Raw genomic sequence first — 57,671 nt, forward strand, 5'->3', positions numbered from 1 at the left:
GCGCAGCACGAGAGCGTTGGCGTGCATCCACTGAACGGAGTTGGGAGATGTCATGGATGGGCTTTGAACCAAAGCGCAAAACGCGCGCCGAGCACGAGATCGCGTTCGGTGGGATCATTTAAGCTCGTCGACGCGTCCGTGCCCTCGGGACAGCCCACCGTTCGGTTCAAAGCGCGTATGCGCCCCCCATGCGCCTCGACGATCTGTCGCGAAATCGAGAGACCAAGACCGGAGTTATTGCCAAATCCTTGATTGGGACGATCCGTGTAGAATCTTTCGAACACCTTTTCGAAGGCGCCTTGCGGAATGCCTGGGCCATCGTCATCGATGAGGATTTCATATCCCTCCCGCCGATAACCGGCCATATCGATGCCGCTCTCGGGCCGCAGCAGGACGCGCACGCGCCGACCCGGCGGGGAGAAAGACCGCGCGTTTTCGATGATATTGTCGAATACCTGGGCGAGACGCGAGTCATGTCCAAGCACTCGCCAGCCCTTTCTCGCGCCTTCTCCAATGGGATCCTGCTTCGTCAATTCGATTGTTACTTGGTCCTGCCGTTCCACCGCGTTCCCAATTTCAACGACGGCTTCCAGCATTGCGGAGAGGTCCAAGGGCGTCATGACGGCGCGCGCAAGCTCGGCGTCGAGGCGAGACGCGTCGGAAATGTCGGTGATGAGCCGATCCAACCGGGCAACGTCGTGCTTGACGATTTCCAGCAGGCGATCACGGGCGGACTCAGTCTTGGCGATTGGCAGAGTCTCCACAGCGCTGCGTAGAGACGTGAGCGGATTTTTGAGTTCGTGCGCAACATCCGCGGCGAAATGTTCGATCGCCTCAATGCGGTTGTAAAGAGCGCGAGTCATGTCGCGTAGAGCGCCGGAAAGGTGACCAATCTCGTCTTGACGGTCAGAAAAATCAGGAATTTCCTGACGAGATTTCACCCCTCGCCGAACTCTGTCTGCAGCTTCCGCGAGCCGGCGCATCGGTTCCGCAATGGCGTTTGCGAAGAGCAGCGAGAGCAAAGCCATCACGCCCGCGGAAACCAGGAATATCCTAATAATAGCCCAGCGCTCATAGCTAATGATACGATCAATCTGCCCACTAAGCGTTGTGAGCATCAGTGCGCCGAGAATCCGATGACGCCCCTGAATCGGCACAGCGATAGAGACGATGGTTTCCCCCTTCGCATTCGCGCGAATAGCCGGGATAGACGCCTCACGCGGCATCGAATCTTCATCTAACGCCATTTTCACTTCTTCATAAGATTTCCCATTGCTGGTCCCTATATCTTCATACAAGTTAAGCTGCGGCCGCATCCACCGCCGAAGCGCGGCCATGAATTCTTCAAACGCCGTTGGTTTTGCCGATAACTTCTGTGTTGCAGTTAGAACATCTTCGCTCAGGCCCGGCGTGACTGCGCGCTTGGCGTTTTCAATCAAGGCCTGCGAGTCGACCAGAAGGTCCCCAGTTCGGTCGTAGACGCGCGCCCTCGTGTGGGTGACATTGACAAATTTGAAAAGTATCGGGCCGATGCGCTCGGGGTTGAGCGAGAAGCCTGGCGCGCCGTGACCAGCATCCACTTGCCCTCGTCTCGCTTGAGGCGAGTTGCTAGGCGCTTCCTCCGGAACGACCGTGAAGTCTTCTGCGTCCTCCTGACTAGCGGAGTCGGCCATCACTTGAGCGATGATTTTCGCCTGCGTTTCCAGGCTCTCCAATCGAGCGCCGATCAAATTTTTCTGAAACTGACTGAGATAAAGAAACCCGCCCAACAGAGCCACAAGCCCGCCCAGGTTCAATACGACGATCCGTCGGGTAAGCGAGGAAGCAAAACGCGCTTGCGCACCCCGAAGCATCCGGGCGACTCGCACCGAGGCGGCGCGACCTGACCGCCTGGCCGTCCGAGCTACCGGCTGCGCCGTTCTCGGCGCCTGCCCCCCGTCAGTCATGGATCGCGCAAGTTCCTGTGCCGGCGGCGAAACTCAGGCTTCGCGGAAGCGATAGCCCACGCCGTAGAGCGTTTCTATCATTTCAAAATCGGAATCAACCAGTTTGAATTTTTTGCGCAGTCTTTTGATGTGACTGTCGATCGTGCGATCGTCAACATAGACCTGGTCATCGTAAGCAGCGTCCATGAGCGCGTTGCGGCTTTTCACCACGCCAGGGCGCTGAGCCAGCGCATGCAGGATCAAAAACTCGGTGACCGTCAGCACCACCGGATCACCACGCCAAGTGCAGGTGTGACGCTCCGGATCCATCGTCAGCGCGCCGCGCTCTAAAACTTTGGCTTCCGACTCTTTTTGGGCGGCGACTTCTTTTGGGTTGGCGCGCCTGAGGATCGCCTTCACTCTTTCGACAAGCAGGCGCTGGGAAAAGGGCTTATGAATGAAGTCGTCCGCGCCCATCTTGAGCCCAAACAGCTCGTCGATCTCTTCATCCTTCGACGTGAGGAATATCACGGGCAAGTCGGACTTTTGTCGGAGCCGACGCAACAGCTCCATGCCATCCATACGGGGCATCTTAATGTCAAAGATTGCGAGGTCCGGAGGATTGGCGCGCAAGCCCTCTAGCGCCGCAGCCCCGTCGGTATAGGTCTGCACGCGATAGCCTTCTCCCTCCAGCGCGATGGAAACGGAGGTGAGAATATTGCGATCGTCGTCCACGAGAGCGATGGTAGGCATCATCAAATCCTGCTGTTGTTCTGCGCGCCATCCAATCGAGTGGACGAAGAAATGCTGGCTAAGACCGCAGGCCTCACACGGCAAGGCGCTCCACTGCGCTCAGACGGACGCGCATGACGCAGACCCACATCTAACGGCCGCTCCGATTCTTTTCCACGGCGCATATATAGGCCTTCTTATCGAGTCCCGCGACTCTCGAAATGACACGGGCGCCAGGTGAGACCGCGACGCGGAGCAGGAGAACGCCTCCGACAACGAGGCAAAGAGGACTCACTCCGACCGTTGGACGCAGCACGCCTGTCTGTGACGGCAGTCAACCACCAAAGCCGAGCAAACGCCAATGCTGCGGCCAAGCCTGCGTCACGCGTCGCCGACACGACGCGAACAGAGCCAAAAAACGGTCGCTCGGCTCACCTCCAGCGCCGGGCCAATTTTGGACGAATTTCTTTGGAAGGCAAGCCGCTGGCCATTTTCGAAAAACTAGGTCAACCTCAAGCAATCGAAATGACAGCTTGCTGTGGCCCGCGCGATCAAAACTGTGGTTCGTTCCAACGGCTCCATGCGTCCCAAGATCCTTGCCGGATTGCGCTTGAATGAATCCATTGTTTCCCGACCGATCCGCGCTCATCCGCGACCCTCTCGGGTTCCTTGCGCACAAAACCAGTAGCGCAGACACTGCCTCGACGCCCCTAAGGCTGGGATTTCATCGAGTTCACTTGGTTCGAGACTTAGCGCTGATCCAAGATGCGCCCTTTCGCCCGGGAACGCTTTGTGTCTCCACCTCTCCATCTGCTATGCTCTTGCCAATGGCGACGGATGAAGCTTCCCATAAACACGGAAATACGCCGACAAAAGCGAAAATAGAACCAGGCGAATCTCTGGAGATCATCGAAGCCCTAGCCGACGATCTTCTCGCAGATTTACGTAGAGCGGCTTTTTCTGCTCTCCGGCACGCTTCCTTCGACGCCTGGCGCTTTTCGACTATTCTTGCCACAAAATTCACTTTTACAGCCCTCTTTGGAGTAAGATCAGCATTGATAATCGACGAGGAATTGTTTGCACATCATGCCCAATTTGTTTCCGTCTCTAGAGACCTGAATTCTATAAACATCATCTGCAACCAAAAACGTCAAATACGGGATAGAGAGCGGTCCTGCAAGCAATCTTTGCAATTTATAGAGTCAGCAATACAAACAGCATTTACGCATATGCAGTCTAGGAGCATCTGCGGATATGCCTACAGCGCCACCCATCCTTCCTCTCCTTCCGAAGAAATTTTTCAGCTAGCGCATGCGATCCAGCAAGCCACGGCTGAAGCTTTTTTCTGGGGCATCTTTATGCTTTCTCACGACAAAACTGTAAGCTCAGCTATTGAAAAAGAGGCTGACGCATGCGCCTCACCGAACGGAGATATCAATAAGAATAAGCTGCGACTGGCGCACACAGCCAAAGACGCTTCTCTGGAAATTCTGCGATTGTCACCGCTACATAATATGATTATTTTTCTTGGCCAAACGGATACTAACTTGAGTCGACTCAAATTTCTGCCTAATGACAAGATTCTGATATCACCCCATGTAATTTTCAGATCGGAACGGTACCTCCAGAAAGCGAGTTCCGTAATCATAGGGCGACAATATCCTAGAGATTTGCCTGCATTATATCATTTGTCCTGCGGTGGTGGAATTGTTTTTCAGATCGTTCTATTGAACCTCATGCTTCTCCTCATCGATCTTACCGCGGCGTTTGAGCTTGAACTCGTCGAAGGCCCTCCTGAATTTAAGGTGACGCCGAGCTTCCTGGGAGCGCGTCCAGACCTAAAGCTGCGCCTTAATTATAGACGATCAAGGTTGTTTCGCTATGCTGAGACCCTTCAGCCATAACAAAACGCTGGCGCCGCGAGCCGGGGACCCCGCTAAGCCGCGTCCCGATCGCGTAGAAACATGACCGGAAAGCCGTTTCTCGCTTTTCCGGGACATGCCCGAAAGCCGCCGCGAAGAGCGGCGGCTCCGCGGCGAAACGGAGCCGCGGCGGGAGCCATTAAACACGCGCGCGGTTTCTCGCCGAAGTTAATCCACGCTTAACTGTAAATTTCCTAGCTTCTCGCATAATCCTGCCCATTGGCGTTCAGCCGAGGGTGAGCGCGGCTTCGAGCGCGGCAAAGAAGGCACACTCTCTCATGACCCGCGGGCAGACCATCGCACCCGTCCCTGAGTCCCTGCGCGACACGGCGCGCAAGCGCGTGATTGAGCTCGCCGGATTGCTGCTTCTTCTCCTGTGCGGGGCGTTGGCGCTGGCCCTAGCGACTTGGTCGACGCGAGATCCATCGATCAATCATGCGACCGATTCGCCCGTGCGCAATTGGCTTGGATCGCCTGGCGCGATCGTAGCCGATCTGATCATGCAGACGATCGGCGTTGGCGCGGCGCCAGCGCTTCTTCCGCTTGCCGGCTTTGGCCTCCGGCTCATAGGGCGCCGTCGCTTTGACAGACCGCTTTGGCGGGCTGTGCTGTGGCTCTTGGGCGTTTGCTGCGCGGCGACGGCCGCCGCCCTGCTCCCGGTCACCGATCGTTGGCCGCTGCCCACGGGGCTCGGCGGGGTGCTGGGCGACACGCTGTTCTCGCTGGGACGGCGCTCAGTGGGGGGCGGCCCCCTTGGGGCGGCAGTCGTTGGCCTCGTCGCAGTCCTTGGAGCCATTCTTTGCCTAACGGGAGCCGCGGGCATGGGCTTCAACGGCGCAAGGGAAAGCGCGGATGACGCGGTCAGCCGGGCTCGCGGAGCGCGACAGTCTGAGGAATATGACGAGGAGGACGTCGCCGGCGAGCCGAGCGCCGCGCTGGTCTGGCTTGGAGCCCTGCTTCACTACGCCATGACCGCCCACGCAGGAATCAAAGGCCTGTTTGCCGAGCGCAAAGCGAGGAGCGCCGCGCGGGAGACGCGGGTCGAGCAGCCCATCCCCCCTTTTTCCGACTCAAAGCGAGAGCCGACCTTCGATTACCCGGCGAACGCCCCGGATATTAGCCCTGGCGAGCCAAGAGCGAAAAGCTCGCGTTCGGTGACCCCATTTGTCTCGCGCCCGCGCGATTCCGAGCCGGCTCCTTCGCGACCGAGCGCGTCCTCGGCGCGCAAGCCCCGATACACCGCAGAAGTTCGAGAGCAGTCTTACGCGTCGCCGTCGCTCGAGCTTCTGACCGAGCCGAAGAAGCCGTCCGGAGCAGCTAAGCTTTCGCCGCAAGCGCTTGTTGATAATGCGCAGGAGCTCGAAAGGGTGCTCGAAGACTTCACGGTGCGCGGAGAGATCGTCAATGTGCACCCCGGACCGGTCGTGACGCTTTACGAGCTGGAGCCGGCGCCCGGCGTCAAATCCTCGCGCGTGATCAGCCTCGCCGATGACATCGCGCGCTCCATGTCGGCGATCTCGGCGCGAGTCGCGGTCGTCCCTGGCCGCAACGCGATCGGCATCGAGCTGCCGAACCAGCACCGCGAGATGGTCTATTTGCGAGAATTGCTCGCCTGCCCGGAATTCACGGAGACAAAACACAAGCTGGCGATCGCCCTCGGCAAGACGATCGGCGGCGAGCCCGTCGTGGTCGACCTCGCGCGCATGCCCCATCTTCTGGTCGCCGGCACCACCGGTTCAGGCAAGTCCGTCGCGATCAACACGATGATCCTGTCGCTGCTTTATCGGTTGAAGCCACAGGAGTGCCGACTCATCCTCGTCGATCCGAAAATGCTCGAGCTCTCGGTCTATGATAATGTTCCGCATCTGCTCACCCCCGTGGTGACCGATCCGAAGAAGGCTGTCGTCGCGCTGAAATGGGCGGTGCGCGAGATGGAGGATCGCTATAAAAAAATGTCCAAGGTTGGCGTGCGCAATATCGACGGATTCAACGCGCGTGTCCTGGAAGCGCGCGCTTCGGGCGAGGTCATAACGCGCACCGTCCAAGCAGGCTTCGACCCCGAGACCGGAGAAGCAATCTACGAAACGGAGGAGATGGATCTCGCGCCCCTCCCCTATATCGTCGTGATCGTCGACGAAATGGCGGACTTAATGCTCGTCGCCGGCAAGGATATCGAAGGCGCGATCCAGCGCTTGGCGCAGATGGCTCGCGCGGCGGGCATCCATCTGATCATGGCGACGCAGCGCCCCTCGGTCGATGTGATCACCGGGACGATCAAGGCGAATTTTCCCACGCGCATTTCCTTCCAGGTGACCAGCAAAATCGACAGCCGCACCATCCTCTCCGAAATGGGCGCCGAGCAGCTCCTGGGGCAGGGCGACATGCTCTACATGGCGGGTGGCGGCCGTATCTCCCGGGTGCATGGCCCCTTCGTTTCAGACGCAGAGGTTGAGAAGGTCGTGGCCTATCTGCGCACGCAAGGACAGCCGTCTTACCTCGACGCGATCGTCTCGGAAGAGGAATCGACCGACGACGGCGAATCGTCCGCGCCTGGCTCGATGTCTGCGGAGGAAGGCGGCAACCTTTATGATCGCGCCGTAGCGATTGTGCTTCGCGACAAGAAATGCTCGACAAGCTACATTCAGCGACGGCTATCGGTCGGCTATAACAAGGCCGCGTCGCTCGTGGAGCAGATGGAAAAAGAAGGGCTGGTTAGCCCACCCAATCACGCGGGCAAGCGAGAGATTCTTGTTGGCGGCGGAGTCGATCGCGGCGCTTTCGATGTAGAGGCCGCGGAGTAGGAAATTCTCTGCCGCCAAGCGCAGCAGCTTTGCAAAGCCAAGCTTCGTTAGGAACATTCGGCGGAGCAGCGTGCGAGCCACGCAACTCCGAGGGTCCAAGAATGGCTACGTTTAGCGCCATCCGCATTGACAGGGACGAGGCCGGCCAACGCGCCGCCTATGTCGTGATGCATGACGCCGAATTGATGAATGGGGATGTCGAGATCGAAATCACCCACTCGACTCTGAACTATAAGGACGGACTGGCGATCACCAGCAAAGGCCCGGTCGTACGCCGATTTCCGATGATACCCGGGGTGGATTTCACCGGCCGCGTCATGGCGTCGACGCATCCCGGTTTCCATTCGGGCGACCTTGTCGTCGCGGGCGGCTGCGGGCTTGGCGAAGCGCATTACGGGGGATTGGCCCAGAAAGCCCGGGTTTCTGGCGAGTGGCTCGCGCCTCTGCCCGAGGGGATTTCTCCAGAGGAGGCGATGACGATCGGCACGGCCGGCGTCACCGCCATGTTTTGCGTGATGGCGCTGGAACGGTTCGGCTTGGAGCCCACAAGAGGCCCCATCGTCGTGACGGGAGCAGCAGGCGGCGTGGGCTCGATCGCTGTCGCCTTGCTCGCGCGGAGCGGTTGGCGCGTCATCGCGATCACCGGCCGCCAGGAGGAAGCCGATTATTTGATCCGCCTCGGGGCCGCCGAGGTCATCGACCGCAATGAATTCGCCGCGCCGGGCAAAGCCTTGCAGCAGCGCCGCTTTGCCGCGGGCGTGGACACGGTCGGCTCCACGACGCTCGCCAACATCCTCTCGCAGATCGATTACGACGGCGCCGTCGCGGCCTGCGGCAATGCGCGCGGCATGGACCTGCCGGGAAGCGTCGCCCCCTTCATTCTGCGCGGCGTCTCGCTCTTGGGCGTTGAAAGCGTGCGGCCGCGTCTCGAGATGCGGCGCGAGGCCTGGACGCGGATCGCGCGCGAGCTTGATCACGCCGCGCTCGCCGAGATTCGTGAGACAATCCCCTTCTCCCAAGCCTTGGCGCGGGCGAAAGATCTGATCGACGGCAAGGCGCGAGGACGCATCGTCGTGGAAATTGGCTGAAACTCCGCTGCCTTGCTCCTTTTCAAGGCGCCCGCTATAAGCGCCGCGTCTTCCCTCAACCTCAAAAAGAAGAGACGCCCGCCCATGGCGATCGAACGCACTTTCTCAATCCTCAAGCCCGACGCGACGCGGCGCAACATCACTGGCAAGGTCAATGCGCTCATCGAAGGCGCAGGACTCCGCATCGTCGCGCAAAAGCGCGTGCACCTGACGCGCGGTCAGGCCGAGACTTTCTACGCCGTGCACAAGGAGCGCCCTTTCTTCGGCGAGCTCGTCGAGCAGATGTCGGCGGCGCCCGTCGTCGTGCAGGTGCTCGAAGGTGAGAATGCGATCGCCCGCTATCGCGAGGTCATGGGCGCAACCAACCCAGCCAACGCCGCGCCCGGCACGATCCGCAAGGAATTCGCGCTGAACGTCGGCGAGAACACGGTGCATGGTTCCGACGCGTCGGAGACCGCGAGCGTCGAGATCGCTCAATTTTTCTCCGGCAATGAAATCGTGGGCTAAATCACACTGCGTTCAGGCGGAACCGCCTGAGCGCAGAAAACATGATCGATTCCAAAAAAGTTAGAGCGGAATTTGTGTGAAAGACCGGATCCCGCTTTTTCGCGTCGCGCTCTAGCGTCAGCCCTCGGCCTCGACCGCGCAGCAACTCGCCGTTTTTGGCGGAATGTCGCCGTAGGGTTAGTGGTATAGGCACGCCATGACCGAGGGCTCTAAGGCAGTCCCGCTTAGACGAGGCTGGACCACGGGCGCATGCGCGACGGCTGCGGCGCGAGCGGCCTTTGTCGCGCTATGCCGTGAAGGGCCGCCGCCCAATCCCATCACGATCTTTCTCCCCTCCGGTCAGCGCGTGGATTTTGCTGTCGATGCGGTGGAGCGAGGCGATGGCTTCGCCAGCGCCGGGGTCGTCAAGGACGCGGGCGACGACCCTGACGTGACGCATGGCGCCACGATTGTCGCGAAGGTGAGGCGAAACCGGCCCAGCGCCGGCGTGAGCTTTGGTGCAGGGCCTGGAGTTGGAACCGTCACGCGGCCTGGCCTCCTGCTCGCTGTCGGAGAGCCGGCGATCAATCCCGTGCCGCGTGCGATGATAAGGGAGAATATCGCAGAGGCGGCGCACGAGCTCGGCGCATTGCCCGACGTATCGATCGAGCTGTCGATCCCCGGAGGCGAAGAAATCGCGAGGCGCACGCTCAACGGAAGGCTCGGCATTGTCGGCGGACTTTCCATCTTGGGCACGACTGGCGTGGTCGTGCCCTATTCTTGCTCGGCCTGGATAGACGCGATCCATCGCGGCGTGGACGTGGCGAGGGCTTGCGGCGCGCGCCATGTCGCCGCCGCGACGGGCAGCGTTTCGGAAGGCGCCGTGCGCAGGCTCTATGACCTGCCCGAGGAGGCGCTGATCGAGATGGGGGATTTCGTCGGCGCCTTGCTCAAATATCTCCGGGCTCATCCCGTCCAGAAGCTGACGCTCGCTGGCGGATTTGCGAAAATGACGAAGCTCGCGCAAGGCGCGCTCGATCTTCATTCCGCGCGATCCACGCTCGATCTTTCCGCGCTTGCGCGCCTTGCCGCTTCGGCCGGCGCCGACCCGGCGCTCGCGGGCAGCCTCGCTGGCGCAAATAGCGCCCTGGAGGCGCTCCAGCTCGCTTCGCGCGCGGGTGTCGATCTTGCCTCGCAGGTCGCTGATCGAGCGCTCGAGACCGCGATCCGCGCTCTGGCCGCTCCCCAGATCGAGCTCGAACTCATCGTCTTCGATCGTGAAGGCAAGCTTCTTGCGCGGGCGACGCAATGAAGGATGACGGGTCCATAGCTGTGAATCCGCAACTGCGCCTCGTCCTGGGCGGCGCGCGCTCCGGAAAAAGCGCTTTCGCCGAGAGCCTGATCGCTGCGTCGCCACCGCCCTGGATCTATTTGGCGACGGCGGAAGCGCTCGACGAGGAGATGGCGGCGCGGATCGATAAGCATCAGGCGCGACGCGATTGGCGATGGCAAACGATCGAGGCGCCGCATCGGCTCTGCGAAGCGCTCGCCGGAGCGCCGGAGGACGCGCCCGTACTCATCGATTGCTTGTCCCTGTGGCTCACCAATCGCCTGCTCGCCGGCGCCAATCTCGACGTCGAGATCGACGCGCTCGTCGAGGCTTTGGCCTCACGAAAAGTTCTGACCGTCGCCGTCTCCTCTGAGGTCGGCATGACAATCGTTCCTGAAAATGCGCTGGCCCGCGCCTTTCGCGACGCCGCCGGCGAATTGCATCAGGCCGTCGCACGCGTTGCGGGGAGCGTGACGCTCACCGTCGCGGGATGCCCGCTGCAGGTTAAGGGATAAAACCGATTCTTGTCGGAAGCTTAGATTATAGAACGATCATGAAGTCCGCGCGATTAGACGCCGGCGGAGAAGGCGTCGCGAAGTCGCGCAATTTGCTGTCCCACCGGGCTGGGTCTTTGCGAGCTGTGGCCGGCGGGAGCGTGGATCAATTGGTCCAGATGGATGACGCGCGCCTGCAGACGCATCGAGTGAATTGACAAATGGCGCAGCTTTTCTGGGAGCGCCTCAAAGACTTCCGGGTTTGAGGCAAGGTCCTGTTGCGAGAGCTTCACCCTATGGCGTTCGCTCGCCGCCTGCGAGCGCGTCATCTCACCGTGGTTGACGGCGCGCTGCAACAACAGCCATGAGGCAATTTGCATCAGACGCGTGGTCAACCGCATGCTCTCGGCGGCATAGGCGAGCGAGGCCGCGCGCGGGAGCGCTTTCGATTCTTCGCGGCCCTGTCCGTCAAGATAAGCCGCCGCCTCTTCGACGAGCGTCATGCCCTCGCGAAAGAGCGCCGAGAAGCCTTCTGCAGATGTCAAGCGGTCGATGAACGAAATCGGCTGCGACCCGCTTTCGACTGTTTCTTTGGCACGCATCACACGCTCACGCGAAGGAGGAGCGAACTCATTCGCACCGACGCTCGCGCGGCGATGCTCGACACGACCAAGCTAGCGCAAAACCGAAAGCTCGGCGCGCTTAGGCATCTAGTAACCTTAACACAGGGGTTCAGCGCCCGGGATCCAAAATCGGCCTGTCCCGCGGCTCTTCGCGGAACCGGGAGGCGTCGAATTGGCGCTCTGGCCGTCCCAAAAGGAGGCGCAGAGGGTTCAAGGGCGCGTCACAATTCGACGCTTCCTCCAAATTTTGGCGCGCGCCTCGGCTTCCGAGCCAGCAAGCTTCCCGCAGCGCCGCCTATAAGCCGGGCGCTCTTCATCCCCGTTCAACAATAACGGAAAGGCCTCCTGTTCCTGCTCGCTTCAGCGCAAGAACAACTTATCGCCAAAACCCAAGAGCGAGAACGGATATTCTATGTCTGCTCGCCGACGTCCTCGATGTGTTCGACCGACACGACACGCTCATCTTCTGCCGTGTTGAATACGATCACCCCCTGAGTTCCGCGACCGGCAATGCGGATTCCGTCGATCGGGCAACGGATCAATTGTCCGCCGTCCGTCACGAGCATGATTTCATCGTCCTGAGCCACGGGAAATGAGGCGACGAGGCGTCCGTTGCGTTCATTGACGGCCATCGCGACAATACCTTTTCCCCCGCGACCGGTAATGCGGTACTCGTATGAAGACGTCCGTTTGCCGAAGCCGTTTTGAGAGACGGTCAATATAAACTGTTCCGCCGCGCGCATTTCATCGAATCGACGGTCGGAAAGGTCGATCGCGGCAGCCTCTTCGAGTTCCGGCTCCTCGACGCTTTCGGCGCTCTGGGCGCGACGCAGCGCCACCGCACGCTTGAGATAAGCGGCGCGCTCATCGCCATTCGCCTCGAAATGTTTCAAGATCGACAGGGAGATCACACGATCCCCCTCGGCGAGGTTCACGCCCCGGACGCCCATGGAGGTGCGTCCTTGGAAGACGCGCACGTCGGTCACGGGAAAGCGAATGCACTGGCCGTCGCGCGTGGTCAGCAACACGTCGTTCGTCTCGTCGGCGGTGGCGACGTCGACGATATGCTCGCCCTCCTCGAGCTTCATCGCGATGACGCCATTGCGGCGGATGTCGGAGAAATCGGAGAGCTTGTTGCGTCGGACCGAACCGCCGGTCGTGGCGAAAATCGCATCGAGTCGCGCCCAGCTCGATTCATCCTCCGGTAGCGGCATGATCGTCGTGATGCGCTCTTCCGGCCCGAGCGGCAGGAGATTGACGAGCGCCTTGCCGCGCGCCTGAGGCGCCGCAAGCGGCAGACGCCAGACCTTCTCCTTGTAAGCGCGCCCAAGGCTCGAGAAGAACAGCACGGGCGTGTGCGTGCTCGCGACGAAGAGGCGACAGACGAAATCCTCTTCCTTCGTCTGCATGCCGGCGCGGCCCTTGCCGCCGCGGCGTTGCGCGCGATAGGTCGAAAGCGGGACGCGCTTGATGTAGCCCGCGTGCGAGACAGTGACCACCATGTCCTCGCGCGCGATGAGATCCTCGTCCTCCACCTCCCCGCCCGCTTCGACGATCTGGGTGCGGCGCGGCGTCGCGTGCAGCGCCTTCACATGAAGCATCTCATCCTTGATGATGCCGAAGAGCTTCTGGCGCGAGCTGAGGATTTCCAGATATTCGGCGATCTCGGCGGCGAGCTTCTCGAGCGCGGCGGAAATCTCGTCGCGACCGAGCGCTGTGAGACGCTGCAAGCGCAAGTCCAAAATGCCGCGCGCCTGGGCTTCGGACAGGCGACAGGTGCCGTCGGAGGCCAAGGCGTGGCGCGGATCGGCGATCAGCGCCACGAGCGGCGCCATGTCCTTGGCGGGCCAATCTCTCGCCATCAGAGCCTCTCGCGCCGCCGCAGCGTCCGGAGAGGTGCGGATGAGGCGGATGACCTCATCGATATTGGCGACGGCGATCGCCAGGCCCACCTGCAGATGCGCGCTGTCGCGCGCTTTGCCCAAGCGAAACTTGGTGCGCCGCGTGACCACCGTCTCGCGAAAATCGACGAAGGCGAGCAGGACGTCGCGAAGGGTTAGAAGCTCCGGTTTGCCGCCATTCAAGGCGATCATGTTGACGGGGAAATTCGTCTGCATCGCCGTGAAGCGCCAGAGCTGGTTGAGCACCACGTCGGCGACCGCCTCGCGGCGCAGCTCGATGACGATGCGCATCCCGTCCCGGCTCGACTCGTCGCGCAGGTCCGAAATTCCCTCGATCTTCTTCTCTCGAACGAGCTCGGCGATGCGCTCGACGAGCGCGGCCTTGTTCACCTGATAAGGAATTTCGGTAACGATGATCGCTTCGCGATCCTTACGCAGGGTTTCGATCTCTGTCCTGGCCCGCATGATGATGGAGCCGCGGCCGGTTGAGTAAGCATTGCGAATGCCTCCCCGCCCGAGAATCACGCCGGCCGTCGGCAGATCCGGGCCCGGCACGATCTCCATGAGCTCGGCGACAGTCATGTCGGGCTTTTCGATCAACGCAATCGCCGCATCGATCACTTCCCCGAGGTTATGCGGCGGAATATTCGTCGCCATGCCAACGGCGATGCCGCCGGCGCCATTGACCAGAAGATTGGGGAAGCGCGCCGGGACGACAGTGGGCTCACGCTCCTTGCCGTCGTAATTGTCCTTGAAGTCGACGGCGCCCTGATCGAGGTCCTCGAGGAGCGCCAAGGAAATCTTGGCGAGACGAGCCTCGGTGTAACGCTCGGCGGCGGGCGGGTCGTCGTCGATGGAGCCGAAATTGCCCTGCCCGTCGATGAGGGGCGCGCGCATCGAGAAATCTTGCGCCATGCGCACGAGCGCATCATAGATCGCGAGATTGCCGTGTGGATGGTACTTACCCATCACATCGCCAATGATGCGCGCAGACTTCACATGCGGCCGATCCGGCATGTTGCCATTTTCATTCATCGAAAAAAGAATACGTCGATGAACGGGCTTCAGGCCGTCGCGCACATCGGGCAATGCGCGGCTCACGATCACGCTCATCGCGTAATCGAGATAGGATCGCTTCATCTCGTCGGCGATCGAGACGGGGCGGATATCGGAGGTTGGAAAGCCTGATTCGTCCGGGGCGTGCGTGTCGTCTGCCAAGTGCGGCACCCGTTCCTATTTTGCTGGAAAGTTCATGTTTTTATAGGCGATTCGAACCTGTGGCGCTAGTGTGCCGCTTTCCAGGAGGCGCTTGTGAAACAGTGACTTGCGAGGCCCCGTCGCTTTCTCCGAAAACTTAGCCATAGCCCTTGCCGCGCTGGCGCCTCGCTATGGATAAACGCGGGGTAGATCACGGGCGTCAAAAGCGAGACCGGATACCGCCATCGATATCGCTTTTGCGTCGCCGGGCTCCGCGAGGTCAATGAGCTCGAAACCCCGAATTTTTTGCGCCTACGCCCAGCGCGGAAAGGCTTCGATCCTGCGATGGCCTGCCCGACTCTGGACGCGCAGACGCAAGCGCCCGCCTCGGAAAATCGCGTGTCCTCCTCCCTGTCCTTCTCGCCGCTGTTACGCCAAAGGGGCTGCGGCGGGTGTGAGGGAGACGCTTTCGCCGCAGCCGCAACTCGCCGTCTGATTGGGATTTTCAAAGACGAATGACGATGAAAAACGATCCGTCTTCACGTCCATCCGCGCGCCCAAGAGATAAAGCACGGCCTTGGCGTCGACGATGACGCGAGCCCCGGCCTGCTCCACGATCTCGTCGCCGGGCTCCGGCTGGGCGAGCTCCATCTTGTAGCTCATGCCCGCGCATCCGCCCTTCTCGACGCTGATCCGCAAGCCGGCCTCGGGGCTCTGCGCCTTGGCGGTGAGGCTGCGGACCCGGTCGACGGCGGCGTCGCTCAAAGCGATGACCGCGGGCGCGGCTAGATTCATGTCTTTTCTCCTGGGCGTCTGGCGGGATCTCAGCATAGCCATCCGGCTTTCTACCACATATCGGATGGATGACGCCCCTTTTGGAGGGGTTCGCCCTGAACGACCGATCGACCGGGTCGATGGACTCGTTTTAATTTTCGGCGCGCGCCACTTTTCCCTTAATACAGGACAAAACCCGAGTCTGCAGGCTCTGGCGCTCAGTCTCGGGCGCGAGCCCAGCCTGGAGCAAGCCGGGAGTCGACACAGCATGGCCGAAACGCGCGCCTATCTGGATTACAACGCCACCGCGCCCCTGCGGCCGGCGGCGCGCGCCGCCGCATGGGCGGCGATGGAGACGGTTGGCAATCCTTCATCGATTCACGCCGAAGGCCGCGCGGCGCGGCTGATGCTGGAGGAGGCGCGTTCGAGCCTTGCCGCCGGGATCGGCGCAGCAGCCGAAAACGTCGTGTTTACAAGCGGCGCCACGGAAGCCGCCAATCTTGCGCTGACGCCGGAGGTCTACGCTAAAGGGGCGACGAGGCCCTGCGAAGCGCTGCTCATCGCCGGCGGCGAGCACCCTTGCGTGCTCAATGGCTCGCGCTTTCCGGCTGAATCGATCAGCGTTTTGCCGCTCGAGGCGGAGGGCGCGCTCTCGCTCGAAAGGCTCACCGATGCGCTGCGAGAACTTTCCGGCAAGCGGGTTATGGTCGCGCTGCAGGCGGCGAACCACGAGACGGGAGTCCTGCAGCCCGTCCGGGAGGCCGCCGACCTCGTTCATGCGGCGGGAGGCCTGCTCGTCTGCGACGCCTCCCAGGCGATGGGCCGCCGAGAGACGACGTTGGAGACGACGCATGCCGACCTCCTGTTCTTTTCTTCCCACAAGATCGGCGGTCCCGCCGGAGCCGGCGTTCTGGCCTTCGGCCGGGAGGATATCCATATAAGCGATGTGCTCCTGCGAGGCGGCGGGCAGGAGAGCGGGCGGCGCGCGGGGACCGAGAACCTCGCCGCTGTCGCCGGGCTCCTCGCCGCGCTGGATGAGGCCAGCGACGGGCTCGCGCAGGAGGTGGATCGCCTGGGCGCGCTGCGCGACGAGGTCGAACGTCGGATTCTCGGAACGCTGCCTCAAGCGCGAATTCTAGGCAAAGGCGCCGAAAGGCTGCCGAACACGACGGCGTGGGTCGCCGAGGGCTTCGAAGCCCGCACGCTCGCCATGGCGCTCGATCTCGAAGGCGTCGCTGTCTCACCAGGAGCGGCCTGCTCCTCAGGCAAGACCTCGGCTTCGACGGTGCTCGCCGCCATGGGCATGCGCGACGCGGCAAGCGTGAGGGTGAGCCTGGGTTGGCGCACCGGCGCAAAGGATGTAGAATTGTTCGGCATCGCTCTTGCAAGGGTCGTCGCGCGAATTCGATCGCGAAGGACGGCGGCCTAAGCAGGGCTGTGCGCCATCGGCCGACGGGCCTTGAACCCGTTGTGACGAGGAGACGAAAAAGATGGCGGCTCTGAAGGAGACCGTGGACGTCGTCGAGTCGATAGACGTCGACGCCTATAAATACGGCTTCGTCACCGATATTGAGTCGGAGAAGGCGCCGAAAGGGCTGTCGGAAGAGATCGTCCGGTTTATTTCGGCGAAGAAGAACGAGCCGGAGTGGCTGACGGAGTGGCGTCTTGCGGCCTATCGCCGCTGGCTGACGATGGATGAGCCGCGCTGGGCGCGCGTCGAGCATCCGCCGATCGACTACCAGGATCTCTATTATTACTCGGCGCCGAAGTCGTCGCCGGGTCCGGCGACGCTCGAGGAGGTCGATCCCGAGCTGCTGCGCACTTATGAGAAGCTCGGGATTCCCTTGCGCGAGCAGGAGATTCTCGCGGGCGTCGAGACGCGCAAGGTCGCGGTCGACGCGGTCTTCGACAGCGTATCGGTGGCGACGACCTTCAAGGAGGAGCTGGCGAAGGCGGGGGTGATCTTCTGCCCGATCTCGGAGGCGGTGCGCGAGCATCCCGAGCTCGTGCGCAAATATCTCGGCTCGGTTGTGCCGGTCACCGACAATTTCTTCGCGACGCTCAACTCCGCCGTCTATTCGGACGGCTCCTTCGTCTATGTGCCGAAGGGCGTGCGCTGCCCGATGGAGCTGTCGACCTATTTCCGCATCAATGAGAAGAACACCGGTCAGTTCGAGCGCACGCTGATCGTCGCGGACGAAGGCTCCTATGTGAGCTATCTCGAAGGCTGCACGGCGCCCAAGCGCGACGAGAACCAGCTGCATGCGGCGGTCGTCGAGCTCGTCGCGCTCGACGACGCCGAGATCAAATATTCGACGGTGCAGAACTGGTATCCCGGCGACAGCGAGGGCAAGGGCGGCATCTATAATTTCGTGACGAAGCGCGGCGATTGCCGCGGCAAGAACTCGCATATCAGCTGGACGCAGGTGGAGACCGGCTCGGCGATCACCTGGAAATATCCGTCCTGCGTGCTGCGCGGCGATGGCTCGCAGGGCGAGTTCTACTCGATCGCGGTGTCGAACGGGCGCCAGCAGGTCGACAGCGGCACGAAGATGATCCACCTGGGGAAGAACACCAAGAGCCGGGTCATCTCCAAGGGCATATCGGCGGGGCGCTCGCAGAACACCTATCGCGGGCAGATCTCGGCGCATCGCAAGGCCGAAGGCGCGCGCAACTTCACCAATTGCGACAGCCTCTTGATCGGCGACCTCTGCGGCGCGCACACCGTTCCCTATATCGAAAGCAAGAACCCCAGCGCGCAAATCGAGCATGAGGCGACGACCTCGAAGATCAGCGAGGATCAGCTTTTTTACGCCATGCAGCGCGGGCTGTCGGCGGAAGAAGCGACGGCGCTGATCGTCAACGGCTTTGTGCGCGACGTGCTGCAGCAGCTGCCGATGGAGTTCGCGGTCGAGGCGCAAAAGCTCATCTCGATCTCGCTCGAAGGAAGCGTTGGGTGAGGCTCTCGCCTGCACCGTAAGGCCAAACTGGGATTTGACATGCTGGAAATCAAAAACCTCCACGTCTCGATCGGCGAGCGCAAGATTTTGGACGGATTGGACCTCACGGTGCATGACGGCGAGGTGGCCGCCATCATGGGTCCGAACGGCACGGGCAAGTCCACGCTGTCTTATGTCATCTCCGGACGCGAGGGCTATGAGGTCACGCAAGGCGAGATCCGGCTCGACGGCTTGAGCCTGCTCGAGCTTGCGCCTTGGGAGCGCGCGGCCAAGGGGGTTTTTCTGGCCTTTCAATATCCGGTCGAGATCCCGGGCGTCGCGACGATGACCTTCCTGAAGGCCGCGCTCAACGCGCAGCGACGCGCCCGCGGCGAGGAGGAGCTGCAGACCCCCGATCTCATGAAGCGCGTCAATGACGCCGCCGCCAAGCTTGGCGTGGGCAAGGAAATGCTGCGCCGTCCCTTGAACAGCGGCTTCTCGGGCGGCGAGAAGAAGCGCATGGACATTCTGCAGATGGCGCTGCTCGAGCCCTCGCTCGGCATATTGGACGAAACCGACTCCGGCCTCGACATTGACGCCTTGCGCGTCGTGTCGGAAGGCGTCAACGCGTTGCGCGACAAGAAGCGCAGCTTCCTCGTCATCACCCATTATCAGCGCCTGCTCGATTACATCAAACCGGACACGGTGCATGTGATGGCGAAGGGCCGCATCCAGCGCAGCGGCGGTCCGCAGCTCGCTCTCGAATTGGAGGAGAGCGGCTATAAGGATTACATCGGCGAGGCGGCGTGACCATGGCGAACCCAGCCCTTTCCGCGACCGAAGCCGCCTTCGCCTCCTTGTTCGAGCAGAAGAAGACCGCGGGCGCGCCGGATCTGCGCGAACGCAGCTGGCTCGCCTTCCTGCGCGACGGCTTGCCCAATCGGCGCCTCGAGAGCTGGCACTACACGGATCTGCGCGGCGCGCTGCGCGACTTTTCGCCCACAGCGACGGCGGGCCTCGTCGAGACCGAGACGCCGCCCGCGGGCGTGACGCGGCTCTCGCTCAGCGAAGCCCTGCAGCGACTCGACGAAGACGCGCTTGCGGCGCTGGCGCCCCGCATCGAGGATCCCGCCATCGCGCTCAATGGCGCGCTCATGACGGATGGCGTGGCGCTCATCATCCCGCCGGGGGCCGAGATCACGGCGCCGCTCTCGCTATTGCGCCGCTTCTCGGGCGCGGGGCTTTCGGTGACGCGCTCGCTCATCGTGGTCGGGGCGGGCGCGCGGGTTTCGATCGTCGAGCATGCGGCGGCCGGCGCGGAGACGGGCGGCTTCGAGAACGACCTTCTGATTTTGGCGCTCGGCGCGGGCGCGAAGGTCGAGCATTGTCTCATCAGCGAGGCGCGCGCGGACGGCGCGGCCAGCGTCATGAGCCTTGTCGCGACGCTCGCGGAAGACGCTTCGCTCGACTCCTTCAGCCTCATCGAGGGCGGCGGCTTGTTGCGCCGGCAGATCTTCGCCAAGCTCACAGGCGCGAAGGCGCGGGTGCGCTTCAACGGGGCCTCGCTGCTGCGCGGCGCGAGCTTTTCCGACACGACGCTCGTGGTCGAGCATCTGGCGCCGCAAGGCGAGAGCCGAGAGGCGTTCCGCTCGATCGTCGACGACACGGCGACGGGCGTGTTCCAGGGCAAGATCAGCGTGGCGCGCGAGGCGCAGAAGACGGACGGTTCGATGCAGTCGAAGGCGCTGCTGCTTTCGGACACGGCGACGATGAACAACAAGCCGGAGCTCGAGATTTTCGCCGACGACGTGGCCTGCGGCCATGGCGCGACCTGCGGGCGTCTCGACGCCGATCAGCTCTTCTATCTGACGGCGCGCGGCATCCCCAAGGCGCAGGCCGAGGCGCTGCTCATCGAAGGCTTCGCCAATGAGGCCTTCGCTCAATTGGAGCCGGAGCCGCTGCGCGAGGCGCTGGCGGCGCGCGTGTCGGCCTGGCTCGCCCCGCGCCGGATTCCGGCGGAAGCAAGCGGGAGCGCGCCATGAACATGCCCCTGGGCGCGGTCGCGGGCGCGCCGCTCTTCGACATTGCGGCCCTGCGCAAGGATTTTCCGATCCTTGCGGAAGAGCCTTACGGCAAGCCGCTCATCTATCTGGACAACGCCGCCTCGGCGCAAAAGCCGCGTCAGGTGATCGATCGGCTGACGCGCTTTTACGAGCATGAATACGCCAATGTGCATCGCGGCCTGCACTATCTCGCCAATGCGTCGACGGAGGCCTATGAGGGCGCGCGCGAGAGCGTGCGGCGCTTCCTCAATGCGGAGTCGACCGACGAGATCATTTTCACGCGAGGGGCGACGGAGGCCATCAATCTGGTCGCCGCGTCCTATGGCCTGGCGCATGTCGGCGAGGGCGACGAGATCATTCTGTCGGTGATGGAGCATCACTCCAACATCGTGCCCTGGCATTATCTGCGCGAGCGCAAAGGCGCGGTGCTGAAATGGATCGAGGTGGACGCGGACGGGCGCTTCGCGCTGGAAGACTTTGAGAAGCTCTTCACGGCGCGCACGAAGATCGTGGCGCTGACGCATATGTCGAATGTGGTGGCCTGGCCGACGCCGATCGCCGAGGTCACGCGCATCGCGCATGCGCATGGGGTTCCGGTTCTCGTCGACGGGTCGCAAGGCGCCGTGCATCTCGATGTGGACGTGCGGGCGCTGGACGTGGATTTTTACGTCGTCACCGGCCACAAGCTCTATGGCCCAACGGGCATTGGCGCGCTCTACGGCAAGCGGAAATGGCTCGAGAGCCTGCCGCCCTTCTGCGGCGGCGGCGAGATGATCGAGACCGTCACGCGCGAGAGCGTCACCTATAACACGCCGCCGCAGCGCTTCGAGGCCGGAACGCCGCCGATCGCGCAGGCGGTGGGGCTCGGCGCGGCGCTCGACTATATGGAGAGCGTCGGACGCGCCGCCATTCGCGCCCATGAGGCGGATCTGACGCATTATGCGCATGCGGTGCTCTCGAGCCTCGAGGGGATTCACATCTACGGGCGCGCGCCCGACAAGGGGCCCATCGTCGCCTTCAATCTCGACAACGCCCATGCGCATGACGTCGCCACGGTGATCGACCGCTCCGGCGTCGCCGTGCGCGCCGGCACCCATTGCGCCATGCCGCTCCTCGCCCAGTTCGGCCAGACCTCCAGTTGCCGCGCGTCCTTCGCGCTTTATAACACCCGAGGCGAAATCGATCGCCTCGCTGAAGTCCTCGTCCGCACCCGCGGGCTTTTCTCGTAGGGAGGCGAAGGTGGAAAAAGTCGACACGATGGAGAAACCCACGGCTGCAAGCAACGCCCCGCAAGTAGAAACGACGGGCGCCCGCAGGGGGGAAGATTTGGAGCGTCTCTCGGGAGATATCGTCAAGGCGCTGAAGACCGTCTACGATCCGGAAATCCCTGCCGACATCTATGAGCTCGGCCTGATCTACAAGGTGGACATCGGCGACAACGGCTGTGTCGAAATCGACATGACGCTGACCGCGCCAGGATGCCCTGTCGCGGGAGAAATGCCCATATGGGTGCGCAACGCGGTCAACGCCGTCCCCGGCGTCTCCGATACGAAGGTCAATATGGTGTTCACCCCGCCCTGGGATCAGAGCCGCATGTCTGACGAGGCGCGGATCGCGTTGGACATGTGGTGAGCAGCGCCGGCCGCCGTCAAGACCGCATAACGGCGATCCGCTGGAGAAGCGTGGGCATCCTACGCGGGCGCGATTCCTCACCGCTCGAACGGAACCATTCGAGCGGTCGGGAATCGCGCTAAATCCAAAGCTTGGAGCGTTCCCCTCGACGTCGCCAATTTTGAGCGCCGCTGAAGGAAAAACACCCAGAAGGGATCGGAGAGGCGTTCATTGGGCTCTCGGACGGCGCTGTGGAATGAGCCGACTGAGCGAGATCGAAACGTCACGGTTCTCGAGGTCCAAGGTCTAGCCCTCCAGTCGCGGATTTGACAGCGCCCCCCCGCTTGCCCATGTTCCCGGCCCGTTGCCGCCCGCCCCGCTCCCGAGCGGGCCGCAGGCTGAACCTGGTTTTGACGCTTACTCTGCGCAAAGCCGGCCCCTATATCGGCGGAAAGCGCTACAGCGGCGTGTTTGAAGGCAGGAACGCATGAACGTCGTCATCGTCGAATCGGCCGCCAAGGCCAAGACGATCAACAAATATCTCGGCAGCGATTTCAGCGTGATTCCTTGCTACGGGCATGTGCGGGACCTGCCTCCCAAGGACGGCTCGGTCGACCCGGAAGACGATTTTGCGATGGTCTGGGAGATGGACCCAAAGGGCGCCAAGCGCGTCTCCGCCATCGCCGAAGAAGTCAAAAACGCCAAGAAAGTCATCCTCGCGACCGACCCCGATCGCGAGGGCGAGGCGATTTCCTGGCATCTGCTGGACATTCTGAGCAAAAAGCGCGCGCTCAAGGACAAGCAGATCGAGCGGGTCGTCTTCAACGCCGTCACCAAGGACGCAATCCTCGAGGCGATGGCGCATCCGCGTCAAATCGACCAGGCGCTCGTCGACGCCTATCTCGCCCGCCGCGCGCTAGACTATCTCGTCGGCTTCACGCTCTCGCCGGTGCTGTGGCGCAAGCTGCCCGGCGCGCGCTCCGCCGGCCGCGTGCAATCCGTGGCGCTTCGCCTTGTTTGCGACCGCGAGCTCGAGATCGAGAAATTCGTGGCGCGCGAATATTGGTCCCTCGTCGCGCATTTGAAAACACAGGCCTGCGAGCCCTTCCTCGCGCGCCTTGTCGGCGCCGACGGCAAGAAGATCGCGCGCCTGGACATCGGGGCGGGCGAGGAGGCCGAGGCCTTCAAAAAGGCTCTGGATCAAGCCGTCTTCTCGGTGCGCTCGGTCGAAGCGAAGCCTGTCAAACGCCACCCCTATGCGCCCTTCACAACCTCGACGCTGCAGCAGGAGGCCTCGCGCAAGCTCGGCCTCGCCCCGGCCTCGACCATGCGCATCGCGCAAAGGCTCTATGAGGGCGTCGACATCGGCGGAGAGACGACGGGCCTCATCACCTATATGCGAACGGACGGCGTCGATCTCGCGCCCGAGGCCGTAACTTCCCTGCGCAAGGTGATCGCCAAGCAATTCGGTGAACGCTTTGTGCCGCAGGCTCCGCGCAAATACACCGCCAAGGCGAAGAACGCGCAGGAGGCGCACGAAGCGATCCGTCCGACCGACGCGGCGCGGCTGCCTAAGGACATAGTGAAGTTCCTGGAGCCCGAGCAGGCCAAGCTTTACGAGCTGATCTGGACGCGCGCGATCGCAAGCCAGATGGAGTCAGCGGAGCTCGAGCGCACGACCGTCGAAATCGACGGGAAAGCCGGCGGTCGCAGCCTGGACCTCCGGGCGACGGGCCAGGTCGTTCGCTTCTCGGGATTTTTGGAGCTTTATCAGGAAGGGCGCGACGACGACGAAGACGAAGACGGCGGCCGTCTTCCCGCCATGGCGCCGGGCGAGCCGGTCACGCGCGAAAAGATTGAAGCGACGCAGCATTTCACCGAGCCGCCGCCGCGCTTTACCGAGGCGACCTTGGTCAAGCGCATGGAAGAACTCGGCATCGGCCGTCCCTCGACCTACGCCTCGACGCTCGCCGTTTTGCGCGAGCGCGACTATGTGCGGCTCGATAAGAAGCGCCTCGTCCCCGAAGACAAGGGCCGACTCGTGGTGGCCTTCCTGGAAAGCTTCTTCACGCGCTATGTCGAATATGACTTCACCGCCGATCTCGAGGAGAAGCTCGATCTCGTCTCGAACAACGAGATCGACTGGAAATCGCTGCTACGCGACTTCTGGCGTGATTTCTCAGCGGCCGTCGACGGCACGAAGGAGCTGCGCACCTCGCAGGTGCTGGACAGTCTCAACGAGCTTTTAGGCCCGCATGTTTTTCCGGGGAAAGGCGACGGCTCCGACCCGCGCGCCTGCCCGGCCTGTAGCGAGGGCCGCCTGTCGCTGAAGCTCGGCAAGTTCGGGGCTTTTATCGGCTGCTCGAACTATCCCGAGTGCCGTTTCACGCGCACGCTGTCTCCCCCCACGGGCGAGTCTGCCGAAGGCGCCCGGCCGGGCGTGAAGATCCTGGGACAAGATCCCGAGAGCGGCGCCGAGATCACGCTGCGTGACGGCCGCTTCGGCGCCTATGTGCAGGAGGGCGAGGGCAGCGACGACGAAAAGCCGAAGCGCGCCTCGGTGCCGAAGACCTTGAAGCCCGACGAGTTGACCTTGGCGCAGGCGATCGCGCTTTTGTCGCTCCCGCGCGCGGTGGCGAAGCATCCGACCTCAGGGGAGCCGATCGTCGCCGGAATTGGACGCTTCGGGCCTTATGTGCAGCACGGCAAGACCTACGCCAATCTGGGCCGTGACGATGACGTGCTGACCATCGGCGCCAACCGCGCCATCGATCTCATCGTCGAGAAGGAGTCGGGGGGCGGCGGATCGCGCTTCGGGCGCGCGTCCGATCCCGGAAGGGCTCTCGGCGAGCACCCAGACGGCGGCGCGGTGACCGTGAAATCGGGCCGCTTCGGGCCTTATGTGAATTGGGGCAAGATCAATGCGACAATCCCGAAGGGAACCGACCCGGCTGGGCTGACGCTGAATGACGCCGTAGCCCTCCTCGCCGCGAAGGCGGCCGGGGGCGGCGGCTCGGGGGGCAAGGCGCTCGGCGATCATCCTGATGGCGGTCCGATCACCCTGCGGGAGGGGCGCTTCGGCCCCTATGTGGCCTGGGGCAAGGTCTACGCGAACATCCCGAAGAGCATGAGCCCCGAGGAGGTCTCGCTCGACGAGGCGATCCGCCTTATCGCCGACAAGGCCGCGAGCGGCGGCGGCAAGGCGCCGGCCAAGAAGGCCACGACGAAGAAGGCCCCAGCGAAGAAGACGCCCGCCAAGGAGGCCGGCGCGGCCAAGGCGAAGAAAATCGAGCAGAGCGACGAGCCGCCGTTCGAGGGCGGAACGCCGGTGCAGGCGACGGCAAGGAAAGGGCCGGCGAAGAAGGCGCCAGCCAAGAAGGCGCCGGCGAAAAAGGCGGCCGCGCGGAAATAGTCCTCACGGCCGAAGCGGAAAAGTCTGTCATCCTTCGACCCCACGCTATTGACAAAGCTACGGGCCGCCTATTCCATCTCGAGCAAGATGACTCACACGGCATTGCCGCGGCGGCGGCGCCTACGCCACGCGCTCGCCCTGCCCAATCTCCTCACCTACGGACGGCTCCTCGCCGTGCCGGTGGTGGCGTTCCTGTTGCAAAAGCCGAGCGCGGCTTGGGAGCATTGGGCGGCGCTCGGCGTCTACACGGTCGCCTGCTTAACGGATTTCCTCGACGGCTATCTCGCCCGCATCTGGAAGCAGCAATCCCCGCTCGGCCGGATGCTCGACCCCATCGCGGACAAGCTCTTGGTCGCAACGACCCTGCTCGCCGTCACCGCCAATGGCACGCTCGTCGGCTGGACCCTTTGGGCGGCGATCATCATTCTTTGCCGCGAGCTCCTGGTTTCGGGACTGCGCGAGTATCTCGCCGATGTGAAGGTCCCGCTGCCAGTGAGCGCCGTCGCCAAATGGAAGACGACGGCGCAGATGCTCGCGCTCGGATTCTTCATCGCCGGGCCAGCGGGAGAGACCGTTCTGCCGGGCACCGTCAGGATCGGCGACGCGTTGCTATGGGTCGCCGCGGCCTTGACGCTTTATACGGCCGTGGACTACGCGCTCGCCGGCTGGCCGCATATGGGCGAGGAGGAGGACGCGTGAAGGCCCGCTATTTCGCCTCCGTGCGCGAGCGCATCGGCCTAGCCGAAGAAGAGGTCGCGCCCCCGAGCGAAGTTTCGACCGTCGGGGAGCTCATCGCCTGGCTTTGCGGCCGCGGCGAGGGCTATGCGCTGGCCCTTGCTGACGCGGCGAAGGTGCGCGTAGCGCTCGATCAGACCCATGCGCGGCTCGACTCCCCGATCGGCCAAGCCCGGGAGGTTGCGTTCTTTCCGCCGATGACAGGCGGGTAGCAACGCCGGTTGCGTCCGGCCTCTCGCCTACAGCTCCCGAAGCCTCAATATCCGGCAGGGCTCGCCTGCCTCCGCGGCGGCTTCGCCGATTTCTCGCACGATGAGCGCCTGAGAGCGGACAAGCTCCGTCAGGAGGGAGGAGTCTTGCAAAGGCTGAGGCGTCGCGACGATCTGCCCCTCGGCGTTCCAGTTGAGCCGCGCGCGCAGATAGTCGCGGCGGGCCTTGTTGGCCGGCAGCTTCGAGCCGAGCAACACGATCTCCGTTCGATCGGCGTCTGCGTCCGGATCTCCCTGCATCGCGCGCAGCAGCGGTTTCAAAAATAACAGGCCGCAGACGAAGGCGGCAACGGGATTGCCGGGCAGGCCCAGCACCAGCGCGTCGCCGAGGCTCCCGAAGATCAGAGGCTTTCCGGGGCGCATGGCGATGCGCCAGAAGTCGAGCGTCATGCCCTCTTTCTCGAGCGCCGGACGCAGGAGATCACGCTCTCCGACGGAAGCGCCGCCGAGCGTGAGGATCACATCGGCCTTGGCTTGTCGCGCGAGGCCCAAGGCGCGCTGGAGATCCGCCAAGTCGTCTCGAAATATGCCAAGATCAATCGGCGCGCCGCCCGCTTCCGTGACGAGCGCGGCGGTCGTGAAATTATTCGTGCTGACGATCTGCGCCGGGCCAAGCTCGGAGCCCGGCGGCGCGAGCTCATCGCCGCTCGCGATGATCGCGACACGCGGCCTGCGCCGGACGCGCACCGTCGCTGTATTTGTTGACGCAGCCAGCGCCAATTCGACGGGCCCGAACCGTGTCCCGGCTGAGAGGGCCGTCTCTCCCTCGATGAAGTCGAGGCCCTTCGTCCGGATATGTGGCCCCGGCGGCGCCTTAGCGGCAAGCCACCCGTCCTCGACGACGGCGTCTTCCTGCAACAGGATTGCGTCGGCGCCCGTCGGAACCGGCGCGCCCGTGAAGATTCGCACGCATTCATTGGCGTGAAGCGCCGCGTCAAATCCCTTGCCGGCGGCGCTCTCGCCCACGAGCTTGAGGCGCGCCCCGGGCGCAGCCAGCTCCGCGGCGCGCACGGCGTAGCCGTCCATCGCCGAGACGTCGACAGGGGGCTGCGTTCGCCTTGCGACGACGTCGGCCGCAAGCGTGCGCCCGAGCGCATCAGCAAGCGGCAGGTCTTCGCTTCCAACGGGCGCACTTACGCTCGCCAATATCTTCACGAGCGCCGCGTCGACGCTGAGCAACGCCTTCTCACCCGCCATCGCTTTGCCCATCCTGCCGCCAAACTCCACTTCGGCCGCCGCGCTTCTCGACGAGCGCGACGCGCTCGATCCGCATTCCGCGATCGGCGGCCTTCAGCATGTCATAAATCGTCAAGCAGGCGACGGCGGCGGCGGTCAAGGCCTCCATCTCGACGCCCGTCTTACCGACGAGACTCGCCTGCGCCGTCACGCGGAATCCCGGAAGCGTTTCATCCGGCTCGATCTCGACGGAGCATTTTGAGAGCGCAAGGGGATGGCAGAGCGGGATCAGCTCATGCGTTTTTTTCGCCGCCATGATTCCTGCGATGCGCGCGACGGCCAGGACATCGCCCTTCTTCGCGTCGCCAGACAGCGCGAGCCGAAGCGTCTGCGGCGCCATGACGATGGTCGCCTCTGCAATAGCCGACCGCGCATTGTCGGGTTTTTCCGACACGTCGACCATATGCGCTTCTCCGGAAGGAGAGATATGGGTCAGCTCGCTCAATCGCAGATCCTCGCCGCCGCGCTCTTGCAAGCGGCCGCCTCTATGCGCGCAGCTTCGTTGGCGCGCCATGCAGCAGCTCGCGCGTCGCCGCCTCGACATTGGGCCTGCGCATCAAGCTCTCGCCGACCAGGAAGGTGAAGATATGCGATCTTTCCAGGCGCAGGCAGTCTTCATGGGTCTCGATCCCGCTTTCCGCCACGAGAATCTTGTCCTTGGGCGCAAGCTCGGCGAGCCTCTCGCTGGTTTCGAGCGCGATCCTGAAATCATGGAGATTGCGGTTATTAATGCCGATGAGGCGCGTCTCGAGCGCCAAGGCGCGTTCAAGCTCACGTTCGTCATGCACCTCGACGAGCACATCCATGCTTAGATCATGAGCGGCAGTGTTCAGCGCTTTCGCCTCCGAGTCGCTGACCGCCGCCATGATGATCAGAATGCAGTCGGCGCCGAAGGCTCGCGCCTCATAGACTTGGTAAGGATCGAACATGAAATCCTTGCGCAGCGCGGGCAAATGCGTCGCCTTGCGGGCAAGCTCGAGATAGTCGAGGCTTCCCTGAAATGAGGGGCCGTCCGTAAGGACCGAAAGGCAGGCTGCGCCGCCGGCCTGAAAGGCCTTGGCGAGATTTGGCGGGTCGAAATCGGCGCGAATGACCCCCTTCGACGGGCTTGCCTTCTTGATTTCGCCGATCAGCGCGATGCGGCGCTCGTTGTGCTTTTGCTCGATCGCATGGACAAAGCCGCGCGGCGGATCATGGTCCTGGATCTTGCGCTCGAGCGTCGAACGCGGCATGCGCACCTTGGCTTCAGAAATTTCGGTGCGCTTGTAGGTTTCGATTTTGTGCAGAATGTCGGTCATCTTCTCAGTCCGGAGAGCCGCCGTCCGTTCCACGGAGGCCTGATGGTAGCATGATTTTGGCCGGCAGGGGCAATGTCCCAGCGCCGGCGCGCGGCCCGGCCCTGCGAGTTGCCAGAGGCCCGCCCCGGCAAAGAACAGGCCGTCACGCGGGAAGCGCCGGATAATCCGTGTAGCCACGGGCTCCCTCGGCGTAGAAGGTCTCAGGATCGGGCTCATTCAGCGGCGCGCCCCGGCGAATCCGCTCCACCAAGTCAGGGTTAGCGATAAAGGTCTTGCCAAAGGCTGCGGCGTCAGCCTCGCCCTCTTCGATCGCCGCCCGCGCCATCTGTGGCGTGAAGCCTTCATTGACGACATAGGCGCCCGCAAATTGCTGCTTCAGCCGCGGGCCGAGCGCATCGGGTCCCGAGTGCTCGCGAACGCAGAGGAAGGCGATTTTGCGCTCCCCGAGCGCCTGCGCGACGTAACCGAAGGTCGCAGCGGGATTCGAGTCGCTCATCGAGTGCGCGTCGCCGCGCGGCGCGAGATGCACGCCGACGCGGCCCGCGCCCCAGACGCCGATGACGGCGTCCGTCACCTCGAGCAGCAACCGCGCACGATTTTCAATTCCGCCGCCATAAGAGTCCGCGCGCTTGTTCGAGCCGTCTTGAAGGAACTGGTCCAGGAGATAGCCGTTCGCGCCGTGAATCTCGACGCCGTCGAAACCGGCGGCCTGGGCGTTTTTTGCTCCCTGCCGATAGGCTTCCACGACGCCAGGAATCTCCTCGATCGCCAAAGCGCGAGGAACTGGATAAGGCTGCTTGGGTAGCAGCAGGCTGACGTGACCTTCCACAGCAAGCGCGCTGGGAGCGACGGGCAGAGCGCCGTCCAGATAAATGGGATGCGAGACGCGTCCGACATGCCAAAGCTGCAACAGAATGCGACCGCCGGCCGCATGCACCGCTTTGGTGATCTCTGCCCATCCCTCGACCTGCTCCTTCGACCAGATGCCCGGCGTGTCAGGATATCCGACGCCCATTGGCGTGACTGAAGTCGCTTCCGAGAGGATGAGCCCGGCCGAGGCGCGCTGCACGTAATACTCGCGCATCAGCTCATTCGGGACGCGGCCGGCGCTCGCGCGGCAACGCGTCAAGGGCGCCATAATGATGCGGTTTGGGAGAGAAAAATCGCCGAATTGAACGGGCTCAAGAAGCTTTGACAAGGCCGCCTACCTTCCCTGCTGCGCGAGAGCGTTAAACATGGACGCCTTTCGCTCCACTTTCACGCCTTTAGCAACGCTCGGTCGCGAAAACAATCGCGTCATCGCGCGCATGACCCTCTGTCGCGATCGCGAAGGGTTTGGTCTTCACATCTCCTCTACGCTTTCTTTCCTGCCCTCGCCCGTCGCGGCGATCGCCTCATGCAGCCTCTCGAATATCCCTGCTTCCCCGAGGATCGCCGCGACGCCATGCCGGTCCATATCTGACCGCAGATAAGAACTGACGCGCGCGAACCACACCTGCGTGCCTTGATGGCGCAGATCCTCGAGCAAGCTGCGAATCGACTGGCCGGCGGAGTAATCAAGGTCCGTGATGGCCTCGGCGTCGACGATGAACCACTGCACCTTTGACGGCGCGCGCTCGACGAGCGCTCTGACCTCGTTCACGAAGCGCTCTTCATTCGCGTAGAAGAGATCGGCGCCGAACCGGTAGACGATCAGTCCGGGCGCCGTCTGCGAGCCGGGGACCGCCGGCGTCGGCGCCCAGCGGCCGGTTTGATCCGGCGCCAGCATCTGCGTATGGGGCTTGTAGCTGTGCTTCACATGGCGAATGAGCGAGAGCACGATCGCCATCAAAATCCCGTCCTCGACTCCGATGAACACGACCGCCGCCGCGGTGAAGACGGCGAGGTAGAATTCGCCTTTGCTCTCGCGCAGGATTGAACGAAGGCCTTTGACGTCCACCATGCCGACCGCGATCGTGAAGACGATGCTCGCGAGCACGCAGCGCGGAAGATATTGTAGAGGCCCGGTAAAAAACAGAAGAACCGCCAAGACGAGGCCGGCGAAAACCAATTGCGCCACTTGGCTGCGCGCGCCGGAGCTGTCGGCCATCGCCGTTTGGGTCGGGCTGCCGTTCACGACGAAGGCGCCGCTGATGGCGGCGGCGGCGTTGGCTACAGAGAGTCCGAGCACATCCGCGTCTTCATCGAGAGTCTCGCGATAGCGGATCGCGTAAACTTTTGAGGTCGCCGCGCTCTGCGCGATGATCATCACAAAGCATGACGCGGCGGTCGGCAACAGCGCGATGATCTCCTGGAGCGACGCCTCCGGCCATTTAATCGACGGCAAGCCGCCCGGCACCTCGCCGATGACGGCGATCCCGCGCGCCTCAAAGTGAAGTTTGGCGCTGACCGCGATCGCCCCGAGAACGGCGACGAGCGCGACGGGAAAACGCGGGGCGAACCGATGCCCAAGCAGTATGGCGCTGACCACGAGAAGCGACAGTCCGAAGGTTTGGAGGTCGAACTGCCACCCGTTCTCGAAAAGATCCCCGACTTGCTGCAGCGTGCGATGGGAGGGCGTGTCTATGCCGAGCATCCCGCCGAGCATTGCGATCCCGACCTGGAAGCCGACGCCCGTCAGGAATCCGGTTAAGACCGTGCGCGCAAGAAAACTTGCGAGGAATCCGAGCTTGAATATTCGCGCGACGAGGAGAAGGCCTGCCGTCAAAAGCGCGAGCATCGCGACGAGCGCTACATATTTCTCGCTTCCTGCTGGCGCCATAGGGGTGAGCGCGCCGGAAAAAATGGCCGCCGTCGCCGAGTCCGCCGCCACGACAAGATGCCGCGACGAGCCGAAGATCGCGAAGGCGATGAGAGGCAGCAGGACGGTATAGAGGCCGGTGACCACCGGCATTGCCGCGATGCTCGTGTAACCTAGCACCTGGGGCACGTTCATCGACGCGAGGACGACGCCCGCCAGAGCGTCGCGTCCGCTCCCGCGGAGGTCGAGCGGCCTCAATCCGCTAAAAAGCTTCAGTCGCATGAGCGCGCTCCCCTCGCCCCTGTTCCTGCTCGAACCCTCCTCGCATCCGCATGCTTGGAACGGGTGCGGCTCCCGAGCCGGACGAGAGACAAAAGTCAGTCATGAGACGGAGTGACGCGCCGCCGCCGATTGTGAGTCACCGGCCGAGTCGACGCCCCCTGCGAGGATGCGTTGGGATCTTCACCGATACGAAGTCGCGCGTGCGCAGTCCCCCGCTCCAGCATCGATGCGGGTTCAGAATTTTCTTGAACTGCTCTTCTTTCAAGAAGGCCGCATTGCTCGGAACGCCGCTGATGGGCGCCATGCGGCAGCATCTCATCAATTGGCTTCCCTGCTTTACGGTAGCGCCGGCGCGCACCAACCCACCAGAGCGAGAATCGAGGCAATAATTCTCTTGCGCTCCCGCACTCGCCGCTGATGTCGCGAGGAGCAAGCCGCTCATCGCCAAGACGGCAGATATTTTGAGGCGGATTGGTATTCCGGCTTGGCGCTCTCTTGTCATTTTTGCTTTCATTGTGAGGCGCTCTTTGATCGGACGTTCCTTAGCCTGGTCACTGGTAAGTTTTGATCCCACAATGGCGGCATCTCAAAAAATGGCGTTGCATGAGCGGCTTGAGCTGAGTTGGCAGACCGCGCGCGGCGCGGTCCGCCAGGATAGCAAGCGAAAAAGCCTATGACCGCGCTCCTCGCAATCTCACTGCATCTCGTGCGGCCGCGCGCGTCCCGTCTTTCTGACGCGCGCGACACGACGATGACGATGGCCCCTGCGCGGACGTGAGACGCGCGGCTCATGATGCATAGAGGTGAACTGCCGCTCCTGCGCCTCGGCTTCCGAGGGCCGGCCGGCAAGCGCCGCCATGGACGCTGCGGCAAGAACCGCCGCTAAGAACGAACGACGTGAGGGCTTGCTCTCTTCGGGGACGATCTCATATGTCATTTTTGATTCCTCCCACCGCAGAATATTTTGCCACTGCCGAATATTTTGGCCATTGAAGCCTATGGCTGGGTCTTATACGAGTCAAGCCGCTCGCTCCAAATCAGCGCCACTGTCCTTGCGCAAGAGATATTTCGGCAAACGAAGCATCTCGGTCATTCCCTAATTCAAAAATTCGAACTGAACATGAGTCCGGCGAGACGTCATACCGCGTCGAGCAATCTATCCAAATCAAAAGAAGATTTGACGCCGATGTCCTCTCCGTGTCGCTCTAGGAATCCTTGCGCCGCGCGACGTCCCTCGTCACGCAGCATGCATAGGAAATCCCACTCCGCGAGGAGCTTGGAGGAGGCGTTGAGCTCCGTCATCATATTGCTGGAGATGCGATGAATACGCATCTGCGCCCATTTTTCGCTTTCTCCACATCCAGGATCTGCGATTTGGCGCAGCAGCGCGATCATGCGGAGCTCCTTGAGGAGCACCGCATTGAAGGACACTTCGTTAAGCCGGTTCAAAATGTCGGCCGCCGCTCGCGGCGCGCCCGGACGCTCGATCGGGTTGATTTGCACCAGGATCGTATCTCTGGAGTCGCACTCTCGCACGAGGGGCGTCATCGTGGGGTTGCCCGAGTAACCGCCATCCCAATAGGCGTCGCCGTCGATCTCGATTGCTTGAAACATCGTGGGCAGGCAGGCCGAGGCAAGCAAAGCGTCGACGGTCAAGTGAGCGTTGCCAAAGACGCGTCCTCGGCCCGTTGAAACGCTGGTCGCCGTCACGAAGAGCTTTATCGGGGATCTCGCGAGGCGCTCGAAATCAATCAGCTCCAAGAGTATGTCACGCAGCGGATTGCTTCCAAGCGGGTTAAAATCATAAGGAGAGAAAATGCGCGACAGCATGTCCGTGGCGATGAAAGCCGGCGAAGATTCGAGCGTCCACCGGCCCATGAAAATATCCAAGGGACTTCGTTGCAAAGGACTGAAGCGGCCGGCTTCAGCGACGCGCCGCCAAAAGGCTTCCAATGACTCGCGCGCGCCTTGCGCGCCCGCCCGCGCGTAACCATCGGCGAAAATCGCCGCATTCATCGCGCCTGCCGAAGTTCCGGAAATGCCGTCGAACTTGAGCCAGGGCTCTTCCAGCAGTCGCTCGAGCACGCCCCAAGTGAACGCTCCATGAGCGCCGCCGCCTTGTAAGGCCAGATCCACCAGGACTTCGCCGCGTGTCATGGCGTTGCGGCCCTTTGTTTGTCGAGCGACTCAGATGGCGACAACTGGGCTTGCCGCTGGCGCCGCCAGCTCTGAGGTCTTCCGCCTGCGGACGGCGACGGCCCGAAAATTCGAGACGGCGCCGTCCGATCTTTTCTGCGACGTCGGCGTCAGGCGTGGGCGGAGATCGCCTCGCGCAGCGCCTTTTCCTTGCTATCGTCGAGAGACGTCTTGAGGACCGTTCCTCCTGTGCCCTTCAAGGCTTCGAGGACCTTATCGGCCGTGAATTTCTTGATCAGAAGAAACAAGGCCGCGTTTCCGGGCTGCAGAGAGCCGGAGAGCTGCTTCATAAAGTCGTCGTTGATTCCGTAGTCCGACATGGCGCCGGCGAGAGCGCCTGAGGCGGCGCCCAGCGCAACGCCCAATATCGGGTTCAAGAAGATCAATCCGACCAGCAGTCCCCACAAGCCGCCGGTTGCTGTGCCCGCCGCTGTCGTGCTGAACAGCTGATTGAGCTTTACCGTGCCGTCTGTCTGCTTGACGGCGATCACGGCATCGCTGACTTCAATCAAATATTCCTTCTGGAGGCCGAGTATTTTCTGGCGCATCCCCTCGGCGTTGGCTTCTGTCGGGTAGACTATGACGACCAGGTCGGACATCTCTGCGCACTCCTCAAGGAGCTACTCTGGATTGATCTATATTTCCAGAACACATGCGGCGCACGTGCTTAAATGCGATAACGCGTGACGCAAAAGAAAGCAACGTCATAGAATTGTATGGTCCATGTGTTTTCCGATCAAAGGCAATGATGTCGCTGGTGATCGCGAGCATGTCGGTCCCGCCGGCCCGCCTATCCATCGCTGCGAGCAATTCGTTCATACAAGCAGTAACGTCATCGACGCTTATGGCGATGTGCAAGGCCGCTCGTTGGCGCGATCTCTCTGCTCACATCAGCGAGAGAGCGGGCAAGGGCGACAGATGGCGCGACAAGAAGATCCGTCAAGGTGGAGGCGTCGCGACGGCCGACAAAATTGTCGTTGGAACCGCCTACCTTCGACTTTTCATCACCCCTCGCTCCAAAAATAATGCCACACGCCGTCGGCGCCGAAGCCAAGTCTCGTGACCCGCGGCCCTCCGTTTGCGATCGGCCGGGCGTAGTCGTAAAAGCGCACGCAGCTCCAGAAGGCGCGCTCCGCCTCGGGAGTCGTGGGCGGCGCGGCGAAGGCTGGCCATTCGTAGATCGTGACGGGGCCGCGCTCGATCTTCGAATAGGCTTGCGACAGCGCAGCTTTGGCGACGTTTAAGGTCTCGAGTCCTTTGCGGTCGAAGGAGAGCGCCCGCAGCGTTTCGATCGGGTCGTAGCCTGGCGGACGCTTGCCGCCAGAGCGTTGGAACAGGGGCCGGGTCTCGTTCCAGTCGATCGGGATGCGCAGCGCCTCAAGCTCGCCCTTCGCGCAGGCTTCGAGAATTTTCAAGCGAATCGCCGCGACCGGCGCCGGGAGCGCGGCAAGGTCGCGAGAGGGCGCGGAAACGATTCCCGTCTTCTGCTCTGCTGAGTTGGGCATGACCTCGTCTCTTTTGGCGCCGGCGCGCCCTTCCAATCGCCTGTCGATGCGTTAGACCTCCTTTTACGCGTTTTCTGCGCAGAGCCGGAATCCAAGATGAGTCAGAATCCCCGTGCGAGTAGAAAGCCGCCGGTACCGTCACTCCTCGACTTGATGGCGCGGCGCGCGGCGGGCGCGCTCATGGCCGAGCGGCTGCTCCGGCTCGCCGCGGCGCTCGGCTCGCTTCTCCTCTTTTTTCTCGCGCTTTCCTGGTCCGGCTTCTGGCTCGAGGTGGGGGCGCCGTCGCGCATCGCCGGCGTTTCGCTTTTCGCCCTTTGCGCATTCGTTCTCACTGCGCTCGAAATTCGCCGCGGGCCGCCCGCTCGCTCGGAGGCGCTGGCGCGCCTCGACGCGGCCGACGAGAGCGGCTTGCGCCCTGCGAGCGGACTCCAGGATCGCCTGGCTTTCGAGAGAGCCGACGCGGCCACAATCGCGCTCTGGGCCGCGCACCGTCGAAGGCTCGTCAATGCCTTACGCGGCTTGCGCCTGCCGCCCCCGCAGCCAGGCCTCGCGCGGCGCGATCCTTATGCTTTGCGCGCCCTCGCCCTCCTCGCCGCCGCGACGACGGCCATCGTCGCCGGCTCTGACCGGGGGACCCGCCTCGCCGCCGCCTTCGATTGGCGAAGCCCCGGCGGCGCAGTGGACTCGGCGCGGCTCGACGCCTGGCTCGATCCTCCCCCTTACACCGGCCGCGCCGCAATCGTGCTGGAGGAGAAAGACGCCGGCCGAACGCTCCAGGCTCCGGTCAATTCGATCCTGCGCATCCATGGCGGCGGCGGCGCGACGGAAGGGGCTTTCGTGGAGCTCAAGGACTCCGACCGAAGCGCTGGGGGCGAAAGGCAGGAGCGAAGATTCGCGTTAAAGGGCGACGCGCGTCTTTCGCTTCCGAACCTCGGCGTCTTCGCCCTCGCGGCGATCCCCGACCTCGCGCCGACGATCGAACTGACCGCGCCGCCGCGCAATAATTTTCGCGGCTCGATGACGCTCGCCTTCAAGACCGACGACGATTATGGCGTCATCGAAGCCCGCGCGTCGTTTGCGGTCAAAGACGGCGCCCCCAAGCCGCTTTTTCCCCCGCCGCGGCTCGCCCTGTCCTTGCCGCAGCAACAGGGCGGTCGCGGCGAGGCGGAAGCGACGCTCGATCTCGCGGACAGTCCCTGGGCGGGCGGGAACGCGATCATGACGCTCGCGGCCAAGGACGAGGGCGGCAATGAAGGCGCCTCGAAGCCCGTCGAAGTCGAATTGCCGCAGCGGCGCTTCACCGATCCGCTGGCCCGCGCCCTCGCGGAGCAACGCCGCCTCCTCGTTTTCGATCCCTCCTCGAGCGCGCGCACGCGGCTCGTGCTCGACGCGCTCTCCCTCGCCCCCGACCTGTTCAACACGCCCTCTTCGGCCTACCTCGGCCTTCGCCTGGCGCGGCGCGCGCTGGATCGGCCGGAGAGCGAGGAAAATCTGCGCGAGGCCGCCGACCTGCTTTGGGCGATCGCGACGGGGCTTGAAGGCGACACGAGCGAGAGCGAGCGCGCGCTCAGGCAAGCCCGCGAACGGCTGCGCGACGCCGTGGCGCGCGGCGCGAGCGAAGAGGAAATCGCCCGGCTCATGCAGGATCTCCGCGACGCCATGGACAAGTTCATGGCGGACATGCGGCGCGCCGGCGCACAGAAAAAGCGCCCGGCGCGCGAGCCGGCCGGAGAGACGCGGGTCATCGACCAACAAGAGATCGAAAGAATGCTCTCTGAGCTCGACCAGGCGAGCAAGTCGGGCGACTCGCGGCGCGCCGCCGAGCTTTTGGATCGTCTTGGCGAGATTTTCGAGAATCTCCGCGGGTCGGGGCAAGCCCGGCCGTCTGCGTCAGGGCGAGGCCTCTCCGATATCGACCGGCTGTCGCGCGAGCAGCAACAGCTTCGCGACGACACGTTTCAGGGCCAAGGGCAGAACGATTCCGGCGCGGAGCGGCAGCGGAGCTTGCGCGAACGCTTAGAGAGCACGGTGCAAGGCTTGCGCCGTTCGGGCGAGGGCGCGCCCTCCGATCTTGACGACGCCGACGAGGCGATGAAGGACGCCGAGCGCGCGCTCAGCCAAGGCCCGGCAGGGAGCGAAAGAGCCGTGAAGGCGCAAGGGCGCGCGGTGCAGTCGCTGCGGCGCGGCGCCGACGCCCTGGCGAAGCGGGCCGGAGAGGGTCCATCGAGCGAGGGAGAAGAGGGCCAGAACGGACGCGATCCCCTCGGTCGCGACCTCGGCGGGGACGGCGGTCAGAATGGCGCCGCGCGTCTGCATCCCCCCGGCGCAGCCCCGGCGCAACGCGCGCATCGCCTTCAGGAGGAGCTGCAGCGCCGCCTGGACCAGCGTGAGCGGCCCGCCGAGGAGCTCGACTATCTCGAGCGTCTCTTGAAGCGCTAGGACGCGATGCAAAAGCGGAAACCCGCTTTCCGCACGCATCGCGCTCTAAAATTCACGTTCTGCGTTCGGGCTAGATCGCCCGAACGCAGAGAGCAATTAGCGCGTAGCGGCCCATTGCTCGACCGTCACGTCATGCGTGGCGTTCTCGAGCTTGTCGGACCTCTCCTCGAGCATGGCGTGCTCACGTTGGGCGGACATCGCCTCGAGGCCGTCCGAAAGGATCGCCGTCTTGAGAGCCTTCGTCGCCTGTGCGCCGAGATCCCGGATCCATTGATTGACATTGGCGAGCAGCACCCTCTTACGCTCCCTTTGCGTCTCGACGCCGCCGCCGTCGTCCTCGCCGAGCGCAAGCTCTTCCTCGGCTCCGGCCCTTCTCTTATCGATATCCGCCAATTTGTCTTCGAGCGCCTTTATCTCCTCCGGCTTGGCGTTCGACGCCTTCGCCTTCTCGAGCGACGCTTCCGTCTCCTTCTTCGCCTTGGCGAGGTTGTCCAGGCCATTGCGCAGCCAGGCCGCCTGCAGCTTCAAGAGGCCCTCACGGGGCGTATTGCCCGAGACGCTCAGATTGCCGGGAAGCGGAAAATAAGGTCCGAGCTCCGCCGCCCCAGCCGGACCGACGATGAGAAGCGCGCCGCTGAGCAGAAGCGCGAACGCGTGTTTCCGATGCGCCATGTGTTCCTCCTTTGCCGGCGGCTCTTCTTGTCCGCTCGGTCATGATTTCGTACGCCCTTTTTGCGCTTGAGCAGCAGTTCGGTCCGAAGCGGCTCAGGCCCAATCGGAGGCATTCTGCGCCGAGCCGACATTAGGCCCCCGCAAGCTTAGACTTAGAGTGGGGCATAGCCGGCCTGCTGGCAAGCCCGAGACCGCCGTCAGCCCCGCGGACGCTTCAGCGTCTGCGCGCGGGCGCGAGGACACAGGCCGTAGCGGCGCTGGCGCGCGCGGAAGGCTCCAGCACGGCCGCGCAATCGAAATTGGGGTCGACCGCAGGGGGCGGCGGGATAACGCCTTTCGGGCTGTCAGGCGAGGAAACGCCAAAATCCCCCGCCGGCCCCGCGGCGCGATTGGCCCAGTTCCAATATCTCGAGGCTTGCGGACTGATCGAGACCTCGAGCCGCGTCGCCGAACGCGGCTGAAATGCGAGCGAGCCCGCCACGGGAGTAACCGTCGCGTCGCGGCCACTGGACTCGATAATTCGAAAGCCGTCCTGACGCGGCGTAAAGTAAATGCCGTGCCGGTGGCCCTCCCAGGCGCCTCTGCCATTATAGCCGAGGGCGCAGGGCTGTCGGAGCGCTCGCTCGCAAGCGGCGCGCGTCTCAAATCGCGGCGCCTTTTCCTCAAACTCGGCTGCAGCGTTTTTTTCCGCATTACCGCACAGCTGCGGGCTACGTCCGCCTTTGGCGACGCATGCGGCGGCGTTTAGATACACCGAGCCGCTCGGTCCTCGCAGCGCTTGCGCGCTGGATTCGATCGGGCAGAGAATGGGGATCGTCATGGCGACCGCCCCCCAAATGATCCGCATCGGGCCTCCGTCATTCTCGATCGGCGCCTCGCGCGCTTACGGCCGGTCGAATCAGCGCCGCCGAAAGGCGTGCTGCGATACCAAAAATTCCGTGCTATTTGGCGGCGCACGCGTCATTTATCTCGGTAAGGCGCCAAAATCGCGTAAATCTCGGATGTTCCTGCTTTTGGCGTTTTTGTGAAATCCATTGAGGTTGACGACGGCCGCGACGGACGACTATCAAGACATAGCTGCTTCGGCAATAATCAGCAGGTGTGTAATGCGCTTTAAGAGAAAATTCGGCGTCGTCCTTTTCTGCGCTGTCACTCTCACCGCCTGCGAGCCTGGGGCGACACTCGATCCTTTGACCGACGAGCAGCGCGAAGAGCTGATTAGAACAGCTCAGACCACCTCTCCTTATCTGAAGCCGGGCGAGAGGGTCAGAATTGTGGTCTTCGGCGAGGACCGGCTCACGGGCGAATATGAGATCGACCCGGCTGGCAATCTGTCCCTGCCGCTCGCCGGCACGATCAAGGCGTCCGGCCTGAGCAAAGCCCAACTGGAGCGCGATCTCGCCAAGAGATTCCGAGGAGAATATCTGCGCGACCCCAAGGTGACGGTCGACGTGGTGGGCTTTCATCCGTTCTACATCATGGGCGAGGTCGGCCGCGCCGGAGAGTTTCCCTTCCGCAGCGGCCTCAACGTCATGAGCGCGATCGCGCTCGCCGGCGGCCCCACCTATCGGGCGAGCCGCCACACCGTGCTCATCAAGCATGCGGACGAACCCGGGTTCCGGGAATATCCTTTGAACGCGGAGATCCCGGTTCTTCCGGGCGATCTGATCAAGCTGCCGGAACGCTATTTCTGATCCGCCGCCAGATCGTCGTCATCTCGAGCGACGAGCGCGCGATGCGAAAAAGTGGAAACCGATTTTTCGCGCGAGTCGCGCTTTAAGACGCTGGAATTGATTGCTTTATCTGCGTTTGATCGGTTCCGCTCAAATGCAGCGCGCTCTCAGTTTTTGATTTGGGACGTGTCCCACGAAATCGAGCGCATGACGCCACGCGCAACGGCTCCGCGTTTCAGCCGCTACTGGCCGGGCCAAGCGTGCGCGGCGCCGGCGAGATCACCCTGGGCTGAGCGTCGTTAATTTCGAGCACCGAAAGCGCTCGATCGTTCAAGCCCTCGGCCCGGAAGCGAAACACCCCGTCGGCTCCATTGAATCCCGCCGGATTGGTGAGCGAGGAATCAGTGAAGCGCTGTGAGCCCTGCTGGCGGGAGAGCGCGATGGCCAGCGTGACCGCGTCATAGGTGAGGGTTGCGATGCGCGACGGCTCGGACCCGAACTTAGCGCGATATCTGCCAGCGAAAGCGTTGAAGCCGGCGTTCTCCGGCGCGGCGAACCAGGCGCCCTGCAGCGCGGGGAGCTTCAACGCGCGCGGATCGTTCCAAAGGCTCGTCCCGAGGATCTGCACATGTTTGGAGTCGAGATTGGCCGCCGTCAGCTCGCGGGCCACGGCGCCCATGGCCTCCGGCGAATCGGGAATGAATAGCGTGTCGATCTGCCCGGCGACGGCCGCGATCCGCTTGACTGCGTCGGCAGGCTGGCCTGGCTTATACTTTTCGATCACGACGACGCGCATGCCGTGGTTGGCTGCGCTCTGCTGAAACTGTGCGAGGGCGAGCGCGCCATATTCGTTGTCGGGAACGAGCGCCGCTGCGGACTTCTTGCCCCGTTGGGCGGCGAAGTCGATGATCCGCTCGACATTTCCCTCGACGAGAAACGACAGCAGATACACGCCGCGCGCGGCCGCTGAGGAATCGGTCGAAAAGGCGATGACGGGCTTGCCGGCGCCTTTCGCGACACGCCCTGCTTCCTTGACGCCAGCGGCGAAGACCGGGCCGAGAATCAGCTCCGCGCCTTCGTTCACGGCGGCTTGCGCCGCGGTCGCCGCGCCCGCGGGCGAGGAGTGGTCGTCCTTGACGACGATGCTGACATCGCTTTGTCCCGACTCGAGATAAGCGAGCTGCGCCGCATTGCGCAATGACGCGCCGACGCTCGAGGGGCCGGACGCTTGCGTCAGCGGCACGATCAGCGCGATTTTGATTGGACCCTGACCAATGAGCTCGCTCGGCTCGCCCGCGAGCGGCGGAAGCGCCTGGGATTGCGCCGAGCCTGAGGACGGCGCGGTGAGCTTGAGATCCGACCGGCTCGACCCTCCGGTGGGATTGCACGCACAAAGGAGCACAGCCGCAGCCGCCAAGGCGAGGCTGAAGCCCGCCCGTGACGGCGCTCTGCGGTCAAGCGCCGGTCGGCTCATCGTCCGCATCGTTGTCGCTGCAAAGCTTTAGACAGGCGTCAAACCCTCCGCGCTGGTCCTTTCCCGGAGCCGGGCAATAGTCCCGCCCGGCGGTCGCATGTCAATAGCGAGGTCGACTCTCCCGCGAAAACGAGGAACTGTGGGACTGAGGCGCAAGCTTGCGCCGACGACGGACTTCGTTCTATAAAAAGAACATTCGAGCGTCTTACAGAACGGCGATGCGGGGAGCCCATGCCTGACGATCACGCGTCGCCTGCACCCTTCACTTACGCCGCCTTCGGTCTGCGCGCTGAGGCCGAGCAGATCGCGCCGGGCCTCTATCTCGTCGCCACGCCGATCGGCAATCTGCGCGACATTACCTTCCGCGCGCTGGAGACGCTGGCGGCGGCCGATGCGGTGATCGCCGAGGACACGCGCGTCACACGGACGCTGCTCGCGCATTACGGCATATCGACGCCGCTCGTCGCCTATCACGAGCACAATGCGCGTGTGATGCGCCCGCATCTCCTCGCGCGGCTGAAGGAGGGCGCGCGTCTTGCGCTGGTCTCCGACGCGGGGACTCCGCTTGTCTCCGATCCGGGCTACAAGCTGGTTCAGGAATCGCTCATCGCGGGCTTCAAGGTCACCGCCGTCCCGGGGCCTTCGGCGGTCCTGACCGCGCTCGTGGTGGCCGGCCTCCCGACCGACCGCTTTTTCTTCGAGGGCTTCCTCCCGCAAAAGAGCGGCCCGCGGCGCGCCCGCCTCGCCGAGCTTGTGCACGTGCCGGGCACGCTCGTTTTTTTCGAAAGCCCTCGCCGCCTCGCCGACACGCTGCAGGACTGCGTCGCCGCGCTCGGCGACCGGGAGGCGGCGATCGCCCGCGAGCTCACCAAGCTCTACGAGACCGTGCGGCGCGGCTGGCTCGCGGATCTTGCGCAAGCGCTGGCGCAGGAGGAGCCTCCGAAGGGCGAGATCGTGCTGCTGGTCGCCCCGCCTACTGGGGATGCGAAAGCCGGACGCGAGGAGGAGATCGACGCTCAGCTCGAGGCGGCGCTCGCCGCGCATTCGCTGAGAGACGCTGCGGATGTCGTCGCCGCCGCGACGGGCCAGCCGCGCCGCCAGGTCTATGCGCGCGCGCTAAAGCTCGTGGCGGAGCGGGGCGGATGAGACGGGGCGATCACTTTCCCAATGAGCTCGCCCTACGCGAGGCAATGAGCAAGCCAATGGCGAGCAGAGGGCAGATGATGTCCATGTAGAAGGGGACTCCCGCGTTTCCGGGCGCGAAGTTGTTTGCGGCGAGCATCTGGCGAACATGCCCGATTGCGTCGCCGAACAGGAAAATCGAGGCGCCGCAAACAGCCGCCGCCCTGAAGTCCCAACTGCGCCAGAAGGCCGCGCAGGCCGTGACGCCGATGGCGAGATCGGCCGTTCCGACCTCATACTGAAACGGGCTGTCCTCCCATCCGATGTAAGCAGCGGCGACGCCCGGATAAAAGATGTGCGCGATCCCTGCCCAGAGCCCAGTCACGCCGATAGGCAGGAGCAGAATCCAAGCCAAAAAGCGGCTCGCGGCATCCGTCCTGCGTGGCAGTCCTGTCGCTCCGAGCACAAGAGCGAAAAGCAGCAGGACCGCTGGCAAGTTGCGGATGAGAAACGCTATCGATTCCGCGATCATGTCTGTGGGCCTCGCTACGTTATGCCGAACCGAGTACTGTTGGGGATACGGCTCGAGGCGCATCTGTCCTATGCGGCCAAAGCACACCGCCCCTCCGGCGAATGAATCGATATAGCCTGCATACCGCGCTTCGATCACGCTTTCGCAAAAGCCTGCGTAGGCGTGTCCCGGCACAAGCTGCGGCGCCCCGCAGATTGCGCTCTGGACGGCGCCCGTGTCGAAAATGGGCCGGCCATTTGGGGCCGCAATCGACACGACGCGCACGGAGGCGCGTTTAGGCTTCGGCGTGTTCTCGGCCTTGTCGGAGATCCATCTCACCCACCTGGCGGCCTTCTCTCTTCCGGAGCCGCGCGGAGCGGGCTATATGCGAAGCCATGCCTCCCGCCCCCACGAACCGTCGCCCCGGCCAGCCCAAGGATTCGCCTCAGGAACCGTTCAAGCGCTCGCTCGCCGGAACGATGCGGGCGATGGCCAAATCGCCCGACCTCGAGGTGAGTTTTTCACCCGACCGCCCCTCGCTCGTCGCCTCCGAGGAGGGCGTCAAGGCGCGCCTGCCCGAGCCGCCTCGCAAGCTCGCCCCGCGCGACGCCGCGATCGCCCGCGGCTGCGCCGACAGCTTCGCGCTCAGGCTCGCCTGTCACAACGAGGCGCTGCACCGGCGCCATGCCCCCGCCACAGGGGAAAGCCGAGCCGCTTTTGACGCCATCGAGCAGGCGCGCGTCGAGTCCATCGGCTCCCGGCGCATGGCCGGCGTCGCCGCCAATATCGAGGTGATGCTCGACGACCGTTACCAGCGCGCTCAATACGACGCGATCACGCGACGCGAGGATGCGCCGCTCGAGGACGCGCTGGCGCTGATCGCCCGCGAGCGGTTGACGGGCCTCGCGCCTCCCCCGCACGGCCGCAAGCTCGTGGAGCTGTGGCGCGATTTCATCGAGGAGCGCGGGAGCGCGGATCTGGATCGGCTCTCCGGCGCGATCGAGGACCAGCGCGGCTTCGCGCAGATCGTCCAGCATTTGCTCGCGAAGCTCGACATGGGCGCCCCGCAGCGCGCCGAGCAGGACGAAGAGGAGGATAAATCCGAGGAGGATCAGAAGGACAAGGAGAGCCCGGAAGGCGAGAGGGAGCAGGGAGAGGAGCCGAGATCAGCGGCCGAGATGGAAAAGGCCTTGTCCTCCGAGGAGCAAGAGGCGGAGGGCGAGACCGAATCAACCGAGGCGCCCTACGGCGAAGCGCGCGAGGAGCTGGAGGGCGGCGAGGCCGAGGAAGCGCATGACGGGCGCCGGCCCAATCTCCCCCATGCTGACCGATCGGGCTCCGATTATGTCGCCTACTCCACGAAGTTCGACGAGATCGTCCGCGCGGAGGAGCTCTGCGACGCGGAGGAGCTGGAGCGCCTGCGTTCCTACCTCGACAAGCAGCTGCTGCATCTGTCGAGCGTCGTCGGTCGGCTCGCCAATCGGCTGCAGCGCCGCCTGATGGCGCAACAGAGCCGCTCCTGGGAGTTCGATCTCGAGGAGGGTCTTCTCGATCCGGCGCGGCTGCCGCGGATCATCATCGATCCGCAGCAACCGCTCTCGTTCAAGCGCGAGAAGGACACCGATTTCCGCGACACGGTGGTGACGCTGCTCCTAGACAATTCCGGCTCGATGCGCGGGCGCCCCATCACCGTCGCGGCGACCTGCGCCGATATTTTGGCGCGCACGCTCGAACGTTGCGGGGTGAAGGTCGAGATTCTCGGCTTCACGACAAGGGCCTGGAAAGGCGGTCGCGCGCGCGAGGCATGGCTCGGCGAGGGCAAGCAGCCGAACCCTGGCCGTCTCAACGACATCCGCCACATCGTCTACAAGGCGGCCGATGCGCCTTGGCGGCGCGCGAGGCGCAATCTTGGCCTCATGATGCGCGAGGGCCTGCTCAAGGAGAACATCGACGGCGAGGCGCTGGATTGGGCGCATCGCCGATTGCTGGCCCGTCCGGAGCAGCGCCGCATCTTGATGATGATCTCGGACGGCGCGCCGGTCGATGATTCGACCCTCTCGGTCAACCCCGGCAATTACCTCGAGCGCCATTTGCGACAGGTCATTTTCGAAATCGAAACGCGCTCGCCGGTGGAGCTGATTGCGATCGGCATCGGCCATGACGTGACGCGCTACTATCGGCGCGCGGTCACCATCGTCGACGCCGAGGAGCTCGGCGGCGCGATGACCGAAAAGCTCGCCGAGCTGTTTGGGGAAAAACCGCAGGCGTCGCAGGTTTCGGCCACTGTGGAGGCGCCGGCTCGGCGTCGCGGCGATCGGCAAAGCAAGCTGCGCAAAAGCTGACGGGCTTTCGCGACCCGGCCGATTCCGGATTTCCTCAAATTCCTTAACTCGGCGCGCGGCTCGGATTAACGTTACGTCGCCATTAGAGACGGTCTTCGAAAAATATTTTGTAAAAGTCGCGGAACCCGGCGCCCCCTCTGCGCATTCCCTAGCGCAGGTTAAGCGCGGCGTTCGGGCCCGCGGCGTAGGTGTGGCCGCAACCATCGGCCGTTGGAGGATCAAGTCATGTCTCTTATGTCCGTGCACAACCACGATGCAGCTCTGTCGGCTGCCCATGCCGCTCGGGCTGAGACGATTGCGTGCGTCTCCGTGATTTGCCTCTTGGCGTCCGCGCCGCTGTTCGTCGCGATCGGCTTGATGATTTGGGGCGGCTGACCTTTCCCTTTGCAACTGTGTCGATGGGTCGTTTGCGAGCCCGCGCCGCGCTCCCGCAGGGGCGCGGTTTTTTTGCTCGAGCTCGATGATCTGCTTTTGTCGCCGCCACGGCGATGGCGCGGTCGGACTTTGGGGGACAAATTCTCGTCCGCCGAGATCACGCTGCGTTCAGGCGGAATCGCCTGAAGGCCAGACAATGTGACCGATTCCAAAAGCTAGAGCGCGATATGAAAAGTGGATATTGAGCGAGTCATTTTCGATCGCGTGATTCCACGCGTTCAGCGCGCGCTCTAAGAAGCGTCCGACGAGCTGAGTTCTTTGCGCAAACGGCTTTGACCACAGCCTTCGTCAGGAGGCGTCGCCAATCGGCCACTCCGACTTGAACACGGCGCCCTTCGTGTCATGCGCCTCGACCGAGATCGTCTTTGCCCCATTGGGTTTGTAGTCGAAGCGGAACACTGGATCCTCCGATAGCGATATGCCGCCCTCCATCGCAAAGATCAGATCGGCGCCCTGACGCACCTCGACCTTCTCGACATAATGCGCGGGGATGTAGAGATGCGTCACCTGGTCCATCTGCATGCCGGAGCTGTTGGGATGGCGAATCATGATCTGCGCCTCGCGCAGATCCGCAGATGACGACTTGAACTCGCGATATTTCATTTTGCCGAGATTGGCCGCCGCTTCATCCATGTTCTTGCCCGCCGGCGCGGAGCAGCCGCCCGCCGCCTTGACGAACTTGACCTCGGCATGGAGCGATCCGTCATCGGTTTCGGCCACGGCATGGACGTTTGTGTAGGAGTTCACGCGCACGCGGGTTTCGATGAAGCTCACGCCGGCGTTTGGTCCGATCTCGAAGGCCGCGGCCATCGGCATTGGGTTCTGGTCGATGACGAGCGTGGCGCGGCGCACGCCTCCGACTTTGAAGCGCAGCGTCATGGGCACGATGGCGGCGTCCTCGGCGCGCGCCGGGGCTTCGAGCGCGATGGTCTGATCCAAACCGACGCTTTTGCCGGGGAATATATCCCGAGAGATGTCCGGCCAGACGTCCGCCGTCTCGGCCTGCGCCGTCAGAACGGCGCCGGCCGTCAGTCCGAAGGCGAGCAAAAAGGCGACGCAGCGGTGCGGAGCGTGTTGGGTCATCGTGCTTCCTTTCTAACCGTAAGCGCCGCCATCGGCGTCGTCTGCGACTAGGTCACATCGCAGCGGCCACCGCTTCATCTCGAAGCCGCCAGTTCCGCGAGCTTTGCGACGGTGTTGATGTTTCGGGCCGTGCCGTTCGCTCCCGCTGGAATCTTGAGCTTTGAGCGGCCCATGCCCTCGCCATAGGCCACATAAATCTCCCGCTTGCCCAAGCACAGCTGTTCATCCTTCTGACGCCTAATCCCGTCGAGCGTGTCGGCGGGCGGAGGGGCATTGAGAAAAATGACGCATGTCCATTGGGGCGGCGCGCCAGGAAAAGGATTGGCGGCGAGAATATCCGCCATCTCTTTCGCTGTGCGCAGGATCACACCCACTGGCTTGCCAGTAAAGGAGTTCAGACGCTCCTCCAGCGCCGCCTTTACCTGTGCCTCGGCTCGATCGACCGAAAACACGACATTGCCGCTGGCGATATAGGTCTGAACGCCTTCAAAGCCTTCGGCGACGCACATCGCCTTCAGCGCCGACATCGGCAATTTGCCTGTCCCGCCCACATTCACGGCGCGAAGCAAAGCCACATAAGACGGCATCCGATCTCCCTGCCCTTGCCAGGGCTATCACGGGCCTTCCCATTCGAGCTCGGCAAATCCGGCGGTGGCGTTGCGCCCGTTATAATCGTCGAAGAGGCTCCATTTCGTTCGTTGGCTCTCGCCGGCCTGCTTGGCCGTTTGCGCGACGCCCTCCCCCTTCTTGATCGCCGCGCGCAGATCCGCCGTGAGCCGCTGCAGATAGCCTCGCTCGTCGTCGAGCGCCTGCGGCCAAGGGGCGACCAGAGGACCGTGCCCCGGAACCACGCGGATCGCCGGGATCTTCGCCAAATCGTCAGCGACAGCGAGAAATCCGAGCAGACTGCCGTCCACGACCGGCACATGCCCCATGAACAGCAGATCGCCGGCGAAGAGCGTTCCTGTCTTTTCGTCGAGGACGGTCAGGTCGCAATCGCTGTGGGATCGCGGCCATGTCTGCAGCAAGATCTTCCGGCCCCCCAGATCGAGGGTCGTCTCCTTCTCCACCGTGAGGGTCGGCGAGACGAGCGTCGTGCCGGTCAGCGCGTCTCCCATCGCCTCACGGAAAGAAGAGAGATAATGCTCGCCGCGCGCCGCCAGCGCGCGCGGCAGGTTCTTGTGGGCGACGAAGACCGCCCCCGCGGCGACAAACGCCGAGACCCCGAAGATATGATCGGGATGGGCGTGGGTCGCGATGACGTAACGAATGGGCTTAGACGTCCTCTCCCTTAAAGCGGCGAGGAAGGCCTCTCCTTCGAGGAGGCTCCCGCCAGCATCGACGACCGCCACGGCGTCGTCGCCGATGACGGCGCCGAGATTGGCGATGTCGCCTTTGTTCTCGCGCGTCATCATCGCGATCCGGCCCGCATGGGCGAGAACGCCAGGGGCGATCTCCTCCAAGCTGAAACTCTCCATTGCGCGCGAGGGCGCCGTAACGGAGAGAATCGACATGAAGATCGCTAAGACGAGACGTCGCATCATCGGTGTAAGCTCACATTAAAGCGCCGTTTCGAAGGAGCGGCCCGGCCGTTTTGCGGGCATTTTTCCCGGTTGCGCTCGCTAAGGCGGCGCCATATTATCCCGCCGTTTCCGGCTTAAGAGAAGTCTTCTGGACGGGAACCGGAAGATTATCCTCGCGGAAGCGGCGGCGACGCGCGCTCGGCGGGAGACAAAAAAACGGAAAAGCCTTCCCGGCACCCTAAGGAGCCATCAGGCGCGAGATCGGCGACGACGCCAGCATAAGGCGCGTGGCGACCTCGTCAGGAGGAAAAGCTCATGCATAAGCTATTGTTGTCGACTTCGGTCGGTGTTCTGGCGTTGGCTTCGGTCAGCGTCGCGAAGGCCGAAGACGCGCTGCTTACCCTTCAAAAGGACCCGAAGCAGTGGGCGCTGCCCACGGGCGATTACGCGAATTTGCGCTATTCCACACTCAAAGAAATCAACACGACCAACGTCCATAAGCTCGTCCCCGCGTGGAGCTTCTCCACGGGAACGCTGCGCGGCCACGAGGGCGCGCCGCTCGTCCTCGGCGACGTGATGTATCTGCACACCTCCTTCCCGAACATCGTCTATGCCCTCGATCTGAACGACAACGGCAAGATCATCTGGAAGTATGAGCCGAAGCAGGATCCGGCCGTCATCGGCGTGATGTGCTGCGACACGGTCAATCGTGGCCTCGCCTATGGCGACGGCAAGATCTTCCTGGCTCAGGCCGACACGACGCTCGTCGCGCTCGACGCCAAGACCGGAAAGCTCGTCTGGTCGGTGAAGAACGGCGATCCCTCCAAGGGTCAGACCTCGACCGCCGCTCCGCATGTCTTCAAGGACAAGGTGCTCGTCGGCATCGCCGGCGGCGAGTTCGGCGTGCGCGGCCACATCACGGCCTATGACGTCAAGGACGGTCATCAGCTGTGGCGCGGCTATTCGATGGGCCCGGACAGCGACACGCTGATCGACCCGGACAAGACCACCTATCTCGGCAAGCCGGTCGGCCCCGACTCCTCCACGAAGACCTGGGAAGGCGATCAGTGGCAGATCGGCGGCGGCACCACCTGGGGCTGGTACAGCTACGATCCCGAGCTGAACTTGGTTTACTACGGCTCGGGCAACCCCTCGACCTGGAACCCCAAGCAGCGTCCGGGCGACAACCGCTGGTCCATGACGCTTTGGGCGCGCGACCTCGACACCGGCAAGGCCAAGTGGGTCTATCAGACGACTCCGCACGACGAATGGGACTATGACGCGATCAACGAGATCGTGCTCGCGGACCAGACGATCGGCGGCGTCAAGCGCAAGACCGCGGTCCACTTCGACCGTAACGGCTTCGGCTACACGCTCGACCGCGTCACGGGCGAGCTGCTCGTCGCCGAGAAGTTCGACCCGGCGGTCAACTGGGCGACCAAGGTCGACATGGACAAGAGCTCGCCGACCTACGGCCGTCCGCTCGTCGTCGCGAAATATTCGACAGAGCAGAACGGCGAGGACGTGAACACGCAGGGCGTCTGCCCCGCGGCGCTTGGCTCCAAGGACGAGCAGCCGGTGTCGTTCAACCCCGAGACGGAGCTCTTCTACGTGCCGACGAACCACGTCTGCATGGACTATGAGCCCTTCCGCGTGAGCTACACCGCCGGCCAGCCCTATGTCGGCGCGACGCTCGAAATGTTCCCGGCGGGCAAGGTGCTCGGCGACGGCACGACCAACACCGGCAACTTCATCGCCTGGGACGCGCGCACCGGCAAGATCGTCTGGTCCGATCCGGAGCAGTTCTCGGTGTGGTCCGGCACGGTCTCGACGGCCGGCGGCATCGCCTTCTACGGCACGCTCGAAGGCTATCTGAAGGCCGTCGATCTGAAGACCGGCAAGGAGCTCTATAAGTTCAAGACTCCGTCGGGCATCATCGGCAATGTGATCACCTATGAGCACAAGGGCCATCAGAATGTCGCGGTGCTCTCGGGCGTCGGCGGCTGGGCAGGCATCGGCCTCGCGGCGGGCTTGGCGAAGAGCAACGAGGGCCTCGGCGCCGTCGGCAACTACAAGGGCCTCGCGGATTACACGGCGCTCGGTGGCGTGCTGACCGTCTTCGCCCTGCCGAGCGAGAGCGCTTCGGCGGCCGCGCCGTCGTCCAGCGCCCCGGCGGTGTGGAAGTCGCCCGCCAACTAAAGAAAGTTGGGGCGCGCGCGTCGCGCCCCTTTTTCCAAAAGGCTGCGCCCGGCTTCGTTGTCTTGACGACGCGTGGCCGGGAGCTTCTTTTTACGCGTTAAGCAATCTGCTATGGCGATTGCGACCGTCGCGGTGACTGCGGCGTGGAAATCAAGAAAAGTCGGAGAGTAGGGATGAAACTGTCTTTGGCGGGGGCGCTTGCCCTCGGGGTCGTTGTGAGCTTCGGAACGGCGGCCTACGCCGATCCTCCGGGCGACCCGAAGGCCGTCAAGTCGGAAGACGGCAAATATCTCGATGCGCAAGGCGATCCGACATACAACGTGAAGCCTGACGGCACGGTCGACTGGTACACCTTCTCCGGCTACCGCCGCTATCACTCCGAGTGCCACGTCTGCCACGGCCCGAACGGCGCCGGCTCGACCTATGCTCCCGCCTTGAAGGATTCGGTGAAGCGGTTCAACTATGCGGAATTCGCGGGCATCGTGATCGGCGGTCGTCCGAACGGCACCAGCGTGATGCCGTCCTTCGCGGACAATAAGAACGCCTCCTGCTATCTCAACGATCTTTACGTCTATCTCCGCGCGCTTTCGACGGGCGCGATCCCGGCAGGCAGACCCGAGAAGAAAGAAGAGAAGCCGAAGGCCTTCACCGAGGCCGAAACCGCCTGCATGAACGCCAAGTGAGCGAACGGGCGCGAGACGCGCGTCTCGCGCCGCTCCCGGAGCGGGGATTGACTCGACTTATCAGCGCAGAAGACCGTGCACTTCGGCCGCGTCCTCAACGACGACGCGCGCCGAGCTGGCTTGTGTTCGCCGCGGTCGCGCTCCTCGCGCAACCCGCCTCGGGGCAGAACCTCGGGCCGGAAGCCGCCGCGCGCGGAATGGACGAAGCGGGCTCATTCGAAATCATTGACCCTACGACGCTTCGGGTTTGCGCCGATCCCAACAACTTGCCTTTCTCGAATGAAAAGGGCGAGGGCTTCGAGAACAAGATCGCCGAGCTCCTCGCCGCGAAGCTTCACAAAGGCCTTGCCTATACTTTCTATCCGGGCGCGACAGGCTTCGTCCGCAACACGCTCAATGCGCGTCTTTGCGACGTGATTCTTGGCTCCCCCCAAGGCAATGACGTCGTCCAGCCGACGAATCCCTATTATCGCACGAGCTATGCGCTGGTGACGCGCGCCGATTCGGATCTCGCGGATTTGCGATCGCTCGACGATCCGCGACTCAAGTCTCCCGGCCGGCGCATTGGATTGGTCGCCAACACGCCGCCCGGCAATCTTCTCGCGCAATATGGCCTGCTCGGAGCCGTAAAGTCCTATCCGCTGATGGTGGACACCCGCTACGACTCTTCCTCCAGGGACATGATCGCCGATCTCGACAAAGGGGAGCTGGACGTGGCCCTCCTCTGGGGGCCGATCGCCGGCTATCGCGCGAAGACCGCCAAAAAGAAGCTTGTTGTCACCCCGATCGCCGACGCGCCCGGCGCGCGCATGAGCTTTCGCATCGCCTTCGGCGTGCGCCGGTCCGATCAGAATTGGAAGCGCGAGCTCAATCGCTTCATCGCCGAGAATAAAAATGCGCTCGACGCCATTCTGCGCGATTACGGCGTGCCGCTCATCGACGAGGACTCAAAACGCGGAGCGCCAGCGCCATGACAGTCGGGACCGACGACGCCTTCGCGCCGACCAAATCCTTTCAGGGCCTCATCCTGACCTTGCAGCGCTATTGGGCCCGTCAGGGCTGCGTGATTCTTCAGCCCTATGACATGGAGATGGGCGCGGGCACGTTCCACCCTGCGACCACCTTGCGCGCGCTCGGCGCCAAGCCCTGGCGCGCCGCCTATGCGCAGCCTTGCCGCAGGCCCAAGGACGGCCGCTATGGCGAGAACCCCAATCGCGGGCAGCATTACTACCAGTTCCAAGTCATCCTAAAGCCCTCCCCGCCCGACCTCCAGGAGCTCTATCTCGCCTCGCTCGAAGCCATCGGCCTCGACGCGAAGCTGCACGACATCCGCTTCGTCGAGGACGACTGGGAGAGCCCGACGCTGGGCGCCTGGGGGCTCGGCTGGGAATGCTGGTGCGACGGCATGGAGGTCTCGCAGTTCACCTATTTTCAGCAGGTTGCAGGAATAGAATGTCGACCCGTCTCCGGCGAGCTTACCTATGGGCTCGAACGGCTCGCCTGCTATCTGCAGGGCGTAGACTCCATCATGCAGCTCAACTTCAACGGGCGCGAGGGCGAGGAAAAGATCAGCTATGCCGACGTATTTTTGCAGGCAGAGCAGGAATACTCTCGCCATAACTTCGAATATGCGGACACCGACAAGCTTTTCCGGGACTTTTCCGCCGCCGAAAGCGAGTGCAAGAGACTGCTGACGCTCGGCGGCGACTCGGCGCAGGGACGGCATTTGCTCGCTCTGCCCGCCTATGACCAATGCATCAAGGCTTCGCACGCCTTCAACTTGCTCGACGCGCGCGGCGTGATCTCGGTGACGGAGCGTCAGAGCTTTATCGCGCGGGTGCGCGAACTGGCCAAAGCTTGCGGAGCGGCCTGGGCGCGCACCGAAGCCGGCGGCTTTCTCATTGAAAATTCTGCCGATATTCCCCGGTAAGGGAACGAAAAGCGATCTTGAGCGTTTCCTTAAGCCGGCTGTTGACGCCGGTCTGTTTTTGTTCTAGTTCTGTTCGAGTTCTGATCGCGTCGTGATGGAGGTTGCAATGATCGGCGCCCAGGCCGTGAAGCGGCAGGATGTCCACATATCCAAGGGGATCGCAGAGCGCAAAGGCGCCGGGCGTGGCTGCAGCCTCGCCTCGCTGGCCCACTCGCGGCTCAACGGCGCCTTTTATGCGTGGCATGGTCTCTCCGGCCGCCGCTATGTGCTGTCCGTCTTCGCCGGGAGCGACTGGGCCCTGGTGTCGGAATTCGAGGGGGTCGCGATCGTCGGCGTCGCGGGGGAGGAGACGGCGCGCCGCCCGATCTGCGTGCTGTCCGCACGCCAGCTTCGCGCGCTGGGACCGTCGCTCTCGAGAGCCGCAAATGAATGGCATGTTCTTTTCTGCGCGGACGAATCGGCGCTCAAGGATCTTGCTGGGTCGCTGATGAATTGAGCCCTTGCAATGCCGAAAAACTTGGTGAGTGCGGGGCGGCTGGGTGCGGTCGCTGTAGTGTTTGCCGTGTTAACCTTCCAACGCAGCGCCTCGGGCGAAACCAATCCATCTGCTTCCACAGCGCATTGGCATTTCAGCCCATTCGAGACCGAAGCAGGGGGCGTTTTTGGGGTTCTCGACTCGGATCTCGCATCAGAGTACCAGATTCTGTTTGGGTCATGTGACCTGAGGCAAATTGATTTCGAAATTGATTTTGGACACGAAGCTCTAGCAGAATTGTTCCGAACCGACTCCTATCCTATTGTCCGCTTCTTCACAGACGAGAAAAAGACAGACCTTGGAATAGGCCAGATAAACTTCAACGAGGGCCCGACTGGCGGTCCATGGAATGCAAAAATCAGCTATGTCGATAAGGAACTTATCCAGAAAGTATCATCAGCGAAAAGCTTCATCATCGAGCTAGTGGGCCGGACCGATGACAATGTCGAACACGTCTTTACACGGCTCGATCATTTGCCAGACCGCGGCCGCAAAGCTACCTTTTCAAGCATAGCCAAGAGATGTTTTTGAGGGCTGTCCTCGATGACAGCGCCTCACTGCGCGGCGAGCTTGATCTCGGGATAGGTGCAGCGCTCGCCGCTCGCCTCGTCCACATGCAGATGCGCCGGCGGCTCGACGAATTCGAGCCCGAGCGTCTTCCAGACGTCGACGAGCGATTCGACCAACGAGACGATATGCGCATGCGTGTGCCGGGGCGTCGGCGTCACGCGCAGCCGCTCCGTTCCCTTGGCGACCGTCGGATAGTTGATGGGCTGGATATAGACGCCGTGCCGCTCGAGCAGCATGTCGCTCGCGGCCTTGCAGCGCTGGGCGTCGCGCACCATGACCGGCACGATATGCGAGCTGTTCTCCAGCACCGGCAGGCCGCCTGCCGCCAGCGCGTGCTTCACGATATGCGCCGCGCGCTGATGAGCGGCGCGAATATCCGGACGGCTCTTCAGCAGCCGCACGGCGGCGCAAGCCGCCGCGGCGATAGCGGGCGGCAACGCGGTCGTGAAGATGAAGGAGGGCGCATAGCTCCGCACCGCGTCGATGAGCGCCGAGTCGCCCGCGATATAGCCGCCGAGCGAGCCGAAACCCTTGGCGAGCGTGCCTTCGATGACGTCGATCTTCGACATCACGCCGGCGGCCTCGCAGACGCCGCCGCCGCGCGGGCCATACATGCCGACCGCATGAACCTCGTCGATATAGGTCATTGCGCAATAGCGCTCGGCCAGGGCGGCGATCTCTGCGACGGGCGCGATATTGCCGCTCATCGAGTAGAGGCTCTCGAAAACGATGAGCTTGGGACGATCGCCGGCGGCGATCAGCAGCTCCTCGAGATGCGCGAGATCGTTGTGGCGGAAAATCTGCCTCTCGGCGCGTGAACGCTTCACGCCCTCGATCATCGAATTATGATTGGAGGCGTCTGACAGGATCAGGCAGTTCGGCAACAGATCGGCGATCGTCGAGATCGCCGCGAGATTGGAGATCCAGCCGGAGGTGAAGACGAGCGCCGCCTCCTTGCCGTGCAGATCGGCGAGCTCGCGCTCCAATTCAACGATCGCGCAGCTCGTGCCGGAGATGTTCCGCGTCCCGCCGGCGCCCGCCCCGACATTGCGGGCGGTCTCGACCATTGCGTCAATCACCTCGGGGTGCTGACCCATGCCGAGATAGTCGTTGGAACACCAGATCGTGACTTCCTGCGCACGCCCATCCGGCCGGCGCCAGAGCGCCTCGGGGAAGGTCTCTACCGAGCGCTCGATATGCGCAAAAGTGCGATAGCGCCGCTCGGCCTTGAGGCGGAACAGGGCCCCCTCGAAATAGCGCCGATAATCCATTTCAGGGTCCTTCAGCCCTCGCCCGGCGCCGTTGATGTCAAGCGCTCTGGCCTATCCGTGCGACGACGGAGCGGTCCTCCCCCGACCGATCCGTTCCGACCCGATAGATAGCCTATCGACGCGTTTAAAGCGAGGGGCGTTTCGTCGCGCATCTGTCATGTCCCCTGCGACCCTTTGGCGCGAGAAAATGCGGACTTTGTCACCGACTTCCAATGTGCGGGGCGCCTATTTCAGCTATGGAGGCGCCGCAACGTCGGACGCGCGGCGATGTCCATGCGGATTCGAAGCGCGCCGAGGGGAGGATGCAATGAGCGCGAAGCAAAGATCTCAGACCTTGTCGTTCTTTCGAGCCGTCGCCGCTACAGCGCTTTTGGCGCTCGCCGGCCCCGGCCTTGCTCAGACCGGGGCTCAAACGACGCCAGGCGGCGGAGCCATGAGCCACGAGATGATGGGCGGCCACGACATGATGGGCGGCCACGATATGGGCGGCATGGGTGGCCACGACATGAAGGGCTCCGGCATGCAGATGGGCGGCATGGGCGGGCATGACATGATGGGCTCCGGCATGGGCGCCATGATGCACAAGATGACTTGCGGCTTCGCCGAACATCTCGACGGCCGTCTCGCCTATCTCAAGGCCGAGCTGAAGCTAACCGACGCCCAACAGGCGGCCTGGACTTCCTTCACGGACGCCTATCGCGCCGCCGCTCAAACGGCCTTGCAAAAATGCGCCGCGCTGGACGCGGCGGCGACCGGCGATCACGCCAAGCATCAAGGCGTGCTCGGGCATCTGAGCATGATGGAGCGCCACATGACCGATCATCTCGAGGTCGTTCGCGCGCTCAAGGCTGCGATTGAGCCGTTTTTCGCGACGCTCACCGAAGAGCAGAAGAAGGCGGCCGAGCAGACCATGAGCAGCGTGATGGGAATCGGCATGGGCGGCATGATGGGCGGCTCCGGCGGCGGCATGATGGGCGGACACGACATGAAGGGCCCGGGAATGCAGCACGAGATGGGCGGCGGGGCGGCGCACCCGTAAAGCTGTCATGCAGGGACGCAGCGCGCGGGGCTTCCGCGCGCTGCCTTTGCTGCGGCGCGACATTATGTAGCACCGCGCCGGAGTCACGGTTATTGCTGCAAATTATTCTGTTTTTGGAATCATTCTAAATTTTCTACCTGCGTCGAGATCGTTGAAAATAGTTTACGTTGCCCGGGCGGCGAGCGGCCGCGCGTTTTTGCCGATGAGACTCAAACTTGCCTCGCCCGCGCTGGACGGCGCCCCGGGCCATTTTCGCCATTGCAGATGACTTTGAAACTATGAGAGAAACGCCCAGTCCACCGGAGGCGCGGCGATTTTGCAGAGGTCTGCTGAGTTCGTCGGGACGCGCTCCCCGCTCCGCCTTCCCAAGTATAACCAAGCTCGTTCAAAATGCCCGAGATCGAAAACGGCGCCTCTAGAAAATTAACCGAAAAACGACGCGAAACCATCCTGCGCGCCGCGCTGGGACGCGTCGAGGGAAAGCTTTCGCAAGCGGTCATCGAGGACCTGAAGAAGGACCTTGGCGTCAGCCGCGCGACGGCCTACCGCATGATCCGCACTTTTCGCAGTTGCGGCGCCGTCGTGGCGCCCAACACCCGTCCGGTCGGGCG

At 63.2% G+C, this 57,671-nt stretch carries 50 protein-coding genes (2 of these 50 cut by a window edge); 27 read left to right on the forward strand and 23 right to left on the reverse strand.

Features of this window, described 5'->3' with window-relative positions:
• The 3 genes in view from QMG80_RS19395 to QMG80_RS19405 are tightly spaced (at most 33 nt apart) and all read right to left on the reverse strand, a layout consistent with a single transcriptional unit that may run on beyond the window.
• A protein-coding gene (locus QMG80_RS19395; RefSeq protein WP_085770663.1) for an HPr kinase/phosphorylase crosses the window boundary here: on the reverse strand, positions 1–54 show its start. Its footprint begins 414 nt before the window's first position; the window shows 54 of its 468 coding nt (coding positions 1–54); the start codon lies at positions 52–54; the stop codon falls past the left edge of the window.
• A complete protein-coding gene (locus QMG80_RS19400) occupies positions 51–1,946 on the reverse strand; it encodes a stimulus-sensing domain-containing protein (RefSeq protein WP_085770664.1) in 1,896 nt (631 codons plus the stop codon). Before QMG80_RS19400 ends, QMG80_RS19395 begins: the two co-directional genes overlap by 4 nt.
• A gap of 33 nt (positions 1,947–1,979) precedes the next feature.
• Entirely contained in the window at positions 1,980–2,678 is a 699-nt protein-coding gene (locus QMG80_RS19405) for a response regulator transcription factor (protein WP_085773530.1), read from the reverse strand.
• A 593-nt stretch (positions 2,679–3,271) separates the two neighbouring features.
• On the opposite strand from QMG80_RS19405, the gene QMG80_RS19410 reads away from it, so the two are divergent.
• The 6 genes from QMG80_RS19410 to cobU all read left to right on the forward strand — a co-directional run bounded on the left by QMG80_RS19410 (position 3,272) and on the right by cobU (position 10,799).
• Complete coding sequence (locus QMG80_RS19410; RefSeq protein ID WP_158658609.1) at positions 3,272–4,561, forward strand: hypothetical protein; 1,290 nt, start codon at positions 3,272–3,274, stop codon at positions 4,559–4,561.
• Positions 4,562–4,857: 296 nt separating this feature from the next.
• Complete coding sequence (locus QMG80_RS19415) at positions 4,858–7,380, forward strand: DNA translocase FtsK (RefSeq protein ID WP_085770666.1); 2,523 nt, start codon at positions 4,858–4,860, stop codon at positions 7,378–7,380.
• A 101-nt stretch (positions 7,381–7,481) separates the two neighbouring features.
• A complete protein-coding gene (gene acuI, locus QMG80_RS19420) occupies positions 7,482–8,468 on the forward strand; it encodes an acrylyl-CoA reductase (NADPH) (RefSeq protein ID WP_085770667.1) in 987 nt (328 codons plus the stop codon).
• Positions 8,469–8,552: 84 nt separating this feature from the next.
• Positions 8,553–8,975, forward strand: a complete 423-nt coding sequence (gene ndk / locus QMG80_RS19425) for a nucleoside-diphosphate kinase (protein WP_085773531.1) — start codon at positions 8,553–8,555, stop codon at positions 8,973–8,975.
• A gap of 196 nt (positions 8,976–9,171) precedes the next feature.
• On the forward strand, positions 9,172–10,266 hold the full coding sequence (locus QMG80_RS19430) for a cobalt-precorrin-5B (C(1))-methyltransferase (RefSeq protein WP_085770668.1): 1,095 nt from the start codon (positions 9,172–9,174) through the stop codon (positions 10,264–10,266).
• Entirely contained in the window at positions 10,263–10,799 is a 537-nt protein-coding gene (gene cobU, locus QMG80_RS19435) for a bifunctional adenosylcobinamide kinase/adenosylcobinamide-phosphate guanylyltransferase (protein WP_085770669.1), read from the forward strand. The genes QMG80_RS19430 and cobU overlap by 4 nt, the downstream gene beginning before the upstream one ends.
• Before the next feature lie 53 nt (positions 10,800–10,852).
• On the opposite strand, the gene rcdA is transcribed toward cobU, so the two are convergent.
• The 3 genes from rcdA to QMG80_RS19450 form a co-directional block, all read right to left on the reverse strand.
• Positions 10,853–11,380 carry a protease adaptor protein RcdA gene (gene rcdA, locus QMG80_RS19440; RefSeq protein WP_085770670.1) on the reverse strand — a complete coding sequence of 176 codons (528 nt, stop codon included), beginning with the start codon at positions 11,378–11,380 and terminating at the stop codon, positions 10,853–10,855.
• A 431-nt stretch (positions 11,381–11,811) separates the two neighbouring features.
• A complete protein-coding gene (gene gyrA / locus QMG80_RS19445; RefSeq protein ID WP_085770671.1) occupies positions 11,812–14,520 on the reverse strand; it encodes a DNA gyrase subunit A in 2,709 nt (902 codons plus the stop codon).
• A 408-nt stretch (positions 14,521–14,928) separates the two neighbouring features.
• The gene (locus tag QMG80_RS19450; RefSeq protein WP_085770672.1) at positions 14,929–15,294 is read right to left on the reverse strand and encodes a HesB/IscA family protein; all 366 of its coding nucleotides are present in this window, start codon (positions 15,292–15,294) and stop codon (positions 14,929–14,931) included.
• A gap of 247 nt (positions 15,295–15,541) precedes the next feature.
• Here QMG80_RS19450 and QMG80_RS19455 point away from each other — a divergent pair, with 247 nt between their 5' ends.
• The 9 genes from QMG80_RS19455 to moaD all read left to right on the forward strand — a co-directional run bounded on the left by QMG80_RS19455 (position 15,542) and on the right by moaD (position 26,245).
• Positions 15,542–16,702, forward strand: coding sequence for a cysteine desulfurase family protein (locus QMG80_RS19455; RefSeq protein WP_085770673.1), 1,161 nt, complete (start codon positions 15,542–15,544; stop codon positions 16,700–16,702).
• Positions 16,703–16,763: 61 nt separating this feature from the next.
• Complete coding sequence (gene sufB / locus QMG80_RS19460; protein ID WP_085770674.1) at positions 16,764–18,233, forward strand: Fe-S cluster assembly protein SufB; 1,470 nt, start codon at positions 16,764–16,766, stop codon at positions 18,231–18,233.
• A 39-nt stretch (positions 18,234–18,272) separates the two neighbouring features.
• A complete protein-coding gene (sufC, locus tag QMG80_RS19465; RefSeq protein ID WP_085770675.1) occupies positions 18,273–19,022 on the forward strand; it encodes a Fe-S cluster assembly ATPase SufC in 750 nt (249 codons plus the stop codon).
• 2 nt (positions 19,023–19,024) lie between these two features.
• Positions 19,025–20,254: a Fe-S cluster assembly protein SufD gene (gene sufD, locus QMG80_RS19470; protein WP_085770676.1), complete on the forward strand. Its 1,230-nt coding sequence runs from the start codon at positions 19,025–19,027 to the stop codon at positions 20,252–20,254.
• Entirely contained in the window at positions 20,251–21,504 is a 1,254-nt protein-coding gene (locus tag QMG80_RS19475) for a cysteine desulfurase (RefSeq protein ID WP_085770677.1), read from the forward strand. Before sufD ends, QMG80_RS19475 begins: the two co-directional genes overlap by 4 nt.
• Before the next feature lie 28 nt (positions 21,505–21,532).
• Entirely contained in the window at positions 21,533–21,907 is a 375-nt protein-coding gene (locus tag QMG80_RS19480) for an SUF system Fe-S cluster assembly protein (RefSeq protein ID WP_085770678.1), read from the forward strand.
• Positions 21,908–22,373: 466 nt separating this feature from the next.
• The gene (gene topA / locus QMG80_RS19485) at positions 22,374–25,298 is read left to right on the forward strand and encodes a type I DNA topoisomerase (protein WP_085770679.1); all 2,925 of its coding nucleotides are present in this window, start codon (positions 22,374–22,376) and stop codon (positions 25,296–25,298) included.
• 87 nt (positions 25,299–25,385) lie between these two features.
• Positions 25,386–25,997, forward strand: coding sequence for a CDP-diacylglycerol--glycerol-3-phosphate 3-phosphatidyltransferase (gene pgsA / locus QMG80_RS19490; RefSeq protein WP_085773532.1), 612 nt, complete (start codon positions 25,386–25,388; stop codon positions 25,995–25,997).
• A complete protein-coding gene (gene moaD, locus QMG80_RS19495; RefSeq protein WP_085770680.1) occupies positions 25,994–26,245 on the forward strand; it encodes a molybdopterin converting factor subunit 1 in 252 nt (83 codons plus the stop codon). Before pgsA ends, moaD begins: the two co-directional genes overlap by 4 nt.
• A gap of 27 nt (positions 26,246–26,272) precedes the next feature.
• On the opposite strand, the gene QMG80_RS19500 is transcribed toward moaD, so the two are convergent.
• The 9 genes from QMG80_RS19500 to QMG80_RS19540 all read right to left on the reverse strand — a co-directional run bounded on the left by QMG80_RS19500 (position 26,273) and on the right by QMG80_RS19540 (position 35,559).
• Positions 26,273–27,511 carry a molybdopterin molybdotransferase MoeA gene (locus tag QMG80_RS19500; protein WP_281926150.1) on the reverse strand — a complete coding sequence of 413 codons (1,239 nt, stop codon included), beginning with the start codon at positions 27,509–27,511 and terminating at the stop codon, positions 26,273–26,275.
• A complete protein-coding gene (gene moaC / locus QMG80_RS19505) occupies positions 27,489–27,983 on the reverse strand; it encodes a cyclic pyranopterin monophosphate synthase MoaC (RefSeq protein WP_085773534.1) in 495 nt (164 codons plus the stop codon). Before moaC ends, QMG80_RS19500 begins: the two co-directional genes overlap by 23 nt.
• Before the next feature lie 40 nt (positions 27,984–28,023).
• Entirely contained in the window at positions 28,024–28,836 is an 813-nt protein-coding gene (gene trpC, locus QMG80_RS19510; protein ID WP_085770681.1) for an indole-3-glycerol phosphate synthase TrpC, read from the reverse strand.
• Between the two features lie 142 nt (positions 28,837–28,978).
• Complete coding sequence (locus QMG80_RS19515; protein WP_085770682.1) at positions 28,979–30,034, reverse strand: alkene reductase; 1,056 nt, start codon at positions 30,032–30,034, stop codon at positions 28,979–28,981.
• 144 nt (positions 30,035–30,178) lie between these two features.
• On the reverse strand, positions 30,179–31,858 hold the full coding sequence (locus QMG80_RS19520; RefSeq protein WP_085770683.1) for a SulP family inorganic anion transporter: 1,680 nt from the start codon (positions 31,856–31,858) through the stop codon (positions 30,179–30,181).
• Positions 31,859–32,552: 694 nt separating this feature from the next.
• A complete protein-coding gene (locus tag QMG80_RS19525) occupies positions 32,553–32,795 on the reverse strand; it encodes a twin-arginine translocation signal domain-containing protein (protein ID WP_085770684.1) in 243 nt (80 codons plus the stop codon).
• Between the two features lie 200 nt (positions 32,796–32,995).
• Complete coding sequence (locus tag QMG80_RS19530; protein ID WP_085770685.1) at positions 32,996–34,015, reverse strand: patatin-like phospholipase family protein; 1,020 nt, start codon at positions 34,013–34,015, stop codon at positions 32,996–32,998.
• A gap of 149 nt (positions 34,016–34,164) precedes the next feature.
• Positions 34,165–34,653, reverse strand: coding sequence for a DUF1269 domain-containing protein (locus tag QMG80_RS19535; protein ID WP_085770686.1), 489 nt, complete (start codon positions 34,651–34,653; stop codon positions 34,165–34,167).
• A gap of 405 nt (positions 34,654–35,058) precedes the next feature.
• Entirely contained in the window at positions 35,059–35,559 is a 501-nt protein-coding gene (locus tag QMG80_RS19540; protein ID WP_085773535.1) for a hypothetical protein, read from the reverse strand.
• A gap of 96 nt (positions 35,560–35,655) precedes the next feature.
• Between QMG80_RS19540 and QMG80_RS19545 the strand changes: the two genes are divergently transcribed.
• Positions 35,656–37,998 carry a TIGR02302 family protein gene (locus QMG80_RS19545; RefSeq protein ID WP_085770687.1) on the forward strand — a complete coding sequence of 781 codons (2,343 nt, stop codon included), beginning with the start codon at positions 35,656–35,658 and terminating at the stop codon, positions 37,996–37,998.
• 96 nt (positions 37,999–38,094) lie between these two features.
• On the opposite strand, the gene QMG80_RS19550 is transcribed toward QMG80_RS19545, so the two are convergent.
• Positions 38,095–38,670 (reverse strand): hypothetical protein, encoded by a 576-nt coding sequence (locus QMG80_RS19550; RefSeq protein ID WP_085770688.1) that lies wholly within the window; start codon positions 38,668–38,670, stop codon positions 38,095–38,097.
• 214 nt (positions 38,671–38,884) lie between these two features.
• Positions 38,885–39,517 carry a DUF1190 domain-containing protein gene (locus tag QMG80_RS19555; RefSeq protein WP_085770689.1) on the reverse strand — a complete coding sequence of 211 codons (633 nt, stop codon included), beginning with the start codon at positions 39,515–39,517 and terminating at the stop codon, positions 38,885–38,887.
• A gap of 259 nt (positions 39,518–39,776) precedes the next feature.
• On the opposite strand from QMG80_RS19555, the gene QMG80_RS19560 reads away from it, so the two are divergent.
• Positions 39,777–40,364: a polysaccharide biosynthesis/export family protein gene (locus tag QMG80_RS19560; RefSeq protein ID WP_085770690.1), complete on the forward strand. Its 588-nt coding sequence runs from the start codon at positions 39,777–39,779 to the stop codon at positions 40,362–40,364.
• 214 nt (positions 40,365–40,578) lie between these two features.
• Here QMG80_RS19560 and QMG80_RS19565 read toward each other — a convergent pair whose 3' ends face one another.
• Entirely contained in the window at positions 40,579–41,817 is a 1,239-nt protein-coding gene (locus QMG80_RS19565; protein WP_085773536.1) for a penicillin-binding protein activator, read from the reverse strand.
• 231 nt (positions 41,818–42,048) lie between these two features.
• On the opposite strand from QMG80_RS19565, the gene rsmI reads away from it, so the two are divergent.
• Positions 42,049–42,963 (forward strand): 16S rRNA (cytidine(1402)-2'-O)-methyltransferase, encoded by a 915-nt coding sequence (gene rsmI, locus QMG80_RS19570; protein ID WP_085770691.1) that lies wholly within the window; start codon positions 42,049–42,051, stop codon positions 42,961–42,963.
• A gap of 10 nt (positions 42,964–42,973) precedes the next feature.
• Here rsmI and QMG80_RS19575 read toward each other — a convergent pair whose 3' ends face one another.
• Positions 42,974–43,789 (reverse strand): DUF6790 family protein, encoded by an 816-nt coding sequence (locus tag QMG80_RS19575; protein ID WP_085770692.1) that lies wholly within the window; start codon positions 43,787–43,789, stop codon positions 42,974–42,976.
• Between the two features lie 56 nt (positions 43,790–43,845).
• Between QMG80_RS19575 and cobT the strand changes: the two genes are divergently transcribed.
• Complete coding sequence (gene cobT, locus QMG80_RS19580; RefSeq protein WP_085770693.1) at positions 43,846–45,792, forward strand: cobaltochelatase subunit CobT; 1,947 nt, start codon at positions 43,846–43,848, stop codon at positions 45,790–45,792.
• Between the two features lie 723 nt (positions 45,793–46,515).
• Here the strand turns inward: cobT and QMG80_RS19585 are convergent.
• From QMG80_RS19585 to QMG80_RS19595, 3 genes are all read right to left on the reverse strand, one after another.
• Complete coding sequence (locus tag QMG80_RS19585) at positions 46,516–47,310, reverse strand: quinoprotein dehydrogenase-associated SoxYZ-like carrier (RefSeq protein WP_085770694.1); 795 nt, start codon at positions 47,308–47,310, stop codon at positions 46,516–46,518.
• Between the two features lie 74 nt (positions 47,311–47,384).
• Complete coding sequence (locus tag QMG80_RS19590; protein ID WP_085770695.1) at positions 47,385–47,897, reverse strand: DUF1697 domain-containing protein; 513 nt, start codon at positions 47,895–47,897, stop codon at positions 47,385–47,387.
• Between the two features lie 27 nt (positions 47,898–47,924).
• Positions 47,925–48,851, reverse strand: a complete 927-nt coding sequence (locus QMG80_RS19595; protein ID WP_085773537.1) for a quinoprotein relay system zinc metallohydrolase 2 — start codon at positions 48,849–48,851, stop codon at positions 47,925–47,927.
• A gap of 297 nt (positions 48,852–49,148) precedes the next feature.
• On the opposite strand from QMG80_RS19595, the gene xoxF5 reads away from it, so the two are divergent.
• The 6 genes from xoxF5 (at position 49,149) to QMG80_RS19625 (ending at position 54,711) form a co-directional block, all read left to right on the forward strand.
• Positions 49,149–51,032: a lanthanide-dependent methanol dehydrogenase XoxF5 gene (xoxF5, locus tag QMG80_RS19600; protein ID WP_085770696.1), complete on the forward strand. Its 1,884-nt coding sequence runs from the start codon at positions 49,149–49,151 to the stop codon at positions 51,030–51,032.
• Positions 51,033–51,205: 173 nt separating this feature from the next.
• A complete protein-coding gene (locus tag QMG80_RS19605; RefSeq protein ID WP_085770697.1) occupies positions 51,206–51,715 on the forward strand; it encodes a c-type cytochrome, methanol metabolism-related in 510 nt (169 codons plus the stop codon).
• Positions 51,716–51,837: 122 nt separating this feature from the next.
• Positions 51,838–52,689 carry a substrate-binding domain-containing protein gene (locus tag QMG80_RS19610; protein WP_245300082.1) on the forward strand — a complete coding sequence of 284 codons (852 nt, stop codon included), beginning with the start codon at positions 51,838–51,840 and terminating at the stop codon, positions 52,687–52,689.
• The gene (locus QMG80_RS19615; RefSeq protein WP_085770698.1) at positions 52,686–53,645 is read left to right on the forward strand and encodes a glycine--tRNA ligase subunit alpha; all 960 of its coding nucleotides are present in this window, start codon (positions 52,686–52,688) and stop codon (positions 53,643–53,645) included. Before QMG80_RS19610 ends, QMG80_RS19615 begins: the two co-directional genes overlap by 4 nt.
• A 106-nt stretch (positions 53,646–53,751) precedes the next feature.
• Positions 53,752–54,141, forward strand: a complete 390-nt coding sequence (locus QMG80_RS19620; RefSeq protein WP_085770699.1) for a hypothetical protein — start codon at positions 53,752–53,754, stop codon at positions 54,139–54,141.
• A 9-nt stretch (positions 54,142–54,150) separates the two neighbouring features.
• Positions 54,151–54,711, forward strand: a complete 561-nt coding sequence (locus QMG80_RS19625) for a hypothetical protein (RefSeq protein WP_085770700.1) — start codon at positions 54,151–54,153, stop codon at positions 54,709–54,711.
• Positions 54,712–54,734: 23 nt separating this feature from the next.
• Here QMG80_RS19625 and hemA read toward each other — a convergent pair whose 3' ends face one another.
• Positions 54,735–56,021, reverse strand: a complete 1,287-nt coding sequence (gene hemA / locus QMG80_RS19630) for a 5-aminolevulinate synthase (RefSeq protein ID WP_085770701.1) — start codon at positions 56,019–56,021, stop codon at positions 54,735–54,737.
• Between the two features lie 307 nt (positions 56,022–56,328).
• Here hemA and QMG80_RS19635 point away from each other — a divergent pair, with 307 nt between their 5' ends.
• Together QMG80_RS19635 and QMG80_RS19640 are read left to right on the forward strand one after the other, a co-directional pair.
• On the forward strand, positions 56,329–57,060 hold the full coding sequence (locus tag QMG80_RS19635) for a Spy/CpxP family protein refolding chaperone (protein WP_245300084.1): 732 nt from the start codon (positions 56,329–56,331) through the stop codon (positions 57,058–57,060).
• Positions 57,061–57,450: 390 nt separating this feature from the next.
• Positions 57,451–57,671, forward strand: the 5' end (the start) of a protein-coding gene (locus QMG80_RS19640; protein ID WP_199769031.1) for a transposase. The gene runs 274 nt beyond the window's last position; the window shows 221 of its 495 coding nt (coding positions 1–221); it begins with the start codon at positions 57,451–57,453; the stop codon falls past the right edge of the window.

The sequence above is a fragment of the Methylocystis bryophila genome (assembly GCF_027925445.1).
Classification (GTDB): Bacteria; Pseudomonadota; Alphaproteobacteria; order Rhizobiales; family Beijerinckiaceae; genus Methylocystis; species Methylocystis bryophila.

Coding starts and splice junctions, on each gene's coding strand:
- QMG80_RS19400 (WP_085770664.1), bottom strand. CDS start 1,946: ATGACTGACGGGGGGCAGGCGCCGAGAACGGCGCAGCCGGTAGCTCGG.
- QMG80_RS19405 (WP_085773530.1), bottom strand. CDS start 2,678: ATGCCTACCATCGCTCTCGTGGACGACGATCGCAATATTCTCACCTCC.
- QMG80_RS19410 (WP_158658609.1), top strand. CDS start 3,272: ATGAATCCATTGTTTCCCGACCGATCCGCGCTCATCCGCGACCCTCTC.
- QMG80_RS19415 (WP_085770666.1), top strand. CDS start 4,858: ATGACCCGCGGGCAGACCATCGCACCCGTCCCTGAGTCCCTGCGCGAC.
- acuI (WP_085770667.1), top strand. CDS start 7,482: ATGGCTACGTTTAGCGCCATCCGCATTGACAGGGACGAGGCCGGCCAA.
- ndk (WP_085773531.1), top strand. CDS start 8,553: ATGGCGATCGAACGCACTTTCTCAATCCTCAAGCCCGACGCGACGCGG.
- QMG80_RS19430 (WP_085770668.1), top strand. CDS start 9,172: ATGACCGAGGGCTCTAAGGCAGTCCCGCTTAGACGAGGCTGGACCACG.
- cobU (WP_085770669.1), top strand. CDS start 10,263: ATGAAGGATGACGGGTCCATAGCTGTGAATCCGCAACTGCGCCTCGTC.
- rcdA (WP_085770670.1), bottom strand. CDS start 11,380: ATGCGTGCCAAAGAAACAGTCGAAAGCGGGTCGCAGCCGATTTCGTTC.
- QMG80_RS19450 (WP_085770672.1), bottom strand. CDS start 15,294: ATGAATCTAGCCGCGCCCGCGGTCATCGCTTTGAGCGACGCCGCCGTC.
- QMG80_RS19455 (WP_085770673.1), top strand. CDS start 15,542: ATGGCCGAAACGCGCGCCTATCTGGATTACAACGCCACCGCGCCCCTG.
- sufB (WP_085770674.1), top strand. CDS start 16,764: ATGGCGGCTCTGAAGGAGACCGTGGACGTCGTCGAGTCGATAGACGTC.
- sufC (WP_085770675.1), top strand. CDS start 18,273: ATGCTGGAAATCAAAAACCTCCACGTCTCGATCGGCGAGCGCAAGATT.
- sufD (WP_085770676.1), top strand. CDS start 19,025: ATGGCGAACCCAGCCCTTTCCGCGACCGAAGCCGCCTTCGCCTCCTTG.
- QMG80_RS19475 (WP_085770677.1), top strand. CDS start 20,251: ATGAACATGCCCCTGGGCGCGGTCGCGGGCGCGCCGCTCTTCGACATT.
- QMG80_RS19480 (WP_085770678.1), top strand. CDS start 21,533: ATGGAGAAACCCACGGCTGCAAGCAACGCCCCGCAAGTAGAAACGACG.
- topA (WP_085770679.1), top strand. CDS start 22,374: ATGAACGTCGTCATCGTCGAATCGGCCGCCAAGGCCAAGACGATCAAC.
- pgsA (WP_085773532.1), top strand. CDS start 25,386: ATGACTCACACGGCATTGCCGCGGCGGCGGCGCCTACGCCACGCGCTC.
- QMG80_RS19500 (WP_281926150.1), bottom strand. CDS start 27,511: ATGGGCAAAGCGATGGCGGGTGAGAAGGCGTTGCTCAGCGTCGACGCG.
- trpC (WP_085770681.1), bottom strand. CDS start 28,836: ATGACCGACATTCTGCACAAAATCGAAACCTACAAGCGCACCGAAATT.
- QMG80_RS19520 (WP_085770683.1), bottom strand. CDS start 31,858: ATGCGACTGAAGCTTTTTAGCGGATTGAGGCCGCTCGACCTCCGCGGG.
- QMG80_RS19525 (WP_085770684.1), bottom strand. CDS start 32,795: ATGACATATGAGATCGTCCCCGAAGAGAGCAAGCCCTCACGTCGTTCG.
- QMG80_RS19530 (WP_085770685.1), bottom strand. CDS start 34,015: ATGACACGCGGCGAAGTCCTGGTGGATCTGGCCTTACAAGGCGGCGGC.
- QMG80_RS19535 (WP_085770686.1), bottom strand. CDS start 34,653: ATGTCCGACCTGGTCGTCATAGTCTACCCGACAGAAGCCAACGCCGAG.
- QMG80_RS19540 (WP_085773535.1), bottom strand. CDS start 35,559: ATGCCCAACTCAGCAGAGCAGAAGACGGGAATCGTTTCCGCGCCCTCT.
- QMG80_RS19545 (WP_085770687.1), top strand. CDS start 35,656: ATGAGTCAGAATCCCCGTGCGAGTAGAAAGCCGCCGGTACCGTCACTC.
- QMG80_RS19550 (WP_085770688.1), bottom strand. CDS start 38,670: ATGGCGCATCGGAAACACGCGTTCGCGCTTCTGCTCAGCGGCGCGCTT.
- QMG80_RS19555 (WP_085770689.1), bottom strand. CDS start 39,517: ATGCGGATCATTTGGGGGGCGGTCGCCATGACGATCCCCATTCTCTGC.
- QMG80_RS19560 (WP_085770690.1), top strand. CDS start 39,777: ATGCGCTTTAAGAGAAAATTCGGCGTCGTCCTTTTCTGCGCTGTCACT.
- QMG80_RS19565 (WP_085773536.1), bottom strand. CDS start 41,817: ATGAGCCGACCGGCGCTTGACCGCAGAGCGCCGTCACGGGCGGGCTTC.
- rsmI (WP_085770691.1), top strand. CDS start 42,049: ATGCCTGACGATCACGCGTCGCCTGCACCCTTCACTTACGCCGCCTTC.
- cobT (WP_085770693.1), top strand. CDS start 43,846: ATGCCTCCCGCCCCCACGAACCGTCGCCCCGGCCAGCCCAAGGATTCG.
- QMG80_RS19585 (WP_085770694.1), bottom strand. CDS start 47,310: ATGACCCAACACGCTCCGCACCGCTGCGTCGCCTTTTTGCTCGCCTTC.
- QMG80_RS19590 (WP_085770695.1), bottom strand. CDS start 47,897: ATGCCGTCTTATGTGGCTTTGCTTCGCGCCGTGAATGTGGGCGGGACA.
- QMG80_RS19595 (WP_085773537.1), bottom strand. CDS start 48,851: ATGCGACGTCTCGTCTTAGCGATCTTCATGTCGATTCTCTCCGTTACG.
- xoxF5 (WP_085770696.1), top strand. CDS start 49,149: ATGCATAAGCTATTGTTGTCGACTTCGGTCGGTGTTCTGGCGTTGGCT.
- QMG80_RS19605 (WP_085770697.1), top strand. CDS start 51,206: ATGAAACTGTCTTTGGCGGGGGCGCTTGCCCTCGGGGTCGTTGTGAGC.
- QMG80_RS19615 (WP_085770698.1), top strand. CDS start 52,686: ATGACAGTCGGGACCGACGACGCCTTCGCGCCGACCAAATCCTTTCAG.
- QMG80_RS19620 (WP_085770699.1), top strand. CDS start 53,752: ATGATCGGCGCCCAGGCCGTGAAGCGGCAGGATGTCCACATATCCAAG.
- QMG80_RS19625 (WP_085770700.1), top strand. CDS start 54,151: ATGCCGAAAAACTTGGTGAGTGCGGGGCGGCTGGGTGCGGTCGCTGTA.
- hemA (WP_085770701.1), bottom strand. CDS start 56,021: ATGGATTATCGGCGCTATTTCGAGGGGGCCCTGTTCCGCCTCAAGGCC.
- QMG80_RS19635 (WP_245300084.1), top strand. CDS start 56,329: ATGAGCGCGAAGCAAAGATCTCAGACCTTGTCGTTCTTTCGAGCCGTC.